Raw genomic sequence first — 48,305 nt, 5'->3', positions numbered from 1 at the left:
GCGATCGGCCGTCTACCAGACCTGGATCCACGGCTACAATCACCACCGACCCCATACCGCTCTCGGAGGCCTCTCACCCATCGACCGCGTCCACAACGTCCATGGGAAGAACACCTAGGCGCCCATCGAGCACTGCAGGTGTAGTGAAACGATAGGATGCGGTGATGGCGAGAAACGAGGGCAGAAGACAGGCGATCGCGGATGCAGGGCTCGCCGTGCTCGCTCGCGAGGGCTCCCGTGGGCTGACCCACCGTTCCGTCGATGTCGCGGCCGGTGTTCCGACCGGGACCACATCGAACTACTTCCGCAGCCGCGATGCCCTGGTTGCCGGTCTGGTCGAACGCATCGGCGAGCGGCTCGCCCCCACATCGGAGGATCTGGAGCGCCGCGCCGCGGGTGAACCCGGCCGCGCCCTGTTCGCCGACTACGTGCGCGACATCGTCCGCCGTCTTGCCGACGACAGAGAGGTCACGCTCGCACTCTTCGAGTTGCGGCTCGAGAGCAGCCGCCGTCCCGAAGTCGCGGCCGTGCTCGGGGCCTGGCAACGCGCGGGGCTCGAAGAGGACGTCGCCTTCAACTCGAGAGCAGGCCTCCCGGGCGGACGGCGCGAGATCGCGCTGTTCCACTACGCGATAGACGGTCTCCTCCTGGATCGCCTGACCACGCCGATCGACCCGGAATCATCGACCGACGACATCATCGACGACCTGGTGGACGGCTTGCTGCGATGATCCGTCCGCATGCCTCGCGGATCAGTGACCGATGACGAGCATGAGGATGCCGGACACGACGGCAGCTGCGCACAGCCCGAAGCACACGTAGGCGCCGACGAGGGCCGTCGTCTTCTGCCCCTCGGTGAGCGGGCTCTTCTTCGCAGCCTTCGCCGCTTGCTTCTCCGCGCGGCGGAGCTCCTTCTCGGTGATCACGGTGATCGCGTCGGTGAACTCCGCCGGGCTCACGACCGGAGCACGTCCGCTTCGCACCAGCAGCCGGAGGCCGAGAGCGTAGAAGGTGACGATGGCAGCCGCACCGATCAGCGCCGCCAGGAACACCTGGAGGAACGCGAGCCAGTCGATCACGATGTTCATTCCGACGCCTCCTTCCGCGCGGCATCCGTGCCCTTCGCCGCGGCTCCGGACTTCGCGGCTTTGCCGTCGGACTTGGCCTGAGCCTTCTTCTTGGCTTTGTCCGCGGCGTCCTTCTTGGCCTGCGCCTTCGCCTTGTCGCGTGCTTCCGCACGAGCCTTCGCCTCGGCCTTCGCCTCTGCGATGCGCTGCTGGCGTCGCGTCGGCGGCGGGGTGTCAGGAAGCTCCACCGCACGCCCCGACTCAGCGACGTCGCTCATCGCGTTCGCATGGGTCACCGCGTTGCGACGCGAGCGCATGAACAGCCCCAGGATGATCGCCAGTGCGAGGACCGCGTCGATCGCTACGCCCCAGTTGCCGAGCCAGACCACCAGGAGCGCGGCCAGCGCGCCGACGCCGCCCGCGGCGGGCAGGGTGAGGATCCAGCCGACACCGATCCGACCGGCGGTCCGCCAGCGAACCGTGGAACCGCGTCGTCCGAGCCCCGAACCGATCACCGAGCCCGACGCGACCTGGGTCGTCGACAGCGCGAAGCCGAGGGCGCTGGAGGCGAGGATGGTGGCCGCGGTCGAGCTCTCGGCTGCGAACCCCTGCGCGGGCTTCACATCGGTGAGCCCCTTGCCGAGAGTGCGGATGATGCGCCACCCGCCGAGGTAGGTGCCGAGCGCGATCGTGAAGGCGCAGGCGACGATCACCCAGAGCTCCGGCTCGTGGTGCGCCCCGGACTGCCAACCGATCGTGATCATCGCGAGGGTGATGACCCCCATGGTCTTCTGTGCGTCGTTGGTGCCGTGTGCGAGCGCCACGAGAGAGGAGGTGAAGATCTGCCCCCACCGGAAGCCGTCTCGACCATCCGGCTTGCCGTCGTACCGACGGGTGACCGAGTACGCGATCTTCGTCGCAGCGAAAGCGATCAGACCCGCGGTGACCGGCGCGATCAATGCCGGAAGCACGATCTTCGACAGCACCATGCCGAAGTCGATGCCGCCCACACCCGCGCCGACGAGCGTGGCGCCGATGAGCCCGCCGAAGAGTGCGTGGGACGAGCTCGATGGGAGCCCGAGGAGCCAGGTGAGCATGTTCCACGTGATCGCACCGATGAGACCGGCGAAGATCAGGGCGAGGAAGAGGTCGGCACCCGCGGAGAGGATCGCGTCTTCGCGGATGATGCCGCCGGAGATGGTCTTCGAAACCTCCGTGGACAGGAACGCGCCGACGAGGTTCAGGACAGCGGCGAGGAGGACGGCGGTCTTGGGTTTCAAGGCGCCGGTGGCGATCGGAGTCGCCATGGCGTTCGCGGTGTCGTGAAAGCCGTTGGTGAAGTCGAAGAAGAGTGCCAGCGCGATGACGAGCACGACGATGAGGGCTGCGGTTTCCACCGTTCGCTTTCGGTCGTTGAGGAAGAAGGAGGTGTCGACGTGATCGACGTGATGAACGAAGAGTTCACCGTGGGTTTGACTTCCGTTAACCGGCCCCGGTAAATCCTCCCACCCTCCCCCGCGCCGGTCAACTCGACCTGGGATAGCGTGGGACGGTGACTGACGCCCCGCTCGCTGCCCGCCGTTCCACTCTCCGCACTCATCATGGCGACACCTTCGACGACCCGTATGAGTGGATGCGATCGAAGGACTCCGAGGAGGTCATCGCACACCTCGAGGCCGAGAACGCCTACACGGAAACGCAGACCGCGCATCTCGCCGGGCTCCGGACGCAGCTGTTCGAGGAGATCAAGGCCCGGGTGCAGGAGACGGACCTCTCCGTCCCCACCCGACGCGGCGACTGGTGGTACTACAGCAGGACCGAAGAGGGAGCGCAGTACGGCATCCACTGCCGCGCGGCCGCCGAAGTCGGCGAGTGGACTCCCCCCGTGCTCGAGCCGGGCGTTCCGGTTCCGGGTGAAGTGGTCCTCCTCGATGGCAACATCGAGGCCGAGGGTCACGAATTCTTCTCGCTCGGCGCGTTCGACACCTCCGACGACGCCACGAAGCTGCTGTGGTCGACCGATTACGACGGCGACGAGCTTTACACCGTGCACGTGCGCGATCTGACGACCGGAGAGACGCTCGACGACGAGATCCCGAACACGGGCGGAGCCTTCTTCACGCCGGACGGCACGGGAGTCCTCTACACGACGCGGGACGACGCGTGGCGGCCTGACACCTTGTGGCTGCACCGCCTGGGCACGGCCGTCACGGACGATGTCCGGTTGTTCCACGAGCCCGACGAGAAGTTCTGGCTCGGTGCGGGGATCACGCGAAGCCGCCGGTACCTCGTGATCGGCGTCGGCTCGAGCATCACGAGCGAGGAGTACCTGGTCGATCTGACCGGCGATCTCACCGCCGAACCGCGCCTGGTCTGGCCGCGCCGCGACGGCGTCGAGTACTCCATCGATCACGCCGTGGTGGACGGCGAGGACCGACTGTTCATCCTCCACAACGACGGCGCCCTGGACTTCGAGCTGGTCTCCGTCGCCGCCTCGGATCCTCAGGGAGAGCGGCGCCCGGTCGTCGCGCACGAGGCAGGAAGACGCCTGCTCGGCATGGACGCGTTCCGTGACTTCGCCACCGTGGAGTACCGTCGCGAAGGGCTCGAGCGCGTCGGACTGCTCGATTACCCGACGAACACCCTCGACGAGATCGCCTTCGACGAACCGCTCTACTCCGCGGGCGTGAGCGGCAACCCGGAATGGCACTCGCCGTTCCTGCGCCTCGGCTACACGTCGTTCGTCACCCCGGGAACGGTGTACGACCTCGACCTCTCGAACCGCGACCTGATCCTGCGCAAGCAGGTCGCCGTCCTGGGCGGCTACGACGCCTCGGAGTACGGCCAGCGACGTGACTGGGCGACGGCCGCCGACGGCGTGCGCGTGCCCATCTCGCTCGTGTGGAAGCGCTCGTTCGGCGAACCCGGCTCGGAGGCCCGTCCTCTGCACCTGTACGGCTACGGGTCCTACGAGCATTCGATCGACCCCGGCTTCTCGGTCGCCCGGCTGTCCGAACTCGACCGCGGAGTGATCTTCGCCGTCGCCCACGTGCGCGGCGGTGGGGAGATGGGCCGTCAGTGGTACGAGGACGGGAAGCTCCTGCGCAAGCGCAACACTTTCACGGACTTCGTCGCGTGCGCCGAGCACCTCGTCGCGACAGGTGTGACGACGCCGGAACGCCTGGTCGCCGAGGGCGGGAGCGCGGGGGGTCTGCTGATGGGAGCGGTCGCCAACCTTGCTCCCGAGCTCTTCGCGGGCATCCTCGCCGGTGTGCCCTTCGTGGACGCCCTGACGACGATCCTCGACCCGTCTCTGCCGCTCACGGTGATCGAGTGGGACGAGTGGGGCGACCCGTTGCACGGCTCGGACGTCTACGACTACATGAAGTCGTACTCCCCCTACGAGAACGTGAGAGACGGCATCGAGTACCCGCGGATCCTCGCCGTGACCTCGCTCAACGACACGCGCGTCCTGTATGTGGAACCCGCGAAGTGGGTCGCACGTCTGCGAGAAGCGGGGGCATCGGACGTGCTCCTCAAATGCGAGATGGTGGCGGGGCACGGCGGTGTGAGCGGACGCTACAACTCCTGGAAGGAGCGCGCGTTCGAACTCGCGTGGCTGCTCGACACGCTCGGGCTCACCGAGGTTTGACCCGCCGCTGCGCCTGGCTCAGCCATCACGCGAGTTCAGGCGATCACGCCGTATCAGGCTGATTCGACCACTCTCTGCCTGATGCGGTGCGATCGCCTGACTCTGATTGCAACAGTGCACACGTGTCGACTCCTCCACAGCTACTGAGCCGCGGCAACTCTTCACAGATCGAGGCGCGACGGCACAGCAGCACCCGGGACGTCGATCAGGGTGGAGCTGTGACGACGTCAGCAGAGGAATGGGTACGCCGACACGACGGTGCCGTGCACTCATCCGCCCTGCGGGCGGCCGGCTTCACGGATCATACGGTGCGTGGCGACGTTCGGAACGGACACCTCCTGCGAGTGCGTCGCTCCTGGCTCGTCACTCCCGACTGCGACCCACGACGCGTCGCCGCGGCCTCCGTCGGTGGACGCGTGACCTGCGTGAGTGCCGCGAGCCTGCGGGGGTGGTGGGACATCAGCACGGATGCGGTGCACGTTGCGCTTCCACACAGCGCGTCGCGGTTCGACCCGAACGGCATCCGCGTCCACCGAGACCGCGGTCCTGTTCCCGTGACACGACGTTCGACGGTCGAGCCTGCACTCAATATCCTGTTCCAGGTTGCTCGATGCCTGCCGACGACGGAAGCCCTGATCGTCTGGGAGTCCGCGATTCGCCGAGACGCCGTCGACCTCGATGTCCTCGAACGCGTGGAGTGGCGATCCAGCGCTGCATCACGGATCGCGGCACTCGTCGGTGGGAGGTCCGACTCCGGACCCGAGACGGCATTCGTCGCCCTGATGCGTGGGATCGGAGTCGAGATGCGGCAGCAGGTGTGGGTCGACGGGCACCCTCTCGACGCGATGATCGGCGAACGGCTGGGCATCCAGATCGACGGGTTCGCGCACCACAGCTCAGCGCGAGATCGCCGCCGCGATATCCGAGCTGATGCCCGTCTCGCGCTGCGTGGCTACACGATTCTCCGTTTCGACGTACACCAGGTGATGTACGACGCCCCGTACGTTGAACGGACCGTACTCACCGCGATGGCGCAGGGCCTGCACCGGCGACGCACGCCGAATCAGGCACACACGCCGAATCAGGCAGATTGACAGAAGAAGTGCCTGATCTGGCGCGAATGCCTGTTCCCGGGAGGTCGATCGGGAGCGCAAGAGGGGCGCAGCCCACGAAGGGGTGTTGCGATCAGCCGAAGAGCGCAGCGGCCTCGTCGTAGCGGTAGCGGGGCACCGTGTTCAGCTCGCCGAGCGCGTCGGCGAAGGGCACCCGAACGATGTCGGTGCCCTGCATGGCCACCATCTGCCCCCAGGCGCCGTCGACGAGCGCATCGGCGGCGTGCAGTCCGAGTCGCGTCGCGAGCACCCGATCGAACGCCGACGGCGATCCGCCGCGCTGGATGTGGCCCAGGATCGTCGCGCGCGTCTCGATACCGGTGATCCGCTCGATCTCCGGAGCGAGCATGTCACCGATTCCACCGAGCCGGGGACGGTTGAAGGCATCGAGTCCCTTGTCGCTGTATGCCTCTTCCATGCCGAGGAGCTTGAACCCCTCGGAGACGACCACCAGCGGCGCGCGTCCGCGGTCGTGGGCACTGGTCACCAGCTCGGTGATGTCATCGATCGACATCGGAACCTCGGGAATGCAGATGACGTGAGCACCGGCTGCCATACCCGCATGCAGGGCGATCCAGCCGACGTGGCGGCCCATGACCTCGGCGACCATGCAGCGCTGGTGCGAGTCACCCGTCGTGCGGAGGCGATCCATCGCATCGGTCGCGATGTTCACTGCGGTGTCGAAACCGAACGAATAGTCCGTGGCCCGCAGGTCGTTGTCGATCGTCTTGGGCACGCCGATGACCTTGATCCCGTCTTTCGCCAGACGATCCGCGGCGGCGAGCGTGCCCTCGCCGCCGATCGCCACGATGCCGTCGATCTTGTGACCGTACAGCGTCTTCGCGATGTTCTCCGCGCCACCACGCTCGCCCTCGTAGGGGTTCGTGCGACTGGTTCCGAGGATCGTACCGCCGACCTTCGAGAGGCCCTTCACCTCGTGGCGCGTGAGCGGCATGAAGTCGCCGTCGACGAGCCCCCGCCACCCGTCTCTGATGCCGACGAACTCCAGGTCGTACGTGGTGGTGCCCTTGAGCACGATGCCGCGGATGACCGCGTTGAGGCCGGGGCAGTCGCCGCCGCTCGTCAGGATGCCGATCTTCATTCTGGTGCCTTCAGACGTTCGGGTGATGGGGGAACAGGCGACGCTGCCTTCGATCGACACTAGTGCCCCAGCGCACTCGCGCGCCATTCGACGTCGACGAAAACCCCCGATCTTGACGCGCGCAATCGGTGATATCGGCGAACTTCCCGGCTGCGGACCCTATCGAGCACATCCGTGGCGTTAAGAACAGCTGTTCTTGACGACTATGCGGCACCAAGAGCTTGCCGGAGCAGGTGCATGAGTGCTGCCAGCTGCACCGGTTCCGCAGCCGACTCCTCCACGGCTTCGCCGTCGAGCGCACGCGCCGCGAGCCCCTGCTTCTGGTCGATGAGCTCGGCGATCTTCGTGTCGATCGTGTGCGCGGCGATGATGCGCCAGGCGGTGACCGGCTCATCCTGCCCGATACGGTGTACGCGGTCGATCGCCTGCGTCTGCTCTGCGGCCGTCCAGGACAGCTCGGCGAGCACCACGTTCGATGCCGCCTGCAGGTTGAGCCCGACGCCGGCCGCGGTGAGCGAACAGACGGCGATGCCCACGGAGGGGTCGCCGTTGAAGTCGTCGATCGCCTGCTGTCGCGTCGTCGACGACTGGTCGCCGCGGATCGACACCGCTCGGATACCTGCGGCAGCGAAGTGCGCCTCCGCCTGGTCCATCACGTCGATGTGCTTGGCGAAGAAGACGACCTTGCCGACGGAGCGCTGAAGCTGCGCCGCGTAGTCTGCCGCCAGCGGAGCCTTGGCCTGGCCGATGCGCCTGACCATGGTGAAGACGTTGTCTCCCCCGGTGCCGGCGGCCTTCGACTCCTCGAGTTCGTTCTGGGCGACGAGACGCACGATGTCATCGTCGATCTCCCCTGGGACAAGCCCGCGATCACCCCGCGCCTCGATGATGCGCCGGTAGCGTGCTGCGAGCCTCTCCCCCAGCTCGCGCTCTGCCTGACGGATACCGCGTCCGAACTCGTCGTCGAGCTGCACGGGCAGGTCGGCGATCAGCTTGTCGGGGAGGTCGGCGGCGACATCCTTCTTCTTGCGCCGCACGATGCCCATCGAGATGACGGCGTCACGCGCTTCGGGGTAGAACGCCTTGTCTGCCGGAGTGAATCCGGTCGCATCCAGCTTCTCCATGAGCTGAGGGCCGGGCTTCTCGCCCGTGGTCCAGCCTAGGAAGCGCCAGATCGCGTCGAAGTCCTCGACATCGTTGATCAGCGGTGTCCCGGTGAGCGCCAACATGAGCGGATCGTGGCCCGGCGTGCGCTCGCGCACCTGAGCGGCCAGCGACAGGACGTTCTGCGAGCGCTGGGAGGACAGGTTCTTGATGAAGTGCGCCTCGTCGACGACCATGCCGCGCAGACCGATCGAGGCGAGCCACGACATGTGCCGGTCGAGGATCTCGTAGTTCACGATGAATACGTCTGCGAAGGCATCGATGTCATCGCCGTCGCCCTGAATCACCGTTGCACGACGCTGCGGCGTCCAGCGCTCGACTTCGCGCGCCCAGTTCATCTTCACGACGTTGGGCACCACGACGAGGAGCGGATAGGCACCGGCGACGGAGGCGGCGAGCACGGACTGCGCCGTCTTGCCCAGACCCGGCTCATCCGCGAGCAGGAAGCTGCGGTGCCCCGCCTTGACCGCTTCGAGGAAGCGGGACTGGTGCACCATGACCTCGAGACCCTTGGGCGATACGTGGTCGAACTCCGGCGCGGGCGGGAGGTCCATCGATGCGGCGGATCCGCCGGCGCCCGTCTCGAAGGCCTTGTACAGCGGGCCCATGAGCTCCCAGCCGTCGAGGCGGCGACGCGGTGTCGACGTCGATCGAGGCGTGAGGTCGGGCGCGAGGAACGGGTTCGCCAACTGGCGCGCCTCGACCGAGGGCGGGGTGACCTGTCGTTCCGCGATCGCCGCGGGCACGACCGAGACCTGCACCGGCGCCGCATCAGCGATGATCAGGTCTTCCGGAGCGAGTTCAGCGCCGGATTCGAGCAACCAGTCGCGGCGCATGCGCTTGGCCACCGGCGACGTCGCCTGATCGGCTTCCAGCAGCTGGATGAGTGACGTGTCGCGGGCAGCGGTCTTCGCGAGGATCGTGGCGACACCATCGAGCCGCTTGAGCAGCTCAACGCGTGCAGGATCCCCGATCTCGGCGTCGGCCTTGACCCGTGCGCGCTCTTCGCGCACGAGGAAGGCGATCACCTGGAACTTCACCCGGTTCGTCGGGCCGAGCTTCCCTCGCTGCGACTTGGCCTCGATCTCACGCACCTTGCGCGCGAGGATCGGGATGAGGGGTGCCTCGTCGTCGCGACGGGACGTCTTCTTTCGCCGCGTGGCGGCGGTTGCCGTGGTCGGCATGCTCCTCCTGAGCGTGAAGGCCCCGGCTTCCCCAGGAAGCCGCCGGCCGTTCTCGTTGTCCGCGTGTGGCGTGAGCCAGGACCGTACGAACAGTGGATCTTCTTCCCGTCGAGGCACGCGAGAAGCGTGAGAATCGGCGAGAGCCGTTTCCCATTCTATGTCATGGCGCTCGCGGCGCGGAGATTTCAGCCGATCAGGAAGTCACGTCGAGCACGCGAGCAGCGTCGGTGACGTCGGCGGCCATCTGCGCCATGAGCTTCTCGATCCCCTCGAACGCGACCATTCCCCTCAGCCGCTCGACGAACTCGACGGTGACATCGTGTCCGTAGAGCTCCAGTCCGGTCTCGCCGAGCACGTGAGCCTCCACCTGCCGTACGAGAACGTCGTCGAAGGTGGGATTGGTGCCGACCGAGATGGCGGAGGGGTGCCGGATCCCGGTGTCATGATCCACGAGCCATCCCGCGTACACACCGTCGGCCGGGACGAAAGCATCGACGATCGTGGAGAGGTTCGCGGTCGGAAAGCCCAGTTCTCGCCCGCGCTTGAGCCCGTGAACGACCTCGCCCCGGACATCCGGGTAGCGGCCGAGCACGGTCGCCGCCGTCGCGACATCGCCTTCCATCAGCAGTTCCCGGATCCAGCTCGACGACACGCGCCGTGCGGAACCGGGAAGGTACACGTCGTCGACGACCTCCACGGAGAAGCCGTACTCGGGACCGAGGGCACGAAGGAGGTCCGGCGTACCGGCCCCCTTGTTGCCGAAGCGGAAGTCCTCGCCGACGAGGACCGTGGAGACGTCGACCGCACCGACGAGGATGTCGGTGACGAAGTCATGAGCGCTGCGGGCAGCGAGTTCCTCGTCGAAGGTGAGCACGAGAGTCGCATCGATGCCCAGCTCGCCGAGCAGTTCGAGTTTGCGATCGACCGTGACGACGTTCTCGGGGCATCGGTCCGGACGAAGGATCGCGAGGGGGTTGCGGTCGAAGGTGACCGCGACGGCGCGGCTGCTCGTGGCAGCAGCTGCTTCGTTCAGCCTCGCGATGACAGCCCGATGACCGGCGTGGACGCCGTCGAACTTGCCGATGGCGACCGCGCTCGGTCCGAAGCCGTCCGGGATCTCCTCCGGGCTGCGGAACACGATCACGCGTGGACCTCGGCCGATGTCACGGCTTCGACCGGTCGGTGCGTACGCAACCACCAGACCCCGAAGATCGGGAGCACCAGCGGTACGAAGAGGTAACCGCGCCCGAACAGCGACCACACGGTCTCGTGCTGGAACAACGCTGGCATCAGGACGCTGAGCAAGCCGACGACGAGCACTCCGGTCAGTTCGAAGATGATCGCGACCCATGCCACCGTGTACCAGCCGCGACGTCGGGCGAGCACGAGAGCGAGAGTGGCGAGGATGTACACCACGGCCGCGAGAGCGGACAGCGAGTACGCCAGGGGGGCTTCGTCGAAGCGACGGACGATCTGCACGAAACTGCGCCCGGTGGCGGCCAGCGCCATCACGGCGTAGACGATCACGAGGACGCGACCGATGCCGGTCATCCGAGTGGGGGGTGCGGTGGAGCTCATAGCGCATTCCATCCTAGAGCCGCGGGAGACGGCGGGAGTCTCCCCGACGCCTCACCTCACGCGATCTGGACGGACCAGATGACCTGCATGCGCCACAGCATGATCGCGATCGCGAAGGCCGCGACACCGAGGATCACGGTGCTCCACCGGCTGCGCTCCATGAGCGCCCACAGCACGGCGCCGACGGGGAGCAGTGCGGCCGACACCAGGTAGACCCAGTACTCGAGAAGGTCGCCCGTTGGCGGGTTGCCCGCGAGTGGTGCGACGATCGCCACGATGACCTGGACTACCAGGAGGAGCTCCACGAGAGCGAGTGCGCCGACGCTGAAGTCACTCGGCCTGCGCCCGATGAGCCCGGCGACGACGCAGAAGACACCCGCCGCGACGGCCACTACGACCTGGGCGATCGTGAACCACAGGATCATCGCACGGCCTCCGGCATGTTCATCGCGCTCTTCAGATCCGCTCCGCGCTTCTCGACGATGCCCACGAGGACGCCCGCTTCGTCGATGGCTGCTGCGATCGGGCCGTCCAGGCGCGCGGCTTGGCCGATGAGACGTTTGCCGTGCCGCAGGTCCCGCGCTTCGTCGACTCCCATATCCAGGGTCGGGAGGATGCGCCGGGCAGCCTGAGCGGCCGTGAGCGTGGGAGCCCCTTCGAGCGCGTCGACGTCGACCGCGTCGCTCACATCGAACGGGCCGACCCGCGTGCGTCGCAGCGCGGTGAGGTGGCCGCCGACGCCGAGGGCTTCACCCAGGTCGCGAGCGAGCGAGCGGATGTACGTGCCGGACGAGCAGTCGACGATCACGTCCAGATCGATCGCGCCGTCGCTCCGACGGCTCTCGACGCGGTCGAAGCGGGAGACGACGACATCTCGGGCGGCCAAGACGACTTCTTCCCCGGCACGGACACGGTCGTAGGCACGACGACCGTCGACTTTGATGGCGGAGACGGAGCTGGGCACCTGCGAGAGCTGCCCGGTGAGGGCCGCTATCCCCGCCGCGACAGCATCGTCCGTCACCGCGGCCAACGCGTCCGAAGCAGCGGTCGCGAGGATCTCGCCCTCAGCGTCATCGGTTCCGGTGGTCTGGCCGAGGCGGATCGTCGCCGTGTAGGTCTTGTCCGCGCCGACGATGTAGGTGAGGAGCCTGGTCGCTCCCTCGAGGCCGATGACCAGAAGCCCGGTCGCCATCGGGTCGAGCGTTCCGGCGTGACCGACCTTCCTCGTCCCGAACGCACGCCGCGTGCGCGCGACGACGTCGTGGCTGGTCAGCCCTGAGGGCTTGTCGACGAGAAGGATGCCGGGCGGGACCATCCCCCCAGCCTACCGACGGCGCGATGATCAGCCGATCCGGGAGAGCACGGGTGGCACCGTCGGGGGCGCGACCTCGGGCTCCCGTAGGCTGAAGGAATGCGCGTATCGCAGGCCCCACCCGACGTCGTCGCGCGTCTGCCGGAGTGGTATCGGGCGACGGCGCGCGACCTCCCGTGGCGCCGGTCCGCGTTTCATGACGAGTTCGGCGCGTGGGGTGTCCTCGTCAGCGAGTTCATGCTGCAGCAGACCCCCGTCTCGCGGGTCATCCCCCATCTGGAGGCATGGCTGGCACGATGGCCGAGACCGGAGACGATGGCCGCGGCGACGACGGCGGAGGTGGTGAAGCAGTGGGCTAATCTGGGCTACCCTCGGCGTGCTCTCTGGCTGCACCGCGCCGCGATCGAGATCACAGAGCGGCACGACGGCATCGTCCCGCGCGACGTCGACGCGCTCCTCGCTCTCTCCGGTATCGGCGACTACACGGCCAGGGCCGTCGCGGTCTTCTCCTACGGGGACCGGCATCCGGTCGTCGACACGAACACGCGGCGGGTGCTGGCCAGGGCCGTCGAGGGCCGCGCCAACCCCGCTCCGCCCTCGCGCCGAGACCTCACTCTGATGGACTCGCTGCTCCCGGCTTCAGTGCCCGAGTCCGTGGTCTTCAACGCCGCGGTGATGGAACTGGGCGCCACGGTCTGCACTGCTCGAACTCCGCGCTGCGAGCAGTGTCCTCTCTCCGGTTCCTGCGCCTGGCTCGTCGCGGGCCGCCCCGACACCGGGGACGACCGTCGACGCCAGGCTTCCTATGAGGGATCGGACCGCCAGGCCCGTGGCCTCGCGTTGCGCCTTCTGCGGCAGGCCGCCCCCGACGCGGTTCCCCTCATCGCCGTCCTGCCCGACTGGCCTGATTCCGCTCAGCGCGACCGTGCGATCGACTCGCTCATCGCGGACGGACTCGCCGAGGCCGATGGAGAAGCCCTGTCACTGCCTCGGTGACCATCCTCAGAGGTGATGATCGGTGCGGTGTGCGAGCACCGTGAGTTCGACGCGGCTGCGGACGTCGAACTTCGTGAAGATGCGCCCGAGGTGCACTTCGACCGTGCGGACCGACACGTTCAGCATCTCCGCGATATCCCTGTTCGGAGCTCCGCCGACGGCGAGCATCGCCACCTCGAGTTCCCGCGCCGTGAGTGCGAGCGACCACGCGGCGCGGCACGCGGCGAGCGGATCGGCCGCCGGGACGAGACTCCCTTCCCTGGCGTCGAGGCGGTCGATGCGGTCGCGGATGGATCGCGCCCATGCGGTCGCGCCCGAAAGCTCGAAAAGACGCTCCGCATGGTGGAGGTGGACCCTGGCTGCGGCATGATCATCGTGGATCGCGTGCTGGGTCCCCAGCATGGTCTCCACTCTGGCTCGCGTGAACGGAGAGGTGAGCGTGCGTGCCGCTTCCGCGACGGCATCACGCTCGGAACGCCACCGGGCGTCACCGGCCGTGGCGATGCGCACGCGCAGACTCTGCGCGAGGGCGATCTCCGGCGGCTCGATCGAACCGACCGTCATCGGGCGCGCTTCGACCGTGAGAGCGAGTTCATCGAGCGCCGGCACCGACATGGTCGTTCGCGGAGACCCGAGCTCGGCCCAGAGGCGCACCGCGGTGGCGGCGTCGTCGAAGGAACCGGCGAGAAGCGACTGTATCCCCCGGTCGACGAGCACATCGATCCGCGCCCCGTTGGGCAGGGCGGCCGTGAGCGAAAGCGAGAAGGGACCGAGTTCACCGAGCACGGCGAGATCGAGTCGACGCGCGAGGACCACGCCCAGTCCCGCGAACGGCAGAGCGATCGGCAACACGAGCGCGGCGTGGATGAGTCGCTCCCGCGCAAGACCGATGTCTCCTCGCCACACGAGCAGCAGGACGTCGATGATCCGGCGGTACGCCTGGATGATCGGGCTCCGCTCGTAGCCGGGCACCAGCGGGTCTGATGCGCGCCCGATCGCCGAGTCGTCTTTCGCGAGGACTCGGCGTGCCCGATCGATGTCGCCGTGCAGTGCCGCGTGCAGTGCGCTCAGCAGTCCGCCGCTCACCGGACCTGATCCCACGACGTCGTCGACGTCGCGCTCTCCGGCGATGAGCCAGCTGAGCGCGGTCACCGGATCCCGCAGTTCACTCTCCGCACCGACGCGAGCCGCTCCTTCCCGGAGCGCATCGAGCCAGACCCGCATCCCCCGTCGATCGCCTCGCTCGGCGCACATCACCGCAGCGAGAGCACTCGCGCGCGTCCAGTGACGCCACTCCTCCGGGTCATCCGACCCCGGACGCAGCGAACTCGGGTCGATCTCGGGTACGGCGCCCTGCGCGAGCGTCTGGGATGCGAGAAGTGCGGCGAGGGCTCTGGGCCTCCGATGCGAGGACGCCTGCGCGTAGAACGCGTTCAACCAGTCCGAAGCCTCGAAGGCGAATCCGGCGGCGAGCGACGACACTCCTGCGATCATCCGTGCGTCGTCCCGGTCACTGCCGGTGGTGTGGTCCGATGCCTCCCGCGCGAGCAGCAACGCGCGCTCGGGGAAGCCCGCCGCATTGAGCTGTCTGGCGATGTCGATGAGCTCCGACGCAGCCGCGGGGTCGCTTTCGAGGGACGCCCGCGCATGGTGCCAGTCAGCGCGCATGTGATCGCCGCGCGCCCGGAAGACGGCGCTCAACCGCTCGTGGACGAGCGCGGTGGCCGACGCCGAGGATGTGGCTCTGATCCAGATCGAGAGGCGGGCGTCGACGAAACGCACGCGACCGGCATGCATACGCAGACGGTCGCCCACCGCAGCGACCGCGAGCTCTGACGCAGATCTCCCATCGAACGCGAGCAGAGGTTCGAGATCATCGTCCAGACACACCGAGAGCGCGAGCAGCAGCTGACGATCGCGCGAATCGAATTCCGCGGTGTCGAATCTTCGAGCGATCGACGGGACGAACGGGAGCGGCGATGGCAGTGGCCGCTGACCGTGTCGCTGCTCGGGCGTCAGCCTCTCGACGACCTCCCGGACCGTGGGGGCATGCGCGTCGAGATCGACGACGAGACCGGCGAGCACGTGCGGCGCGCACGCGAGGTCCCGCTCGAGCAGCTCCTCGAGGACGAGCCCCACCACCGCCGGCGCGACGAATCGCCCCCGCGCCATACTCCGACCCACGATCCAGCCCCCCAGCTTCGCGGGATGCGGTCCCGCGAAGCCGAGGGTATCAAAAGGCGATCACTCCGCGTCGTCGTCCGTGCGGTACGGGTCGGCGTCACCGGCATGCGACGCCGAGGAGGCGAGCTTCGCGACGTCCGCATCCCGCTGCTGTGCTTCGCGGAGCAGGGCGCCGATGTGATCCGCATTCTCCGGAAGCGCATCAGGGATGAACTCGAGCGTCGGCACGAGCCTCGTGCTGAGCTGCCGGCCGACCTCGCTGCGCAGCATTCCGGTAGCCGACGTGAGTGCGGCACCGCTGGAGATGCGCTCCTCCTCCGTGCCCAGCACCGTGTAGAAGACCGACGCGTGCTGGAGGTCTCCGCTCACACGGACGTCGGTGATCGTGACGAAGCCGAGGCGCGGGTCACGCAACCCCTTCTCCAATCGTTCAGCCAGGATCACGCGGATGCGGTCCGCGAGCCGAGCCTGTCGTTCGCCTGCCATTGTTCTCTCCCTGTCCGGAAACCTCAGGGCGCCCTCCGCTCCGCACCCCGAGAGGAGCGGGGCGAAGGACGCCCGAGAGGTTGTTCGAATCGATCAGCCGCGAGGCTTCTCGACGAGCTCGGTCGTCTCGATCTCATCACCGATCTGGATGTCGTTGTACTTCCCGAGACCGATACCGGCCTCGTAGTCCGTACGGACTTCGGTGACGTCGTCCTTGAACCGGCGCAGCGACTCGATGGCGAGACCATCGGCGACCACGACGCCATCGCGGATGACGCGAGCCTTGGCGTTGCGCGTGATCGTTCCCGATCGCACGATGACACCGGCGATGTTTCCGAACTTCGAGGAGCGGAACACCTCGCGGATCTCGGCCACACCCGACTGGACCTCTTCGTACTCCGGCTTGAGCATGCCCTTGAGCGAGCTCTCGATCTCGTCGATCGCGTTGTAGATGACGGAGTAGAAGCGGATGTCCACGCCCTCACGGGAGGCACGCTCGCGCGCCTTCGTGTCGGGGCGGACGTTGAAGCCCACGATGATCGCGTTGTCGATCGTCGCCAGGTTCACGTCGGATTCGGTGATCGCACCGACACCGCGGTGGATGATGCGCAGCTGCACCGAGTCGTCGACCTCGATCTTGAGCAACGACTCCTCCAGCGCCTCGACGGCACCGGAGACGTCACCCTTGATGATGAGGTTGAGCGACTCGACCTTGCCCTCTTCGAGAGCACGGGTGAAGTCCTCGAGCGAGATGCGCTTGCGGGCCTTGGCCAGCTGGGCGTTGCGCTCGACCGCTTCACGCTTCTCAGCGATCTGGCGAGCCATGCGGTCTTCCTCGGTCACGATGAAGACGTCTCCGGCACGCGGAACGGAGTTCAGACCCTGCACCTGCACCGGACGCGACGGGTAGGCCTCGAGGACCTGCTCGCCGTTCTCGTCCGCCATGGCGCGCACGCGGCCGTACGCCGTGCCCGCGACGATCGCGTCGCCGACCCGGAGCGTTCCGGACTGGATGAGCACCGTGGCGACCGAACCGCGGCCCTTGTCGAGCTTGGCCTCGATGGCGACACCACGAGCGGCCTTGTTCGGGTTGGCGGTCAGGTCGAGACCTGCGTCTGCGGTGAGCAGCACGGCGTCCAGCAGTTCCTGGATACCGGTACCGGCACGAGCGGACACGTCGACGAACATGACATCGCCACCGAACTCCTCGGCGACCAGACCGTACTCGGTCAGCTGCTGACGCACCTTGGAGGGGTTCGCGTCAGGCTTGTCGACCTTGTTCACCGCGACCACGATCGGCACGTTCGCCGCCTGGGCATGGTTCAGCGCCTCGACCGTCTGCGGCATGATGCCGTCGTCGGCTGCGACCACGAGGATCGCGAGGTCGGTGACCTGCGCACCGCGGGCACGCATGGCCGTGAACGCCTCGTGACCCGGGGTGTCGATGAAGGTGATGGCGCGCTCGATGCCCTCGTGCTCGGTCCAGACCTGGTAGGCACCGATGTGCTGGGTGATGCCACCGGCTTCGCCCTCGATGACGTTGGTCTGACGGATCGCGTCGAGCAGTCGCGTCTTACCGTGGTCGACGTGACCCATGACGGTGACGACCGGCGGACGGATCTCGAGGTCGTCCTCGCTCTCCGCCTCGAGCTCGGCCTCGAGGTCGAGGCCGAAGCCCTCGAGGAGCTCCTTGTCCTCGTCCTCGGGCGAGACCATCTGGATCTTGTAGCCCAGTTCTTCGCCGAGCACCTCGAAGGTCGCCTCGTCCAGCGACTCGGTGGCCGTGGCCATCTCGCCGAGGTTGAAGAGGATGGTGACGAGGGTTCCCGGCTGGACCGTGTAGCCGGTCAGCGTCTCGATCTTGTCGGCGAAGTCCGCGATCGACGCACCGCGACGCATGCGGATGGTCTCTCCGTTGCCGCGGGTGACGTTGACGCCACCGACGACCGGAGCACTCCGCATCTCGAACTCTTGCCGCTTCGCCCGCCGCGACTTGCGCTGCTTGCTCTTTCCGCCGCCCTTACCGAAGGCACCTGCGGTACCGCCACCGGGACCACGGCCTCGACCGCCGCCCCCACCGGGACGACCGGCGAAACCGCCGCCGGGACGCGCACCCGGACCACCGGCGCCGCCGGGTCCGCCGCCACCGGGACGACCGGGACCACCCGAGCGCTGCTGGAACGGAGCACCCGGACGCCCGCCCTGACCACCACGAGGGGCGCCGGGACGCGGCGAGCCGGGACGCGGAGCGCCGGGACGGGGAGCGCCGGGGCGCGGAGCCTGCGGACGCGGGATGTTGCCGGGTGTCGGGCGCTGCCCCATACCCTGAGCAGACGCGAAGGGGTTGTTGCCCGGGCGGGGCCCGGCCGGGCGCTGTCCCATCCCCTGCGCGGAGGAGAACGGGTTGTTACCGGGACGCGGAGCCCCGGGAGTCGGTGCGCCGCCGTCAGCGGGCTTCGCCGCCTCGGGAGCGGCTGCGGCCGGAGCTTCTGCCGCGGGCGCAGGCGCCGGGGCAGAGGGCGCGGGAGCCGCGGGGGCCGGAGCCTCCGGGGCAGGCTTGGGACCGGGCTTGGGGCCCGGGGTCGGTGCCGGCTTGGCACCGGGCTTCGCCGCACCGGGCTTCGCCGCAGCCGGTTTCGCGGCGGGAGCAGTGTCCGCCGCGGCCTTGAGCGAGCCGTCGGCCTCGATCGCCGCGCGCAGCTTGCGCGCCACCGGCGGCTCGATGGTCGAAGAAGGGCTCTTCACGAACTCGCCGAGTTCCTTGAGCTTTGCAAGTGCGACCTTGCTGTCGACGCCGAGTTCGGCGGCGATCTCATGTACGCGTGGTTTACCAGCCACAATTCTCCTGTCTGAGTCGGTCCACCCAGACAGGGCAGACCACTAGTCGCGGACGGGTCTCATTTCGAGCCGTTCACTTTGTTTCCATAGCTGTTCAGCCTTTGTTTCTTGGTGGATGCTGTTCGAAGGTCCGCGTGTCCAGCTGAGTGGATACGCGCAGTGCTCGTCCGAATGCGCGGCGTCGCAGAGCGGCATCCATGCATTCCCGTGTCGGATGGACCCACGCGCCTCGCCCCGGCAGGACAGCACTCTCATCGACGATGAGGGTGTCATTCTGGGACACCACCCTGAGCAGGGTGGAGCGGGGAGCACGCGTGCGACAACCGACGCACGTTCGTACGGGTTCCATCTTACACCTGCGTTTCGCCCCGCCCCGCCCGCGAACGGGGCGAGCCGGGATGCCGGAGCCGTTCAGTCGAGGATGCTGTCCGGCTGGATGTCGATCTTCGCCCCCGTGAGCTTGGCGGCCAGGCGCGCGTTCTGACCCTCCTTGCCGATCGCGAGCGACAACTGATAGTCGGGGACCAGCGCGCGGACCGCCTTGGTCCCGGCGTCGAGCACGAACGAGCTCGTGACCTTCGCGGGCGAGAGCGCATGCGCGACGAAGACGGGAAGATCGGCGTCGTAGTCGACGATGTCGATCTTCTCCCCCGCAAGCTCTTCGGTGACCGCGCGCACTCGCCGACCGAGCTCTCCGATGCAGGCGCCCTTGGCGTTGATCGAGGGATCGTTCGCCTTCACCGCGATCTTGGTGCGGTGTCCGGCCTCGCGTGCGAGCGCGACGATCTCGACGAGGCCGGCCGCGATCTCCGGTACCTCGAGGGCGAAGAGCTTGCGCACGAGTCCGGGATGCGTGCGCGAGACCGTGATCTGCGGCCCCTTGAGTCCCTTGGCGACGCTCGTGACGTAGACGCGCAGACGCGACCCATGCGTGTACTCCTCGCCGGGCACCTGCTCCTCGGGGGGCAGGATGGCTTCGACGGTACCGAGATCGATGTGGATCATACGAGGGTTCGGCCCCTGCTGAACCACACCGGCGACGATGTCGCCTTCCTTGTCCTTGAAATCACCGAGCACCACGTCGTCGGCGATATCCCGCAGACGCTGGCTGATGACCTGCTTGGCGGCGAAGGCGGCGATGCGTCCGAAGTCGTCAGGGGTGGCGTCTTCTTCGCCGATGACGGCGCCTTCCTCGTCCCGGACGACCTGGAGCACGGCGACATGCCCGGTCTTGCGGTCAAGGTCGACGCGGACGCCCTCGGGGGTCGCACCGTCCTCGGAGACGTGCTTGGAGTACGCGGTCAGGATCGCCTGCTCGATGATCGCGACGAGTTCGTCGAAGGGGATCGCCTTCTCCTTCTCGATCCCTCGCAGAAGACTCAGTTCGATGTCCATGACGGCCTCTCTATTCAGCTCTCGTCGCGCCTGTTCGCACGCGCGACATCCGTACCACGATACCCTGTGCCGACCGGACCCTGCCACGACGGCAGCGGAGTCACCCCGGACCCGGACGAGGAGGACCACGTGAGCGCATTCGACACCATCGTCATCGGTGCGGGCATGTCGGGGCTGACCGCTGCCCGCATGCTCGCCGACGCCGGGCAGCGTGTCGTCGTCCTCGAGGCACGCGACCGCATCGGCGGGCGCATGCACACCGACCGGAGCGCGGGGTTCCCCGTAGACCTCGGCGCATCGTGGATCCACGGGATCGACGACTCTCCCCTGTGGGACTTCGTCCAGGCGCTCGGGGTTCCGACCATCGAGTACACGGTGGGCAGCTTCCAGGTCGGCGGGCGACCGATCGACAACTTCGACGGCCAGGGGCGGGCGATGGATGACACTGCCACCGCGCAGTGGATCGCCGATGTCGATGAGGCCGACCGCCTGCTCGCCGCGGAGATCGCGGCCTCGATCCCCGGGGACACCTACCTCGACGTCACCGAGCGCGCCCTCGATCGTTCCGGACTCTCACCAGAGCGCATCGATGAGATCCGCGAGTTCTTCCGCCACCGCGTGGAGGAGCAGTGCGGCGCCTGGATCGGCGACCTGGATGCACACGGCCTCGACGAGGACGCCATCGAGGGCGACGAGGTGATCTTCCCCCGCGGGTACGACGAACTCCCCCGGCGCATCGGTGCAGGGCTCGACGTTCGCACCGAGAGGCCGGTTTCGCGCGTGAATCGGGCGACGGATGGCGTCGTCGTGCACGCGGGCGACACCGTGTACACCGCCGACCGCGTGATCGTCACCATCCCGCTGGGCGTCCTGAAGGCGGGAACGATCGAGTTCGTCCCTGCTCTGCCGGACACGGTCGCGGGACCGATCGACCGGCTCGGCATGGGGGTGTTCAACAAGATCTTCCTGCAGTTCCCCGCGCGCTTCTGGAACGAAGGGAGTTACGTCATCCGCGCTCTGGGCGAGGCCGGGGAGCACTGGCACTCCTGGTACGACGTGTCCGCCGTCAGCGGACTGCCCACGCTCCTGACGTTCGCGGCCGGCCCCTTCGGGCAGCGCATGCAGGAGCTTCCGGACGAGGAGGTGGTCGCCGACGTCCTGCGCGCGCTCCGCGGCCTGTACGGCGACGCGGTCGGCACGCCTCGCGCCCACTGGATCACGCACTGGGGACCGGATGCGTTCTCGAACGGTTCCTACTCGCATCTGGCGGTGGGATCGACGCACCACGACCATGATGCCTTGGCCGGTCCTGTGGATGATGTGGTGCATTTCGCGGGAGAAGCCACCTGGGGCGACGAACCCGCGACGGTCGGTGCCGCGTTCTATTCCGGGCACCGAGCAGCGGAGAGGATCCTCGGCCGCGCGGTCGACCTCGCCGAGTTCGCCGCCGGGATCACCGCGCGGGAGCGGATGGAAGAGCGTTGATCGCCCCGATCAACCGGAACAGGTTTCCGACCTGACGCTGATCCAGGTGGAGCACCAGTCGGGGCAGTTCGAGTCGGTCGTCGTCGGCGATCTCCGGCTGCCGCGGATTCGTCTTCTCGATACGCCCCGAAGCCAGCATCGTGGCGAACTCCTCGTTGAGCGCGTCGACCTCGGCATCCGTCGGCTCTTCCCGCAGCCGTAGGATCAGCGCATCGCCGACCCAGCGCAGCGAGTCGTAGTTGTGCCAGAAGCCGGTGATCTCCGCGCGCGCCGCATCCACGGAGTCGGTGATGACGACGCGGTCGAAGTCCCCCTCGGAGATGACACCTGTGGGAGCGAGGTGATCGTCGATGAAACCGCGAAGGCCCTGCCAGAACGTCCCGCCCGGCTGATCCAGGAGCACGATGGGTGTCGGCTCCGCCTTGCCGGTCTGCTGGAGGGTGAGCAGCTCGAACATCTCATCGAGCGTGCCGAAACCGCCAGGGAGGCAGATGAAGCCGAGCGACTCCTTGATGAGCATCAGTTTGCGGGTGAAGAAGTACTTCATCGCGACCACATGATCCTGACCGGTGACGAAACCGTTCGGCTTCTCCTCGAAGGGCAGCCGGATCGACACGCCGAGCGAGAGCGCGGGCCCCGCGCCCTCTGACGCGGCCTGCATGATGCCGGGACCTGCACCGGTGACGACCATCCATCCATCACCGGCCAGTGCCGCGGCGACGTCCCGAGCGGTCACATACAGCGGGTCATCCTGCCTGGTGCGCGCCGAGCCGAACACGGTGACCTTGGGGACGCCGCGGAAGGGGGAGAACAGCAGGAACGCGTCGCGCATCTCCGCCAGCGCCGCAGAGGCGATCTTCAGGTCGAGACGGTCCGCCCCGTCCTCCCCCAGCAGGATCGCGGTCCGCAGCATCCTCATCACCAGTCGTCGATCGGCGTGCACACCCGCGTCGTCGAGGACGGTGTTGATCTCGGCGCTGAGCGCTTCCGGCAGAGGTTCGTCGTTCATGTCCCCAGCGTGGCATGCGGCGGGAGGACCGGGGGTCGCAACGCCGGTCACCGTCGCGACGCAGTCGATCGTGCTGTGATCACGACACCGCGGTGGTGTCAATGCCCGTGACGGCCCGCACGGCGGGCGGCACGCTGATGTCATGACGGAGATCACAGGAGCCGAAGCCCTCGCCCGCGTCGCCGAGCTCGTGAAAGAGATCGACATCACGATGCTCACCACGACCGATGAGGACGGCAACCTCGTGAGCCGACCGATGTCGACCCGACAGATGGACGACGCCGGAGACATCTGGTTCTTCACGGCCGAGGACACCGAGAAGGTCGATGAGGCGCGACAGAACCGCGACGTCGGTCTCGCCTACTGCGATGCCAGGGGAATGCGCTACGTTTCCGTCGCCGGTACGGCCGAGATCGTGCACGACCGCGCCAAGATGGAGGAGCTCTACTCCCCGTCGCTGGAGATCTGGTTCGCCGACGGCCTCGACACACCCGGCATCGCGCTTCTCAGAGTCACGCCGACGGTGACGGAGTTCTGGGAGCCCGCCAAGGGCAAGCTCGCTCTTGCAGCCGGGGCGCTCAAGTCCCTCGTCACCCGCGACACACCGGATGACGACATCATGAACCACGGCCGCATCGTCTGCTGACGACGCGGCCGCGGATCTCACCGCGAGGCCGTGAGGCGCTCGACGACGTCGTCGACCGAGATCGCGTCCCGATCTCCGGTGGCACGGTCCCACAGCTCGACCTGTCCCTCGCCCGCGCCGCGTCCGACGATGACGATCTTCGGTACGCCGACGAGTTCGGCGTCGCCGAACTTCACTCCGGGCGACACCTTCGGGCGGTCGTCGTAGAGCACGTCGAAACCGGCGCCCTCGAGCTCAGCGGACAGGCTCTCCGCGACGTCGAAGGCGACCTGGTCTCGACCGGCAGCGACGACCTGGACATCGAACGGCGCGATCGATGCCGGCCAGATGAGACCCTTGTCGTCGTTGTTGAGCTCGGCGATGATCGCCAGGATGCGGGTCACACCGATTCCGTAGGAGCCCATCGTGACGGTGACAAGCTTGCCGTTCTCGTTCAGCACCTTCAGGCCCAGCGCCTCGGCGTACTTGCGGCCGAGCTGGAAGACATGGCCGATCTCCATGCCTCGGGCGAGCTCGACGGGGCCGGATCCATCGGGAGCCGGGTCTCCGGCACGCACGTTCGCGATCTCCACGATGCCGTCGACGGCGAAGTCACGCCCCGCGACGACAGAGTGGGCATGCTTCTGGTCGATGTTCGCACCGGTGATCCACGCCGTTCCCTCGCTCACGCGCGGATCGACGAGGTAGCGGATGCCGGTCGCGGATTCCTCACCCAGCACGGCGCCGGTGGGTGACCACGGCCCGATGTAGCCCCGCACGAGCAGCGGATTCTTCTCGAAGTCCTCGGCCGTCGCGGTCTCGACCTCGGCGGGAGCGAACGCCACCTCCGCGCGCTTCTCGTCGACGTCGCGGTCGCCGGGGATGCCGACGATGACCAGCTCACGGGTCCCGTCGAGATGCGTGAGAGCGAGAACCACGTTCTTGAGGGTGTCCGCGGCCGTGTACTCGCCGTCGAGTTCCCGGTTGCAGTGCGCGACCAACGTCTCGATCGTCGGGGTGTCGGGCGAATCGAAGATGACCGGGGCCGCATCGGCGTCGAAAGCGACGGCGTCGGGGACCGCGGTCGTGAACGCCTCGACGTTGGCGGCGTAGCCACCCGCGCTGCGCACGAAGGTGTCCTCGCCGACAGGCGTCGGGTGCAGGAACTCCTCGCTTCGGGAGCCCCCCATCGCGCCGGCATCCGCCTGGACGATCGCGTACTCGAGACCGAGGCGCTGGAAGATGCGCTCATAGGCATCGCGCTGCGCCTGGTAGCTGATGTCCAGCCCCTCGTCGGAGGAATCGAACGAGTAGGCGTCCTTCATCGTGAACTCGCGGCCACGGAGCAGGCCCGCACGCGGACGTGCCTCGTCACGGTACTTGTCCTGGATCTGGTAGATCGTGAGCGGGAGGTCCTTGTAGGACGAGTACAGGTCTTTCACGAGCAACGTGAACGCCTCCTCGTGCGTGGGGGCGAGAAGGTAGTCGCCGCCCTTGCGATCCTGGAGACGGAACAGCAGGTCGCCGTACTCCTCCCAACGGCCGGTCGCCTCGTACGCCTCACGCGGCATGAGGGCAGGGAAATGCACCTCCTGAGCGCCGGCTGCGGCCATCTCCTCGCGCACGACGGACTCGATCTTCGCCTTGACCCGCAGACCGAGTGGCAGCCACGCGAAGATCCCGGCGGCCTGCGGTCGGATGTACCCGGCCCGGATCAGCAGCTTGTGGCTGGTGACCTCTGCGCCTGCAGGGTCTTCACGGAGCGTGCGGAGGAAGAAGTTCGAAAGACGAGTGACCACGGAGCAAGTCTAGTGAGCCGTGGTCACTCGTCTTCACGACGTCAGTTGAGCGCCGGGAGGTTCGCAGGAACGACCCCGCCGGCGTACAGGTCGGCCGCGAGTTCCTGCAGGGCGGTGAGCGCGACCCGCTGCGGAAGAGGACCGTAGGAGATGCGGGCGACGCCGAGCTTCTCGTACTCCGAGGCGGCAAGCGCTCCGGGGAGGCCGATGACGCTGACCTTGCGCTCACCGATACCGTCGACGAGCTGGCGGGTGACGTTCATGTCGAGGATCCCGGGAACGAAGACCGCGGTTGCTCCGGCATCGAGGTAGGCGCGACCGCGCTGGATGGCATCGGCGACGCTCTCCTTCACAGAACGCCCGCCCGCACGAACGAAGGCGTCGGTCCTCGCGTTGAGCGCGAACGGCACGCCTTCGCTTTCAGCGGCCCTGACGATCGCCTCGACGGCGGCGACGGATTCGTCGAGCGGCTTGAGACGATCCTCGACGTTCGCGCCGACCACACCTGCTGCGATGGCGAGACGCGCGGTCTCTCCCGCGTCCCCGTAGCCGTCATCGAGGTCGGCGGTGACGGGAACCTGCACAGCGGCGGCGATCCGTCCGACCATGTCGATCATGACCTCCCGCGGCGTAGCGCCGTCCTCGTAGCCGAACGAGGCGGCGATGCCGTGCCCCGCGGTCGCGAGTGCTCTCGTCTCCGGGAGCGCGGCGACGGCCTTCGCTGAGACGACGTCCCACACGTTCACGACGCGGAGGATCTCCGGAGCGTCATAGAGTCCGACAAGAGTCTGGGCCTTGGCTGCAGTGGTCATGTACCCACGGTAACGCGGCCCGCGGACGGTCGGGCCGGCTTCGGCGGATCCGACCTCGCGCAGCCGCGGAGGGAGCCAGCATAGTGTGGAGACATGCCGCAGCGCCGATCGCATGTGTCCTCCTCCGCCACGCGGAGCGAGCTCGCCGCCGCCCTGGCCGCGCTCCGGGAATCCTCCGAGGCGTCGCTCGAATTCCCGCCCGAAGCGCTCGCCGAAGCCGCAACCAGCGCCGTGACCGTCCCGGATCTCGACCTCAGGGACGTGCCGTTCGCGACGCTGGATCCGAAGGGTTCGCGCGACCTCGATCAGGCGTTTCACCTGACACGCGCGGGCACGGGCTATAGGGTGCGCTACGCGATCGCTGATGTTCCGGGATTCGTCGTGCCCGGTGGAGCGGTGGACGCCGAAGCGCGGCGCCGCGGGCAGACCCTGTATGCGGCGGACGGCTCGATCCCGCTGCATCCCCGAGCGCTGAGTGAGGACCGTGCCTCGCTGCTCGCGAATGCGGACCGCCCGGCGCTGGTGTGGACCTTCGATCTCGATGCCGCGGCGGCGGTCCGGGACTTCCGCCTGGAGCGCGCACTCATCCGCTCTCGCGCCCAGCTCGAATACGTGACCACGCAGCAGGCGCTGGATCGCGGCGACGACGGACCGGCCGCTCTGCTGCCGGAGATCGGCGCGCTGCGCCTCGAACAGGAACGGTCACGTGGCGGGGCGAGCCTCAATCTCCCCGATGAGGAAGTCGTCCGGGCCTCGGACGGCACCTACTCGATCGAGCGCCGCAGCCCTCTTCCCGTCGAAGAATGGAACGCGCAGCTCTCACTCATGACGGGTATGGCAGCGGCGTCCCTCATGCTCGAAACCGGCGTGGGGATCCTCCGTACGATGCCCGAACCCGATGACGCGGCGTTCAGTGCGTTCCGTCACCAGACGGCGGCACTCGGACGACCGTGGACGGCGGGCACCTACGGTGATTATCTGCGGGAACTCGATCGCACCGACCCGGTCACTCTTCCGGTGCTCGAGGCCGCGGCGTCGCTCTTCCGCGGCGCGGGGTACGTCACCTTCGATGGATCCCGTCCGAAGGACACCGTGCAGGCCGCGATCGCCGCGCCCTACGCTCATGCGACCGCTCCCCTGCGTCGGCTCGTCGACCGCTGGAGCCTCGCGATCTGCCTCGCGGCGTCGAGTGGAGTTCCGGCTCCGGAGTGGGCGCGCGCCTCGCTCGCCGAGCTCCCCGCCCTCATGCAGGAATCCGGTCAGCGCGCGTCACGGCTGAACTCCTCGACGATCAACACCGTCGAGGCAGCTCTTCTCGTCCCCCTAGTCGGCACGACGATCGATGCGACGGTCATCGAGTTGCGCGGAGAGCGCGCCAGCGTACAGATCGCCGATCCCGCGGTCACGGCGACCGCACCGGTGCCCGCCGAGGCGACCCCGGGAGACATCGTGCGCCTGAAGGTCGTCCGAGCGGATATCGCCGAGGGCGAGGTCGAGTTCGCCGTCTGAGAGCCACGCCTTGAAGTGTGTCACCGTATTGGCACATAATGTATCAATGCAGTGACACGCTTTGGGAGGCAACGATGTTCCTGTTCCTGCTCCTGGTCTGGGGGCCCAGCGTGCTCGCCGCGGTGATCGCGCTCACGCTGCGGTTCACCCTCCTTCGCGGACAGCCGCGGCTCGCGACGAGAGACGCGGTGGTCACCGCCCTCGCCGGCGGAGTCCCGGTGATCGTCTTCCTCGCTCCCCTCGCGGGGGACTTCGGCGTCGGACCGCAGCTCTGGTGGGACCTCGGGACCAGGGCCGCCCTCCCGCTGATACTCGGCGTCGTCAGCGTGATCCTGCTCTCGCTCCCCTCGCGGTCCGCACAGATGGACGCCTCGGCACAGCTCGTCCCGCGCACAGTCCGAGCATTCGTCCGGCCGAGACAGCCCATCGTCCTCGGCATCCTCGCAGTCGTCGCCGTCACGCTCGCTCTTGCCGCCGGAGCCGCCTCGGAGACGGATGAGCGGGGGCAGTACACACGATTCTCGATCACCTTGGGATCCTCAGGCACTTCGGCCTCGACAGGGATCTACGGCTGGCACTACTCGCTGCCAGCGCTGGCGCTGCTCGGCGTGCTCCTCCTCTCCACCGCGATCGGCTGGCTCCTGCTCCCCCGTCCAGCCTGGAGCTACGACATCGACCGCGATACCGCGATCCGGCGGCTCCGAGCCACCAACATCGCACGGATCGCATGCGGTGCCGTCCTGCTGCACCTCGCCGTCGTGTTCAGCTCGCTCCGCGGCACCGCATCGATGATGCTGTCGGCACAGGCTGGGCCCCTCGGCATGGTGTCCCTCGGCACGCCGTTCGCCGCGATGGAGCCTGCTCTGTTCGTGGCGTGGGCACTCTCCACCACGGCAGGAATCGCGCTCTGGCTGCTCGCCGCCCTCAGCGGCGTCCCGATGAGCGCACGGACACCGCGTCTGGCGCACACGTCATGATCATCACGATCCACCGCGACAGCGGAGAGTCGCCGGCCGAACAGGTCCACGATCAGATCCGCGGGTTGATCACGACCGGCCACCTCCTGGCCGGCGACCGGCTTCCGTCCGTGCGTCAACTCGCCTCCGACCTGTCGATCGCCCCCGGAACCGTGGCCAAGGCGTATCGGCTTCTCGAGGAAGACGGGCTCGCGACATCGCGGATCGGCTCCGGCACGCGCGTGAGCGACACGGCCAGCCCCGTCGCGGGCGGTATCGCCGACGCCGCCCACGCACTGGCCGACATCGCCCGCGGGGAGGGCCTCACGCTCGCCGACACGCAGCGCGTCCTCCGCGCGATCTGGTGACCGTTCGCCGAAGCGAGGTCGCCAGACTCGAGCACAGTTGGCGGATACTCTGACCGCATGGATCATGCTGAACTTGCTGAGCGATTCGTCGCGGAGACCTATCCCCGCGCGCGAATCGCGATCGTTGCCGGAAGCACAGCCCGTGAAGAGCGCACGGCAACCAGCGACACCGATCTCCTCCTCATCGGCGATCCGCTCTTCGATGACCCGATGCAGGCGAGCGAGGCGGCCACCTACGAGTTCGAAGGCGAGATCTTCGAGGTGTTCGCCTACACTCCGGAAGGCTTTGCTTCGTGGGCGGATCGCGGGATCGAAACCCATCGCCCCGTCATCGTCCACATGCTCGTGGAAGGAATCCCGATACGGGATGACGGGTCGCTCGATGAGCTCCGTGCGCGCTGGAGCAGCCCGCTGCTTGCCTCAGACATCGAGCGATTCGCCGCGCGTGTAGAGCACGAGCTGCAGCGAGCGGGTGGTCGCGTTCAGGCCGGATTCGTCCGCTGATATCAGATCGCCGGAGTCGCGGTCGTGGTCATCACGAGGAGCTGCGGGTCGCTCAGATCGAGCTCGACCACGATCGCGGAGAACGCCGTGAGGCTGTCGACATGGGTGCCGCCGCAGAGGATCGCGGCGTCACCCTCCGGGAGCTCGCAGTGCCAACGCCGACGGTCGACGATCGTGGGCCCGTCCGTCTCGACGCGGCTGGCTGCGCCGGACGCCACCCACATGGCGAGCCGACCGTTGATCCGCTCCTCGCGTTCGGCGAGCGTCGCAGCGAAATTCTCCGTGTCGAAACCTGCTCTGCGCAGGCTCTTGCCGAGACGGTACTCGTCGACGGCGCCGTTCTCATGGATGCGGCTGGACTGGTTCGCACGGCCTTCGAAGTCGGGATTCCCGAGCGCATCCCCTCCAGGATCCTTTCGCCACAGATCGGCGACGGCGAGGTCGAGCGCGAGGGAGGCCAGGTGGCAGGCGGTGTGACCGCGGCTGAGTCCGGCTCTGCGCGTCTCGTCGACGGACAGCCTCACCCGGGCACCCTCGATCAGCCAGTCCGGGATGTCGGCCTCGATGCGGTGCCCGACCAACCAGGTCCACCCGTCGGCGCCGCGTTTGACCGGGATATCACTGCCCACGGCGAAGGCTCCGTCGGCGGAGGCTGCCACCATCACGGCCTCCGCCACCGGAAGAACCCGCTCGCCCGACGCGATCTCTCCGCTGTCGCCGGGCTGATCCGGCCAGGTGTGGTCGACGGGGTGGAAAGGAGTCGCGTCGACCACGACCACGGCCCCCTGCGGCCCGAGCTCGACGCGAGAGACGATGCCGTCACCGTCTACAGTGCCGTCGGCGAAGGTCACGATGGTGGGCGTCGACATGGATCTCCTCGGATTCGACGGTGCTGTTCGGCGTGCGATTGACGGCCTGCGCGCGAGGGCTCAGTGCGACGGCGGGATCGTGAAACTGGCCAGCTTGTCGCCCTCGACCACGAAGATGCCCTCGGACTCGCCGTTGAAGACGCTGCTGGACCAGGCGAAGCGGGTGCGGGTGGTGTCGCCCTCCGTCGTCGCCGAGAGAACCGTCATCTGCGCGCCCGCTCCGATCGCGTCGCTGTCCGCCCACCCGCGCACGCCGTCTGGGCCGGCCTTGACGGTGCCCCAATCGTTGACGAATCCTGCCGGTGTGAACGCACGGATGAACGCCTCCGTATCGGCGGCATTGATCGCATCGATCATCGCTTGAACGGGAGCGGGGAGGGCGGGCTCGGTCATGTTCGTGCTCCTCGGGGACTCAGGCGGTGACGACCTGCGCGGTGCCGAGGGGCGCTTCCGGCCCCATCTCGGCGGCGATTCGGGTGGCCTCTTCGATCAGGGTCGCGACGATCTCCGCCTCCGGAACCGTTTTGATGACCTCGCCCTTGACGAAGATCTGGCCCTTGCCGTTGCCCGAGGCCACGCCGAGGTCGGCTTCACGCGCCTCACCCGGTCCATTCACGACACAACCCATGACCGCGACGCGCAGCGGCACCGTCATGTCCTTCAGGCCTTCGGTGACGTTCTCGGCGAGCGTGTAGACATCGACCTGGGCGCGTCCGCACGACGGACAGGAGACGATCTCGAGCTTGCGTTCACGGAGGTTGAGCGACTGCAGGATCTGGTGCCCGACCTTCACCTCTTCTGCCGGCGGCGCCGAGAGGGACACGCGAATGGTGTCACCGATCCCCTCACCGAGCAGGATGCCGAACGCCGTGGCGCTCTTGATCGTGCCCTGGAAGGCCGGCCCCGCCTCGGTCACGCCGAGGTGGAGAGGCCAATCGCCGCGCTCGGCCAATTGCCGGTAGGCCTTGACCATGACGATGGGGTCGTTGTGCTTGACCGAGATCTTGAAGTCGTGGAAGTCGTGCTCCTCGAACAACGACGCCTCCCAGACGGCACTCTCGACCAGGGCCTCGGCCGTGGCCTTGCCGTACTTGGCGAGGATGCGGCGGTCCAGCGATCCGGCGTTGACGCCGATGCGCAGCGAAACGCCCGCCGCCTTGGCCGCCTCGGCGATCTTGCCGACGTTGCCGTCGAACTCCCGAATGTTGCCGGGATTGACGCGGACAGCGCCGCACCCGGCGTCGATAGCCGTGTAGATGTAGCGCGGCTGGAAGTGGATGTCGGCGATGACCGGGATCTGGCTCTTCATCGCGATGATCTTGAGGGCATCGGCGTCGTCTTGGTGCGGCACGGCGACGCGCACGATCTCGCAACCGGATGCCGTCAGTTCGGCGATCTGCTGGAGGGTCCCATTGATATCGGTGGTCTTCGTGGTCGTCATCGACTGCACACTGACGGGAGCGTCGCCGCCCACGAGAACCTTGCCCACCTTGATCTGCCGGGACTTCCGGCGCGGGGCGAGGACTTCGGGGATCTTCGGCATTCCGAGATTCACTGCTGGCACGCCTCAAGCCTACGCCGCCCGGATGCGAGAGGGCTGGACGGACGCACCGACGCTTGCGGCGGCAGCCTCTGGTGAGCACCCGCCGCTCGGGCGGACACCCCGCGATGTGGTAGTTTCAGCCCATGCTCGCGAACTTCACCTGGTGGCCCGCCTTCTAGGCGGTGTGTTCGCGTTCCCACGAATCCAGACCGCCTCCGGGGCGGTCTTTTCGTTGCGCCGAGCCGGAGCACTGCACAGGAGACATCGATGACCCTCTCACGACTCGCCGAGCTCAGCGCTGACCCGACGGCATCCTTCGTGCTGATCGCCCGCGACGGTGCCGACACGGTCGAGCTACTCAGTGGCGAGGTGGTCGATGTCGATCTGCTCGCCGACATCCCGCTCACGCTCGAGGGCACCCCACGCGAGATCTTCGCCCTGGTCCCCTACCGCCAGGTGCGTGAGCGCGGTTTCGTCGCACAGGACGACAGCGCGCCGTTGCGGTGCGTGATCGTCGACGAGCACCTCCACCTTCCGACGTCCACGCTGCTCGAGCAACTTCCTGACACCCCGGTGCCTCTTCGCGACGACGGCTTCGACATCGCCGACGACGCCTACGCGGCCATCGTGGAGAAGGTCATCGCCGAGGAGATCGGGCGCGGCGAGGGCGCGAACTTCGTGATCCGCCGTGACTTCACCGCGAACATCGATGTCGACGACCGTACGGCAGCGCTCACCTGGTTCCGCGCGCTCCTCACTCACGAGCGCGGTGCGTACTGGACCTTCGCCGTCTTCACACCGGGACACATCGCTGTCGGTGCGAGCCCGGAAGCGCACGTGGTCGCGCGTGAGGGCGTCGTCACCATGAACCCGATCTCCGGCACGTTCCGCCACCCCGCGGGCGGTGCGACCAAAGACACGCTCACCGATTTCCTCGCCTCCGCCAAGGAGACCGAGGAGTTGTTCATGGTCGTGGACGAGGAACTCAAGATGATGAGCGCGGTGTGCGCCGACGGAGGGCGCATCACCGGCCCGCATCTGAAGGAGATGTCGCGGCTCACGCACACCGAGTACATGCTCCGAGGACGCAGTGCCCTCGACCCACGCGACATCCTGCGCGAGACGATGTTCGCCCCGACCGTCACCGGCTCCCCCATGCAGAACGCGTGCGCTGTGATCCGTCGTCACGAGGATCAGCCGCGGGGCTACTACTCCGGCGTGGCAGCACTGTTCACCCCGAATACCGACGGGGGGCATGATCTGGACGCCCCCATTCTCATCCGCACCGTGTACCTCCAGGACGGCACCCTGCGCGTTCCTGTCGGAGCGACCCTGGTCCGCCATTCCGATCCTCTGGGCGAGGTGTCGGAGACGCACGGCAAGGCGGCAGGCGTGCTCGGAGCGATCGGTGCGATCGATCGCGACCGCGTCGCTGAAGCCCGGAGCGATGCCGATGCGCCGGGCGGAGAGCGTGCTCTCGCCGATGACCCTGCGATCACCGCGCTGCTTTCTTCGCGCAACGCCCGCCTGGCCGAGTTCTGGCTCAACCCTCAGGGCGAGGACTTCACCGGACCGTTCGCCGGGCACACGGCCGTCGTCGTGGACGCCGAGGACCGTTTCACGACGATGCTCGCCCACCAGCTGCGCCACCTCGGTCTCGCCGTGACGATCGCGCCTTGGGCTGAGGTTCAGGACACGGACCTCGACGCCGCCGATCTCGTCGTCGCAGGCCCGGGGCCCGGCGACCCGCGGGACGCAACGAGCGCTCGGATCTCCCGGATGCGCGAGATCGTCGGCCGCCGGCTCGACGCCGGAGCACCGCTGCTCGCGGTCTGCCTCAGCCATCAGATCCTCGCCGATCGGCTGGGCATCGCCCTGACGCCGCTCGCCGCACCGCACCAGGGGCTGCAGAAAGCGGTCCCGGTATTCGGAGAGGACGCATCGATCGGCTTCTACAACACGTTCACGGCGCGAGTGACTCCAGGGACGACGACCGTCGGATCCGCCGAGGTGTCCGCAGACCGAGCCTCCGGCGACGTGTACGCCCTCCGCGGCGCCCGCTTCGCTTCGGTGCAGGGGCATCTCGAGTCGATCCTGTCGCGCGACGGAATCCACACCCTCGAACGCCTCGTCTCCCACGCTCTGTCCTGAGCGACGGAGTTCGACTCAGGAGAGGCCTCGAGAGCGGAGAAGCCGCCGTTCCGCCTCGTTCGTCGTGAGGTCGTGCGCGGTGCGGATCGCGCGGATCGCTTCGTCTTCTCGGCCGAGTTCGCGGAGCAGCTCCGCACGCACGGCGTGCCAGAGGTGGAAGCGACCCATCTCTCTTTCGAGCGCTTCAACCTCGACCAGAGCCGCCGACCGCTGACCGCCTTCCCCGAGGGCGACCGCCCGGTTCAGACGGACGATCGGTGACGGGTCGTGATCGAGCAGCATGTCGTAGAGGACGATGATCTGCCCCCAGTCCGTCTCCGCGAACTCACGGGCATCCGAGTGGCACGCGGCGATCGCCGCCTGGAGCTGCCACCTCCCCGGTCGCCGGAGCGCGGCCGCTGCAGAGAGCGCCTGGTGCGCCTGTGCTCGCAGACCGACGTCCCAGCGAGAGCGATCCTGATCAGCGAGGAGCACGATGTGCCCGCCGAGCGAGCGCGCAGGCTCGCGGCTGCGATGGAACTTCAGCAAGGCCACGAGTCCGAGCGCCTCGGGCTCTCCGGGAAGAGCGTGAGCGACCACATCGGCGAGCCAGAGCGCGTCCTCGGCGACGTCGCGATCAGCCTCCGCGCCCCCGCCGGCAGGGAGATGGGCCTCGTTGTACATCACCGAGATCACCGTGAGCACCAGGTCGAGGCGCGGTGAGCGCTCGGCACCCATCGGAACACGAAGCGGGATTCCGGCCGCGCCGATCTTGCGCTTCGCCCGGACGATGCGCTGCCCGACCGCCGTCGGGGTGCTCATCGTCGCCCGGGCGATCTGCTCCGTCGTGAGTCCGCACACGGCGCGAAGGGTGAGTGCGAGCTGTGCCGATTCGGTCAGCGCGGGGTGACAGCAGCCGAACAACAGCGACACCCGCTCATCGATCGCGCTCTCGGAAGGTGCCGGTGCGGTGGCGAGGAGTTCGAGCTTTCGGCGATACCGCTGGTCCCGTCGCAGCCGGTCGAGCGCGTTGTGCCGGGCTGCGACGGTCAGCCAGCCACCCGGGTTCGGAGGCACGCCGCTCTCGCGCCATGACACGAGTGCCTCGGCCACCGACTCGGCCACCGACTCCTCCGCGAGATCGAGGTTGCCCAGCGAGGCTGTGAGCGACGCGACGATCCGCGCTGACTCCGCGCGGACAACGCGTTCGAGGGCACGATCGGATGCCGCGCCCGACGGCGACGCGGCATCCGATACGGTCACTGCTCGAACTGGCTGTAGTCGGTGACGATGGGCCGGACTTCCACCGAAGTGCCCTCCATCTCCAGCATCGGCCAGCTCTTGGCGAGAGCGATCGCCGCATCGAGTTCAGGCACGTCGATGATGCTGAATCCGCCCACCGCCTCACGGGCTTCGGTGAACGGCCCATCGACGACGACCGCTCCCCGTGCCCCGTGCCGGACGGTGGTCGCCGTTTCGACCGGCTGCAACTCGGCGCCGCTGTCGTCGATCACATCCGCGTTGTCCTGGAACCACTGGAACACTCGCCCGTAGACGTCCTGTGCGACCTCCGGTGCGACGGCAGCGTCGAGCTGCGGAGTCGAGGTGAACATGATGACGTACTTCATGAGGTTCGTCCTTTCGTCTTGAGAACCGTTTCACCCCCACAGCGAACGAGCAAGGACGAATTCGACACGTCAACCGAGAAGATTCACCGGGTTGAAGAGATCGGCGATCAGAAGCAGCGCACCCATCGCGATCAGCAGCACCGCGACCACCACGGTCAGCGGCACCAGTTTCGTCGCATCGACCGGCGCAGGAGGGGGGCGTCGGAAGAGCTTCGCCCAGGTCCGCTTGATGCCATCCCACAGAGCGACCACGATGTGTCCGCCGTCGAGCGGGAGCAGCGGGATGAGGTTGAAGACGAAGAGCGCGACGTTGAGCGAGCCGAGCAACCCGAGCAGGACGGCGAAACGGTTGAGGATGGGTGCATCCGTCGCCGCGACCTCACCCGCGAGACGCCCGACACCGACCACGCTCAGGGGCCCGTTCGGATCCCGCTCACCCCCGGTCACCAGCGAGACGCCGATGTCCCAGAGCCGCACCGGGAGCGTGACGATCAGCGAGCCGACCCTGGCCACGTTCTCGGCCGCCAGCTGCGGCCCCGCGCTCAGCGGTTGCTGCACGTACCCCATCTGCGACCCCATGCCGACGTAGCCGACCTCCTTGACGACGGGGTCACCGGCATCATCGAGGACAGGCTGGCCCGCGGCGTCCGTGATCGTGCGCTCGGCGGCCACCGGAGTGATGCTCAGGGTCTGCTCGGCGCCGTCCCGCAGGACCACCAGATCGAGCGTCTCACCGGGCGCCGCCTGCACGATCGCCGTCGCCTCCGCGAAGTCCGACACGGGCTGCCCATCGACGGAGACGATCACGTCCCCCGGCTTGATCCCGGCTTCCGCCGCGGGCGACTCCGGGTCGTCCGCGGTGCACTCGGTCTGGGTGGACCCTGCGGGGACGACGCACTCGGTCACCGAAGCGATCGTCGTCGTGCCCTGCAGGACGCCGATGCCTGAGACCAACACCGTGAAGACCACGGTCGCCAATATCAGGTTCATCAGCGGACCGCCGAGCATCACGATCACACGCTTCCACACCGGCAGGCGGTAGAAGACGCGGTCCTCCGCTCCTTCCGCGATCGTCTCATCGTTGGCCGAGCGGGCGTCCTGGATCAGCGAACGGAACACGCCGGACGCGGGGCCGGTGCTCTTCGACGGCGGGTACATCCCGGACATCGAGATGAAACCGCCGAGGGGCAGCACCTTGAACCCGTACTCGGTCTCTCCGATCCGCTTCGACCAGAGGCGCGGCCCGAAGCCGATCATGTACTGGCCGACGCGCACGCCGAAGAGCTTCGCGGGGACGAGATGGCCGACCTCGTGCAAGCCGATCGACAGTCCGAGGCCGATCAGCATGAAGAGGATGCCGCCCAGATAGAGCAGGAATTCCACGTGCCAACGCTACTGCCCCGAGCTAGGAATCCGCCCGGCGTGCCCGTCGCGACTAGGCTGTGAGCGTGAATGCCCGGCAGCTGCGACTCGTACGCGCTGCTGCGGTCTCTTCGATCGCGACGTTGATCGCCGGTGTCTCACACACGCTCGGTGGAGGAACCGCGCCGCATCCGCTGCTGATCCTCGCGGTGGCCACCCTCCTCACGCCTCTCTCTGCTCTGCTCGTCGGTGCCCGCCCCTCGCGCGGTCGGGTCGCGGCGGCCGTCCTGCTCGCTCAGGCGGTCTTCCACGTGCTTTTCCAGGCGCTGGGCTCACCAGTCGCGGCCTCCTCCCCCGGCGTCCTCGGCCACGTCCACCACATCGATCTCGCGCTGCTGGTCTCCGCGCCGTCCGCGTCATCCTCCGGTGCTCCGATGCTCGCAGCGCATGTCGTCGCCGCCGTCCTCACCACACTCCTGATCTGGCACGGTGAGACCGTCGTGCGCGCAGTGGCCCGGTGGTTCGAGGCCCTTCTCCGGCACACCGTCACCGCGGCACCGACCGATCACCGCATGCCTCCGGGGCTGCGCTCTCTCGATCATCCTGTTCTCGAAGTCGCGTTCGCGGCTGCCGTGACGCGGCGGGGTCCACCCGCCCTCACCAGCGGCTGATCTGCACCGATCCGTCGCACGGAGCCGGCTGCTCGTTCCCGAGCGGCATCACCTTACGCGGATGCGCGCCGTCCGGCGCGCCCGCGCTTCGAGCACCAGGAGATACACCATGTCCCGCAACACCCCCTTCCGCACGCGCCGCACCGTCATCGCCACCACCGGCCTCCTCGGCGGCGCGCTCCTCGCCCTCGCCGTTCCGGCCATGGCCAGCGCCCACGTGGGAGTCAGTCCCGATGAACTCGTCGCCGGCGATCACGGCGTCCTGACCTTCTCCTTCTCGCACGGCTGCGACAATTCCCCGACCACGGCTCTGCGCATCACCATGCCCGAGGGCCTCGCCTCCGTGGCGCCGACGATGGACGGCGACTGGGACATCGATGTGGAGCGCGGGGATGACGGCCTCGTCAGCGCCGTGACCTACACCGCGATCGCACCGGTACCGAACGACCTTCGCGGTGCGGTGAGCATGTCGGTCGGACTCGACGAGAGCACCCCCGACACCCTGGCGTTCCCCGTCGTGCAGGAGTGCGTCGAGGGGTCGACCGAGTGGACGCAGCTCGCCGGGAACGGGGAGGACCCCCACAGTCTCGACGCACCGGCACCGGTCGTGTCCGTCACGGAGGCCGCAGCGTCTGGTCACGACGAGCACGACGCTGCCGAGGCCGCGGAGGACAACGGCCCGGCCGTCGCGGGCGACCCGGTGGGAATCGCCCTCGGCACCGGCGGGCTCGTGGCCGGTGTCGCCGCGCTCGTCGTCGCCGTCCTCGCTTACCGCCGCAAGGCCTGACGCCACGCACGACTCCTCGCGCGCCGCGATTCCGGGTGCGCGGGGAGTCGTGCCGTACGAGGGTTCGCAGCGCCGCCGTGAGATCATGGAAGCGACATGTCGATTGAACAACAACCGAGCCTGCCTCCCGTGCTCCGCCCCGCGAACCCGCCCCGGCGTGAGCTGTCCGAACTCGCTTCCCGTTTCGCCCGCTCCGTGCGCGGCGACATCGACGGGATCACTCTCTCCGGCATCACCTTGGCCACGGCGGATCTTCGTCCGGGTGAGGCGTTCGTGGCGATTCAGGGAGTCAACCGTCATGGCGCGGAGTTCGCACTCGCCGCTGCCGAGAAGGGAGCCGTGGCCGTCATCACGGACGAGCCGGGCGCGGCCATCGCAGATTCCGCGGGGCTGCCGATCATCGTGGTCGACGATCCCCGCGCCGTCCTCGGTGACCTGAGCGCCTGGGTGTACGGCACGGGCGCCGAGGATCCGCTGCCCTTGCTGTTCGCCACGACGGGGACCAACGGGAAGACGAGTGTCTCCCACCTTCTCGAGGGGATCCTCGACCAGCTCGGGGTCGTGACCGGTCTCTCCTCCACCGCCGAGCGCCACATCGCCGGGGAGGTCATCGTCTCCCGCCTGACGACCCCCGAAGCATCCGAGATGCATGCCCTCCTCGCGCTCATGCGAGAACGAGAAGTCGAAGCGGTGGCCGTCGAGGTCAGCGCACAGGCGCTGTCGCGGCACCGCGTCGACGGCCTTCGTTTCGACGTCGCGGGCTTCACCAACCTCAGCCACGATCACCTCGACGACTACGCCGACATGGAGGAGTACTTCGAGGCCAAGCTGCCGCTGTTCCGCCCCGATCGCGCGAAGCGCGGTGTCATCTGCCTGGACTCGCCTTCCGGTGCGATCGTGGTCGAGCGCGCGGAGATCCCCGTGGTGACCGTCGGAACGCCGTCGATCGCAGCCGATCCCGCTGCTGCCTCCGCGGCGGACTGGGTCGTCGTGATCGATGACGAGCGAGCTGCCGGCACCACGTTCACCATGACCGGACCGGCAGGCTCCCTCACCACGACGGTTCCCGTCATCGGACCGCACATGGCCGCGAACGCCGCGCTCGCGATCGTCATGCTCCTGGAGGGCGGTTACGCGTGGGACCGGATCGTCACGGCGCTCACCCAGGACGACGGCATCCGCGCCTATCTCCCCGGCCGCACACAGCTCGTCTCCGGCGAGCGGGGCCCCGCGGTGTTCGTCGACTTCGGACACTCCCCCGATGCGTTCGAGAAGACGCTCGCCGCTGTCCGCCGCGTCACCCCGGGGCGAGTATTGATGCTGTTCGGCGCCGACGGAGATCGCGACGCGAGCAAACGGTTCGACATGGCGCGCACCGCGGTGGAAGGCAGCGACATCCTCGTGGTGACCGACCACCACCCTCGGTTCGAGGATCCCGCCTCCATCCGCGCCACGCTCATCGCCGGCGCGCGCCGGGCACGGCCCGACGCCGAGATCCACGAAGCCTCACCACCGGAGAACGCGATCATCACCGCCGTCGGACTGGTCGGCGACGGCGACGCGATCCTCTGGGCCGGACCTGGCCACCAGGACTACCGCGACATCCGCGGCGTCCGCACACCCTACTCCGCTCGTGAACTCGCCCGTCGCGCGTTGCGCGCGGCTGGATGGCCTGTTCCCGAGCCGCGCTGGCCCGTGCCCTACCCCGACGAGGATTGACGCCGTCGGAGCGGTGAAGGCCGCTCCGACTCCGCTCTCAGCCTGCCTCGATCATCCGATCTGCCGTCTCGCGCGCCCAGGACTCCGCCGCTGAGAGCGTCTCGACGGTCAAGGCATCAGGAGCGTCATGGGCGTCGATGACACCGGCGATCGTGTCGACGATGCCAAGGAAGGGCAATCGCCCCTCGTGGAAGGCATCGACAGCTTGCTCGTTGGCCGCGTTGTAGACCGCGGGGAACGTCCCGCCAGCGCGACCGACCGCCTTCGCCAGCGCGACCGAGGGAAACGCCTCTCTATCGAGCGGTTCGAAGCTCCATGACGTCGCCTGCGTCCAATCCAGCGGCCGTCCGACTCCTCCGACGCGATGCGGCCAGTCCAACCCCAGCGAGATCGGCAGGCGCATGTCGGGCGGCGACGCCTGCGCGATGGTCGAGCCGTCGATGAACTCGACCATCGAGTGCACGATCGATTGCGGATGCACGACGACCTCGATGTCGTCGTAGGCGATATCGAAGAGCAGGTGCGCCTCGATCACCTCGAGCCCCTTGTTCACCAGGGTCGCCGAGTTCGTCGTGACCATGCGCCCCATGTCCCAGGTCGGGTGCGCGAGCGCCTGCGCCGGGGTGACCTCGGTCAACTCGGCGCGGGACCGTCCACGGAATGGACCACCGGATGCAGTCACCACGAGGCGCCGGACCTCGGCATGGGTGCCCGCGAGGAGCGCCTGTGCCAGAGCTGAGTGCTCGGAGTCGACGGGGACGATCTGCCCAGGTGCGGCGGCGGCCAGCACCAGGTCACCGCCGACGATCAAGGACTCCTTGTTCGCCAAGGCGAGCGTGCGACCGGCCTTCAGCGCGGCGAGCGTCGAACCGAGACCGATCGAGCCGGTGATCGCGTTGAGGACGACGTCGGCCTCGACATCGCGCACGAGCTGCTCAGCGTCGGCGGCGCCGAGCGCGGTGTGCTCGACCCGGAACTCCTCGGCTTGCGCCTCCAGCATCTCGCGGTTGGACCCCGCCGCGAGACCGACCAGTTCGAATCTCCGAGGGTTGGCGCGGATGACATCCAGCGCCTGGGTGCCGATGGAACCGGTGGAGCCGAGGACGATGATGCGACGCATGACGCCAGCCTAGGACACGTCCCGGGTACCGCCCGCGCTACTGGACAGGAGTGGTGGCGAGGATGTCGACGACGAAGACGAGGCTCTCCTTCTGGAGCTCGTGGCCCTCACTCGCGCCGTACCCATCCGACGGCGGCATCACGACGATCACCTGCGAGCCGACCTTCTGCCCTTCGAGCGCCTTCTGGAAGCCGGCGACCACGCCGGTGGTCTGGAACTGAGCCGGGACAGCGTCGCGGCTCCAGCTGGAGTCGAATTCCTCGCCGTCCGACCACTTGACGCCCAGGTACTGCACGACGACGAGGTCACCGGACGCGACGGTCGCTCCGTCGCCCTGCTTGAGGACGGCGACCTCGGTCTCGGCCGGCGCGTCGCCCTCCGGGATCTCGATCGACGGCTTGCCATCGTCGTCGAGCGTGACCGTCGGCATGCCGGGAGTCGGGTCGACGGGAGTTCCGTCGGCGACTTCGGGGAGCTGCTCGACGGCCTGCGCGTAGACGACCACGTTGTTCGCGCCCTCGCCCAGCGCGCTGCCGGGCAGCGAGAGCACGATGCGCGAGCCGAGGGGCTCGCACTCGAGCGCGGCGACGAAGAGCGAGGACTGGTTGGTGTCGAGGAGGACAGGCAGTACCCCGCCCTCACCACGCGCGGAGGAATCAAGCACCTCGTTGGTGGTCGCATCCACGATCTGGTACTCGACGGAGACGAGGTCGTTGACGAACACGTCGTCCCCGTCGCCTGCCGAGACGACCGTGCGCTCGACACCCGCGAAGGCCGCATCCGACGGGACGGTCACCGTGGTGTCTGCGCCCTCTCCCTCGACGACGACGGCATCAGAGGTCTCTCCCGGCTGCGCGTCCAGAGCACACGCACTCGAGGCCGAGGGGCTCGGCGTGCCGGAACTCGACGGCGCGGAGCTACCGGAACAGCCCGCCAGCAGCAGGGTCGCCGCGGCGACGGTGGACAGGACGATGAGCGGACGCTTGCGCACAGTGAGACCTCGGGATCGCGGGCGGGACACCCTATCCTCCCCCATACCCCTTTGCCCCGGCTGGGAGGCGCGGCGAAACTCTTCATTCCCACGCCGGCATGGATCCGGGAGTAACCTGCTCTGATGACCTCTGAGCAGTCCGTCGAGCCCGAATCCTCGCCCGCAGAGGGATCCTCGCCCGCAGAGACTGTGAAACCGCGCCATGCCGGCTTCGCGTACACGCTCGGCCGTAGCCTCATCACCCCGCTGGCCCGACTCGTGTACCGACCGCGGATCGAAGGCCGCGATCACGTGCCGCTGACCGGCCCCGTCATCTTCGCGAGCAATCACCTCTCCTTCATCGACTCGATCGCGATCCCCGTCGCCGCGCCGCGTCCCGTGCACTTCCTGGCGAAGTCCGCATACTTCGAGGGCACCGGGTTCCAGGGATGGATGAGCAAGACGTTCTTCGAGTCGATCGGAGCGATCCCGGTGCGACGCGGAGCCGGCCAAGCAGCATTGGACGCGTTGGATCTTCAGCGGCAGCTCCTCGACGAAGGCCTCGCGGTGGCGCTGTACCCGGAGGGCACTCGCTCCACTGACGGCCGACTGTACAAGGGACGAACCGGCGTCGCGTTCCTCGCCCTGCAGACGGGTGCTCCCGTGGTCCCGGTGGGGCTGATCGGCACGGACAAGGTGATGCCCGTGGGCGCCAAGATTCCGACGCTCTCTGAGCGCATCACGGTGCGCTTCGGCGAACCCCTCGATCTGTCACCGCACGGTCCCGCGACGAGCGGTCGAGCCCGTCGCGGCGCCACCGACGAGATCATGGCTGCGATCCATGGGCTCTCCGGCCAGGAGCTTGCAGGAACCTACAACGAGGCACCGGCCCAGGGCACCATCGAGAAGATCAAGCAGGCGCTCCCCCACGAGCGTCGCTGACGACGCGGCCGCCGCGCTACGCGGGCGTTCTGATCGTCGCCTGGTGGCGCACGGGGAAGTTCATCGAGTTGGCGATGAAACACCATTGGTTGGCCAACTCGTGGGCGCGCTCAGCAGCTTCGATCATCGATGCCTCCGCGACGACCACGTCGGGGCGGAGCATCACCTCTGCGAAGGCACCTCCCCCCTTCCCGTCCTCACGCATCATGCCGCTCGCCTCGTCCCTGTATGACACGACGACGACGCCGAGCGTCACGCACGCGTGCAGGTAGGAAAGCAGGTGGCACTCGGAGAGGGACGCGAGCAGCAGATCTTCCGGGTTCCACCGCGACGGGTCTCCGCGGAAGGGCTTGTCTGCCGAGGCCAGAAGCTCCGGCTTACCGCTGACTTCGATCGTCACGTCGCGGCGGTAGTCGCGGTAGCCGGATGTGCCGGTTCCGCGGTTACCGGTCCACGTCGCCGTGAGCGCGTAGTGGTGTTCACCGAGAACGCGGGGAGTCGACTCTGCCATGCCGCCAGTCTGCCAGCTTCGTCCCACATCGGCTGAGCCACCGGAGGTCCGGCGATAGAGTTGACGGGTGCTGGAGACTCTCACCGTTCAGGATTCCGTGGAACTCGCCGTCGTCGAGCGGAGCGGGTTCGTCGAATCACGTCACATCGGAGCTGCGGTCGTGTTGTCTTCCGACGGTGACGTCGTCGCCCGCCACGGCAACACCGATGCTCTGGTCCTCCCCCGTTCGAGCCTCAAGCCTCTGCAGGCCGTTGCCTGCATCACCGCCGGTGCCGTCTTGGACGGCGAGCAGCTCGCGATCTCCACCGCCAGCCATATCGGCACCGACCGACACGCCTCGGTGGTGCGCGACATCCTCACCGCAGACGGGCTGACCGAGGATCACCTCGGCTGCCCGGCATCGTGGCCGACAGACTCTGCCAGCCGGGACGAGCTCGTCCGCGAGCACGGTGAACCCTCGCGCGTGCGGATGCCCTGCTCGGGAAAGCACGCCGCGATGCTGCGTGCCTGCGTGGCGACCGGTTGGCCGACCGACGGATACCTCGACCCCGCTCATCCCCTGCAAACGCACATCCGCGATGTCGTCGAGCGCCTCACGGGCGAGAAGGTTGCACACACAGCGATAGACGGATGCGGCGCGCCCGTCTACGCGATCACACTCACAGGCCTGGCGCGTTCGATCCATCGCATCGGCACGGCGTCCGACCGATCGCCGTTCGCCCTCCACCGGGTGGCGGGCTCTCTGGTGCGCGCCGTCCGGGAGAACCCCTGGGCGATCGAGGGGCCAGGACGGCCGGACACGATCGCCATCGAGACGCTCGGAGTGTTCGCCAAGTTCGGCGCCGAGGGTGTGATGGTGATGGTCGCCCCGAACGGCACGACCGTGGCGTTGAAGGTGCTGGACGGAGCGAGCCGCGCGACGACGATCGTGGCCGCGACGCTCCTCGCCCGCGCAGGCGCCCTGAACGACACTGACGTCGCGACGCTCGCGGAGTCTCTGCCCCTCGGCGTCTCCGGCGGGGGATCGATCGTCGGCGCCCTTCGCCCGAGCACGCTTATCTGACGCGCGGACGGTCGGCGCCCGCGCAGCCGGGCTGCGCTGATCTCACGGCATCAGCTCCGACAGGATCGCTCTGCGCGGCGACTCGGCTCCTCGCACGGTCCAGGCCCGTCCTGCGTGCGCCCGCGCGTACGGTGGGAGTTCGCGGACCCCGGCCAGCTGCCGCAGATCGGCCTGCTGCTCCGCTCGGATCACGACCTCTCCTTCGGCGCGGATGCGCTGCCACGAAGACCAGTTGCGTTGCCAGGTCTCGGCATCGGCCACAAGAATTCGGTTGCTGTCCGACAAAGTCGGCTCCGCACCGACGAGAACGACCTCGAAGCCTGCGTGCGCATCGCGCAGCCGAGCTGCAGTCGCCCTGGCCCCGGCGCTGACGATCGCCGTGACGGGGCACGACGGCGACCACGTCGCCTGCGAACGCGGGTAGATCGGCTCCCCCACTGCGTCGTCGAGCCAGGCGAGCTGGACCTCACGATCGCCGATACTCGCACGACCTGGCCCGCGGTCGCGAAGGAAGGCAGCTGCCTCGCCCCCGGCCGCGAGGTGTTCGACGCGAGTCGCCGTGCGCAGCAATGCGCGGCGGGGCAGCGTGTCGAGCACACGTCCGAGTGCTCCCGTCGATCGGCCCGCGGTCACCACGAACGTCGTCCCTGAGCCGGCTCGGAGCAGGCGTTCCCAGCGGTGAGCGAACTGCTGGCCGTACTCCGGCGGGAAGTCCGACACGAGCGTGTCGAGATCGTCGCAGAGAACGAGCGAGGGGACGCGCTCGTTCCCGCAGGTCCATATGTCGATGAGGTCCCATGCTGCCTCGAGGTCTCGCGGTACCCACACCGTATCCGAGTCGGATCGCTGAGCCGCGAGGACCCGCAGGGCCGTAGTCCGTCCCGATCCCGGTGCCCCGAGGAGCACCAGCCCCCGCTCCTGCCCGCAGCGCAGGGTCTCCAGCGGCTGCACCTGCTGCGCCGGCTCGTCAGCGCGGCCGAGGATGAGCGCGTCCCCCGGGGCATGATCTGGCGCCCTGAGCAGATCGCCGAGCGGAAGACACGAGGGAAGCGCCGGGAGCCAGGGGCTGCGTGGAGGCGCCGCTTCCGCCCAGCGCACCCCGATGCCTCGCAGCTCCGCCGCGCCGGTGAGCGCGACACGCATGGCGATCGGCTCCGAATCCGCAGGACGCCGTACGAGCCCGACGCCACGGGAAGCCGCTCCTCCAGGAAGCTCGGCTGCGGCATCCGTTCCGATCATCGCCCTGCTGTCGGCGGCGTCCGCCACCCGCAAGCTGAGGCGAAGCGGACAGTTGGCGGCAAGTGCGTCTCGAACCACCCCGGTCGCACGCTGCGTACCGAGGATGAGGTGCATTCCCAAGGCCCGACCTCGGGCTGCCACATCGATGAACACCGCCCCGAGGTCGGGGTGCTCGGCCAGAAGCGCCGCGAACTCGTCCACGACGATGACCAACCGCGGTATCCCGACGTCACGCACGTCCCGGGCTCCGGCAGCCGCCAGGAGAGCCTCCCGCCGGCGGAGCTCTGCGGTGAGACTGGAGACTCCACGCCGTGCACCTTCGTCGTCGAGATCCGTGATCACGGCCGCGACCTGTCGCAGCGCCCGCAGCGGTTCGAAGGCTGTGCCGCCCTTGAAGTCGGCCAGGAGGAACGTCACCCGGTCGGGGCCGTGGTGCGCAGCGAGCGCCGTGACCCAGCTGACCAGGAGCTCGCTCTTGCCCGTGCCGGTCGTGCCGGTGACGATGGCATGCGGGCCGTCCTCGACGATGTCGATCATCACGTCCCCGTAGGCGCTCCGTCCGACCACCGCAGCCAGACCTTCGCCCAGGGGCGGCTGCTCGAGCTCGTGCAGAGACAACACCTCGGGGAGCACTTCGGCGCCGTCGCCCAGCGCGGCATGCTCTTCTGCGACCTGAGCCGCTTGGGCGAACGACAGGCACTCGACAGCCAACGTCGATGTCCCGTTCGGCGTGCGGAGCCTCGCCTGCCCCGGTTCGACGACGTCGATCACAGTGGTGATCCCTTCAGGCACCTCGGCGTCAGCGGGGGTGAGCCAGATCAGAGAGTCCGCGTCCACGCGGCCGGACTCGTGCGTCCCGACGCCGAGTCGAAAGCCGCTGCGACGAGAACGTCGCGCGTGTGGCATGGCGTCGAGGCCGCATTCGTCGAGAGCCGTCCCGACCAACGACAGCTGGGCGGCGCTGAAGCGCAGGCCGAGTTGTACCACCAGTGCCCGTGCGACTGCGAGGATCACCGGTCGCGCGCCGCGAATACAGACGCCGCCACCGAGTGGAACCACGGTCGGAGCGTCTTCGAGGAGGCCGGAACGCCGGCGGAAGTCCCGGCTGCGGCTGTCGTCGCCCCCACTGCAACCGACTCCGCTCGCGACGCTGCCGGCACCCACGACGAGCGAGGTCTCGGCATCGGGCGGCTCTGCACCGCGGAGAGGTGGTTGCGTGAGGCAGACGGAGGCGTCGGGCAGACGGAGCCACAGTGCGTCACGCTCAGCGCGGTGGCGGCGGATCAGCTCTCCTTCGGCCACGGCCCAGTCTCGCTCCGCGTCCGCCTCGGCCCGACGTCTTTCGCGACGGCGGGTTCGGGCAGCATCGAGGAACGACGCACCCATCATGAGTGGACCGAGTGCCGCGAAGCAGAGCGCGAACACCGATCCGGTTATGACCCACAGGAGCACGCCCCCGATCACCGGGACCGCTGCCGCCAGGAACGGCAATGGTGCGCGACGAGACGGCGGGGCGGCGGCGGGGAGCACGATCGGCAGAGAGTTCATGCCACCCAGTGGACCGCATGGCCCGCCGACCGAGGGCGCTCTCCACAGCGCCGAGCGACTATTCCGTCGTGTCCTCACCTGGGGAGGACGAGTCGTCGTCTTCCTCGATCTGCACGATGATGAGCGTCACGTTGTCTCGTCCGCCGTTTTCCAGGGCAGCCGCGAGCATGGCGTCCACGCCTGCGGCCGGATCGCTGTTCTCCCGCAGGAAGTGCTGGATGCCGTAGTCGGTGAGCTCCTTCGTGAGCCCATCGGAGCAGATCACGAACCGATCGCCCGCGCGCACGTCGACGCTGACGTAGTCCGGTGGCGTGAGTTCGCTCGCCCCCACGGCCCGTGTGATCACGTTGCTGTAGGGGTGACCTTCAGCCTCCTCGGGGCTGAGCTTGCCGGCCGCGATCAGCTCCTGGACGACGGAGTGATCCGTCGTCACCTGCACGAGACGATCGTCCCGGAGCAGGTACACGCGCGAGTCCCCGATGTTCAGCGCGACCCAATGCGCATCCTCGCCGTCGCCGACGAGGAAGACACCCGTGAGCGTCGTCCCGGTGCCCTCATCGGTCGTCTCCGGATGCTCGGCGATATCGCCCACGGCCAGCTCGAGTGCTTTCTCGATCGCAGGGCCGTTGACCTCTCCTGCAGCGACCACGGCCTGGAGCCGGGCGACCGTGCTGCTGCTCGCGATCTCCCCGCCGGCGTGCCCGCCCATGCCGTCCGCCACGATGAAAAGTGGGAACTCGGCGAGAAACGCGTCCTGATTGATCTCGCGGCGGCGACCGAGATCGGTGGCCCCTGCCCACGACAGGAGCAGCGGGCGCTGCGCAACCGTGACGCGATGCGTCTTCGTCTCAGCCACGTACTGCCTCCGATGGGCCTGCGACGGATCGGGCGACCGCAGGATACTCACACATCGTAGTAGAACTCCCCCGCGCTGCGATCACACTCGTGCGCCCGGGTCGGCGGGCAGCGGGAACAGCCGGTCGATGATCTCGAGATCCGAGGCATCCGGACGCCACGCATCGCCAGCGGCCGCGTTCGCTTCGATCTGCTCCGCAGATGTCGCGCC

Annotated in this window: 45 protein-coding genes (1 of these 45 running past the window's edge); 17 read left to right on the top strand and 28 right to left on the bottom strand. The window is 68.1% G+C overall.

Features of this window, described 5'->3' with window-relative positions; all coding sequences use genetic code 11:
* Together LC041_RS09105 and LC041_RS09100 are read left to right on the top strand one after the other, a co-directional pair.
* On the top strand, positions 1-118 hold a 118-nt coding region (locus LC041_RS09105; protein WP_226532800.1), incomplete at its 5' end, for an integrase core domain-containing protein.
* Between the two features lie 46 nt (positions 119-164).
* Positions 165-731: a TetR/AcrR family transcriptional regulator gene (locus tag LC041_RS09100; RefSeq protein WP_226532789.1), complete on the top strand. Its 567-nt coding sequence runs from the start codon at positions 165-167 to the stop codon at positions 729-731.
* A 21-nt stretch (positions 732-752) separates the two neighbouring features.
* On the opposite strand, the gene LC041_RS09095 is transcribed toward LC041_RS09100, so the two are convergent.
* A complete protein-coding gene (locus tag LC041_RS09095; RefSeq protein ID WP_226532788.1) occupies positions 753-1,088 on the bottom strand; it encodes a peptidase in 336 nt (111 codons plus the stop codon).
* Entirely contained in the window at positions 1,085-2,464 is a 1,380-nt protein-coding gene (locus LC041_RS09090) for an inorganic phosphate transporter (protein ID WP_226532787.1), read from the bottom strand. Before LC041_RS09090 ends, LC041_RS09095 begins: the two co-directional genes overlap by 4 nt.
* Before the next feature lie 155 nt (positions 2,465-2,619).
* Here LC041_RS09090 and LC041_RS09085 point away from each other — a divergent pair, with 155 nt between their 5' ends.
* A complete protein-coding gene (locus tag LC041_RS09085) occupies positions 2,620-4,719 on the top strand; it encodes a S9 family peptidase (protein ID WP_226532786.1) in 2,100 nt (699 codons plus the stop codon).
* Between the two features lie 218 nt (positions 4,720-4,937).
* Positions 4,938-5,813 carry a DUF559 domain-containing protein gene (locus tag LC041_RS09080; protein ID WP_226532785.1) on the top strand — a complete coding sequence of 292 codons (876 nt, stop codon included), beginning with the start codon at positions 4,938-4,940 and terminating at the stop codon, positions 5,811-5,813.
* A gap of 91 nt (positions 5,814-5,904) precedes the next feature.
* Here the strand turns inward: LC041_RS09080 and LC041_RS09075 are convergent, their stop codons facing one another.
* The 6 genes from LC041_RS09075 to truB form a co-directional block, all read right to left on the bottom strand.
* On the bottom strand, positions 5,905-6,933 hold the full coding sequence (locus tag LC041_RS09075; protein ID WP_226532784.1) for a 6-phosphofructokinase: 1,029 nt from the start codon (positions 6,931-6,933) through the stop codon (positions 5,905-5,907).
* Positions 6,934-7,136: 203 nt separating this feature from the next.
* Entirely contained in the window at positions 7,137-9,281 is a 2,145-nt protein-coding gene (locus tag LC041_RS09070; RefSeq protein ID WP_226532783.1) for a DEAD/DEAH box helicase, read from the bottom strand.
* 193 nt (positions 9,282-9,474) lie between these two features.
* Positions 9,475-10,425 carry a bifunctional riboflavin kinase/FAD synthetase gene (locus tag LC041_RS09065; protein WP_226532782.1) on the bottom strand — a complete coding sequence of 317 codons (951 nt, stop codon included), beginning with the start codon at positions 10,423-10,425 and terminating at the stop codon, positions 9,475-9,477.
* On the bottom strand, positions 10,422-10,859 hold the full coding sequence (locus tag LC041_RS09060; protein WP_226532781.1) for a hypothetical protein: 438 nt from the start codon (positions 10,857-10,859) through the stop codon (positions 10,422-10,424). The genes LC041_RS09065 and LC041_RS09060 overlap by 4 nt, the downstream gene beginning before the upstream one ends.
* A gap of 56 nt (positions 10,860-10,915) precedes the next feature.
* Positions 10,916-11,284 carry a hypothetical protein gene (locus tag LC041_RS09055; RefSeq protein WP_226532780.1) on the bottom strand — a complete coding sequence of 123 codons (369 nt, stop codon included), beginning with the start codon at positions 11,282-11,284 and terminating at the stop codon, positions 10,916-10,918.
* Positions 11,281-12,174: a tRNA pseudouridine(55) synthase TruB gene (truB, locus tag LC041_RS09050; protein WP_226532779.1), complete on the bottom strand. Its 894-nt coding sequence runs from the start codon at positions 12,172-12,174 to the stop codon at positions 11,281-11,283. Before truB ends, LC041_RS09055 begins: the two co-directional genes overlap by 4 nt.
* Before the next feature lie 96 nt (positions 12,175-12,270).
* Between truB and LC041_RS09045 the strand changes: the two genes are divergently transcribed.
* Positions 12,271-13,167 (top strand): A/G-specific adenine glycosylase, encoded by an 897-nt coding sequence (locus tag LC041_RS09045; protein WP_226532778.1) that lies wholly within the window; start codon positions 12,271-12,273, stop codon positions 13,165-13,167.
* A gap of 6 nt (positions 13,168-13,173) precedes the next feature.
* On the opposite strand, the gene LC041_RS09040 is transcribed toward LC041_RS09045, so the two are convergent.
* The 5 genes from LC041_RS09040 to nusA all read right to left on the bottom strand — a co-directional run bounded on the left by LC041_RS09040 (position 13,174) and on the right by nusA (position 20,070).
* Complete coding sequence (locus LC041_RS09040) at positions 13,174-15,339, bottom strand: response regulator transcription factor (protein ID WP_226532777.1); 2,166 nt, start codon at positions 15,337-15,339, stop codon at positions 13,174-13,176.
* 72 nt (positions 15,340-15,411) lie between these two features.
* On the bottom strand, positions 15,412-15,837 hold the full coding sequence (gene rbfA / locus LC041_RS09035; protein WP_021199404.1) for a 30S ribosome-binding factor RbfA: 426 nt from the start codon (positions 15,835-15,837) through the stop codon (positions 15,412-15,414).
* A 93-nt stretch (positions 15,838-15,930) separates the two neighbouring features.
* A complete protein-coding gene (infB, locus tag LC041_RS09030; RefSeq protein ID WP_226532776.1) occupies positions 15,931-18,675 on the bottom strand; it encodes a translation initiation factor IF-2 in 2,745 nt (914 codons plus the stop codon).
* Between the two features lie 94 nt (positions 18,676-18,769).
* Positions 18,770-19,024, bottom strand: coding sequence for a YlxR family protein (locus tag LC041_RS09025; RefSeq protein ID WP_226532775.1), 255 nt, complete (start codon positions 19,022-19,024; stop codon positions 18,770-18,772).
* Positions 19,025-19,086: 62 nt separating this feature from the next.
* Positions 19,087-20,070: a transcription termination factor NusA gene (gene nusA / locus LC041_RS09020; protein ID WP_226532774.1), complete on the bottom strand. Its 984-nt coding sequence runs from the start codon at positions 20,068-20,070 to the stop codon at positions 19,087-19,089.
* Between the two features lie 129 nt (positions 20,071-20,199).
* Here nusA and LC041_RS09015 point away from each other — a divergent pair, with 129 nt between their 5' ends.
* On the top strand, positions 20,200-21,555 hold the full coding sequence (locus LC041_RS09015) for a flavin monoamine oxidase family protein (RefSeq protein WP_226532773.1): 1,356 nt from the start codon (positions 20,200-20,202) through the stop codon (positions 21,553-21,555).
* On the opposite strand, the gene LC041_RS09010 is transcribed toward LC041_RS09015, so the two are convergent.
* Positions 21,524-22,564 carry an LOG family protein gene (locus LC041_RS09010; protein ID WP_226532772.1) on the bottom strand — a complete coding sequence of 347 codons (1,041 nt, stop codon included), beginning with the start codon at positions 22,562-22,564 and terminating at the stop codon, positions 21,524-21,526. The two genes, LC041_RS09015 and LC041_RS09010, sit on opposite strands and share 32 nt — an antisense overlap.
* Before the next feature lie 142 nt (positions 22,565-22,706).
* Between LC041_RS09010 and LC041_RS09005 the strand changes: the two genes are divergently transcribed.
* Positions 22,707-23,210, top strand: a complete 504-nt coding sequence (locus LC041_RS09005; RefSeq protein WP_226532771.1) for a pyridoxamine 5'-phosphate oxidase family protein — start codon at positions 22,707-22,709, stop codon at positions 23,208-23,210.
* A gap of 17 nt (positions 23,211-23,227) precedes the next feature.
* Here the strand turns inward: LC041_RS09005 and LC041_RS09000 are convergent, their stop codons facing one another.
* Both LC041_RS09000 and LC041_RS08995 read right to left on the bottom strand, forming a co-directional pair.
* Positions 23,228-24,988: a proline--tRNA ligase gene (locus LC041_RS09000; RefSeq protein ID WP_226532770.1), complete on the bottom strand. Its 1,761-nt coding sequence runs from the start codon at positions 24,986-24,988 to the stop codon at positions 23,228-23,230.
* A 41-nt stretch (positions 24,989-25,029) separates the two neighbouring features.
* Positions 25,030-25,800: an isocitrate lyase/PEP mutase family protein gene (locus LC041_RS08995; protein WP_226532769.1), complete on the bottom strand. Its 771-nt coding sequence runs from the start codon at positions 25,798-25,800 to the stop codon at positions 25,030-25,032.
* Positions 25,801-25,893: 93 nt separating this feature from the next.
* Between LC041_RS08995 and LC041_RS08990 the strand changes: the two genes are divergently transcribed.
* The 4 genes from LC041_RS08990 (at position 25,894) to LC041_RS08975 (ending at position 29,137) form a co-directional block, all read left to right on the top strand.
* Positions 25,894-27,309, top strand: a complete 1,416-nt coding sequence (locus tag LC041_RS08990; RefSeq protein WP_226532768.1) for an RNB domain-containing ribonuclease — start codon at positions 25,894-25,896, stop codon at positions 27,307-27,309.
* A gap of 74 nt (positions 27,310-27,383) precedes the next feature.
* Complete coding sequence (locus LC041_RS08985; protein WP_226532767.1) at positions 27,384-28,286, top strand: hypothetical protein; 903 nt, start codon at positions 27,384-27,386, stop codon at positions 28,284-28,286.
* A complete protein-coding gene (locus LC041_RS08980; RefSeq protein ID WP_226532766.1) occupies positions 28,283-28,633 on the top strand; it encodes a GntR family transcriptional regulator in 351 nt (116 codons plus the stop codon). The genes LC041_RS08985 and LC041_RS08980 overlap by 4 nt, the downstream gene beginning before the upstream one ends.
* 57 nt (positions 28,634-28,690) lie before the next feature.
* The gene (locus LC041_RS08975) at positions 28,691-29,137 is read left to right on the top strand and encodes a hypothetical protein (RefSeq protein WP_226532765.1); all 447 of its coding nucleotides are present in this window, start codon (positions 28,691-28,693) and stop codon (positions 29,135-29,137) included.
* Between the two features lie 2 nt (positions 29,138-29,139).
* Here LC041_RS08975 and LC041_RS08970 read toward each other — a convergent pair whose 3' ends face one another.
* From LC041_RS08970 to ispG, 3 genes are read right to left on the bottom strand one after another with little or no spacing between them, the layout of a single operon-like run.
* On the bottom strand, positions 29,140-30,006 hold the full coding sequence (locus LC041_RS08970) for a hypothetical protein (protein WP_226532764.1): 867 nt from the start codon (positions 30,004-30,006) through the stop codon (positions 29,140-29,142).
* 60 nt (positions 30,007-30,066) lie between these two features.
* Entirely contained in the window at positions 30,067-30,399 is a 333-nt protein-coding gene (locus LC041_RS08965; RefSeq protein WP_226532763.1) for a nuclear transport factor 2 family protein, read from the bottom strand.
* Positions 30,400-30,418: 19 nt separating this feature from the next.
* Entirely contained in the window at positions 30,419-31,549 is a 1,131-nt protein-coding gene (gene ispG, locus LC041_RS08960) for a flavodoxin-dependent (E)-4-hydroxy-3-methylbut-2-enyl-diphosphate synthase (RefSeq protein ID WP_226532799.1), read from the bottom strand.
* Positions 31,550-31,816: 267 nt separating this feature from the next.
* On the opposite strand from ispG, the gene LC041_RS08955 reads away from it, so the two are divergent.
* The gene (locus LC041_RS08955) at positions 31,817-33,700 is read left to right on the top strand and encodes a chorismate-binding protein (protein WP_226532762.1); all 1,884 of its coding nucleotides are present in this window, start codon (positions 31,817-31,819) and stop codon (positions 33,698-33,700) included.
* Between the two features lie 15 nt (positions 33,701-33,715).
* Here the strand turns inward: LC041_RS08955 and LC041_RS08950 are convergent, their stop codons facing one another.
* The 3 genes from LC041_RS08950 to LC041_RS08940 form a co-directional block, all read right to left on the bottom strand.
* Positions 33,716-34,942: an RNA polymerase sigma factor gene (locus LC041_RS08950; protein ID WP_226532761.1), complete on the bottom strand. Its 1,227-nt coding sequence runs from the start codon at positions 34,940-34,942 to the stop codon at positions 33,716-33,718.
* Positions 34,939-35,307: a YciI family protein gene (locus LC041_RS08945; RefSeq protein ID WP_226532760.1), complete on the bottom strand. Its 369-nt coding sequence runs from the start codon at positions 35,305-35,307 to the stop codon at positions 34,939-34,941. Before LC041_RS08945 ends, LC041_RS08950 begins: the two co-directional genes overlap by 4 nt.
* 69 nt (positions 35,308-35,376) lie before the next feature.
* Positions 35,377-36,690, bottom strand: coding sequence for a M50 family metallopeptidase (locus tag LC041_RS08940; protein WP_226532759.1), 1,314 nt, complete (start codon positions 36,688-36,690; stop codon positions 35,377-35,379).
* A 65-nt stretch (positions 36,691-36,755) separates the two neighbouring features.
* Here LC041_RS08940 and LC041_RS08935 point away from each other — a divergent pair, with 65 nt between their 5' ends.
* The 3 genes from LC041_RS08935 to LC041_RS08925 all read left to right on the top strand — a co-directional run bounded on the left by LC041_RS08935 (position 36,756) and on the right by LC041_RS08925 (position 39,846).
* The gene (locus tag LC041_RS08935) at positions 36,756-37,340 is read left to right on the top strand and encodes a hypothetical protein (RefSeq protein WP_226532758.1); all 585 of its coding nucleotides are present in this window, start codon (positions 36,756-36,758) and stop codon (positions 37,338-37,340) included.
* A 109-nt stretch (positions 37,341-37,449) separates the two neighbouring features.
* A complete protein-coding gene (locus LC041_RS08930) occupies positions 37,450-38,127 on the top strand; it encodes a YcnI family copper-binding membrane protein (RefSeq protein ID WP_226532757.1) in 678 nt (225 codons plus the stop codon).
* A 96-nt stretch (positions 38,128-38,223) separates the two neighbouring features.
* On the top strand, positions 38,224-39,846 hold the full coding sequence (locus tag LC041_RS08925; protein ID WP_226532756.1) for a Mur ligase family protein: 1,623 nt from the start codon (positions 38,224-38,226) through the stop codon (positions 39,844-39,846).
* 37 nt (positions 39,847-39,883) lie between these two features.
* Here the strand turns inward: LC041_RS08925 and dxr are convergent, their stop codons facing one another.
* Complete coding sequence (gene dxr, locus LC041_RS08920) at positions 39,884-40,966, bottom strand: 1-deoxy-D-xylulose-5-phosphate reductoisomerase (RefSeq protein WP_226532755.1); 1,083 nt, start codon at positions 40,964-40,966, stop codon at positions 39,884-39,886.
* Positions 40,967-41,003: 37 nt separating this feature from the next.
* Positions 41,004-41,987: an FKBP-type peptidyl-prolyl cis-trans isomerase gene (locus LC041_RS08915; RefSeq protein ID WP_226532754.1), complete on the bottom strand. Its 984-nt coding sequence runs from the start codon at positions 41,985-41,987 to the stop codon at positions 41,004-41,006.
* Positions 41,988-42,080: 93 nt separating this feature from the next.
* Here LC041_RS08915 and LC041_RS08910 point away from each other — a divergent pair, with 93 nt between their 5' ends.
* On the top strand, positions 42,081-42,878 hold the full coding sequence (locus LC041_RS08910) for a lysophospholipid acyltransferase family protein (RefSeq protein ID WP_226532753.1): 798 nt from the start codon (positions 42,081-42,083) through the stop codon (positions 42,876-42,878).
* A 16-nt stretch (positions 42,879-42,894) separates the two neighbouring features.
* Here LC041_RS08910 and LC041_RS08905 read toward each other — a convergent pair whose 3' ends face one another.
* Positions 42,895-43,389, bottom strand: a complete 495-nt coding sequence (locus LC041_RS08905) for an OsmC family protein (protein WP_226532752.1) — start codon at positions 43,387-43,389, stop codon at positions 42,895-42,897.
* Positions 43,390-43,456: 67 nt separating this feature from the next.
* Here LC041_RS08905 and LC041_RS08900 point away from each other — a divergent pair, with 67 nt between their 5' ends.
* The gene (locus tag LC041_RS08900) at positions 43,457-44,452 is read left to right on the top strand and encodes an asparaginase (protein WP_226532751.1); all 996 of its coding nucleotides are present in this window, start codon (positions 43,457-43,459) and stop codon (positions 44,450-44,452) included.
* A gap of 42 nt (positions 44,453-44,494) precedes the next feature.
* Here the strand turns inward: LC041_RS08900 and LC041_RS08895 are convergent, their stop codons facing one another.
* The 3 genes from LC041_RS08895 to LC041_RS08885 all read right to left on the bottom strand — a co-directional run.
* Entirely contained in the window at positions 44,495-47,239 is a 2,745-nt protein-coding gene (locus LC041_RS08895) for an FtsK/SpoIIIE domain-containing protein (RefSeq protein ID WP_226532750.1), read from the bottom strand.
* A 58-nt stretch (positions 47,240-47,297) separates the two neighbouring features.
* Positions 47,298-48,095 (bottom strand): PP2C family protein-serine/threonine phosphatase, encoded by a 798-nt coding sequence (locus LC041_RS08890; RefSeq protein WP_226532749.1) that lies wholly within the window; start codon positions 48,093-48,095, stop codon positions 47,298-47,300.
* 81 nt (positions 48,096-48,176) lie between these two features.
* Positions 48,177-48,305 carry the 3' end of an aldo/keto reductase gene (locus LC041_RS08885; RefSeq protein WP_226532748.1) on the bottom strand. The gene runs 855 nt beyond the window's last position, so 129 of the gene's 984 nt are visible here — the last part of the coding sequence; its start codon lies off the right edge, out of view; the stop codon is at positions 48,177-48,179.

Source organism: Microbacterium paraoxydans, assembly GCF_020524545.1.
GTDB lineage: Bacteria > Actinomycetota > Actinomycetes > Actinomycetales > Microbacteriaceae > Microbacterium > Microbacterium paraoxydans_C.
This window is presented reverse-complemented; position numbering and strand designations above follow the sequence as displayed.

Bases quoted from the DNA above. Each gene is read 5' to 3' on its own strand.
- LC041_RS09100 (WP_226532789.1), top strand. From the start codon at position 165: ATGGCGAGAAACGAGGGCAGAAGACAGGCGATCGCGGATGCAGGGCTC.
- LC041_RS09095 (WP_226532788.1), bottom strand. From the start codon at position 1,088: ATGAACATCGTGATCGACTGGCTCGCGTTCCTCCAGGTGTTCCTGGCG.
- LC041_RS09075 (WP_226532784.1), bottom strand. From the start codon at position 6,933: ATGAAGATCGGCATCCTGACGAGCGGCGGCGACTGCCCCGGCCTCAAC.
- LC041_RS09070 (WP_226532783.1), bottom strand. From the start codon at position 9,281: ATGCCGACCACGGCAACCGCCGCCACGCGGCGAAAGAAGACGTCCCGT.
- LC041_RS09060 (WP_226532781.1), bottom strand. From the start codon at position 10,859: ATGAGCTCCACCGCACCCCCCACTCGGATGACCGGCATCGGTCGCGTC.
- LC041_RS09055 (WP_226532780.1), bottom strand. From the start codon at position 11,284: ATGATCCTGTGGTTCACGATCGCCCAGGTCGTAGTGGCCGTCGCGGCG.
- truB (WP_226532779.1), bottom strand. From the start codon at position 12,174: ATGGTCCCGCCCGGCATCCTTCTCGTCGACAAGCCCTCAGGGCTGACC.
- LC041_RS09045 (WP_226532778.1), top strand. From the start codon at position 12,271: ATGCGCGTATCGCAGGCCCCACCCGACGTCGTCGCGCGTCTGCCGGAG.
- LC041_RS09040 (WP_226532777.1), bottom strand. From the start codon at position 15,339: ATGGCGCGGGGGCGATTCGTCGCGCCGGCGGTGGTGGGGCTCGTCCTC.
- rbfA (WP_021199404.1), bottom strand. From the start codon at position 15,837: ATGGCAGGCGAACGACAGGCTCGGCTCGCGGACCGCATCCGCGTGATC.
- LC041_RS09025 (WP_226532775.1), bottom strand. From the start codon at position 19,024: ATGGAACCCGTACGAACGTGCGTCGGTTGTCGCACGCGTGCTCCCCGC.
- nusA (WP_226532774.1), bottom strand. From the start codon at position 20,070: ATGGACATCGAACTGAGTCTTCTGCGAGGGATCGAGAAGGAGAAGGCG.
- LC041_RS09010 (WP_226532772.1), bottom strand. From the start codon at position 22,564: ATGAACGACGAACCTCTGCCGGAAGCGCTCAGCGCCGAGATCAACACC.
- LC041_RS09005 (WP_226532771.1), top strand. From the start codon at position 22,707: ATGACGGAGATCACAGGAGCCGAAGCCCTCGCCCGCGTCGCCGAGCTC.
- LC041_RS08995 (WP_226532769.1), bottom strand. From the start codon at position 25,800: ATGACCACTGCAGCCAAGGCCCAGACTCTTGTCGGACTCTATGACGCT.
- LC041_RS08990 (WP_226532768.1), top strand. From the start codon at position 25,894: ATGCCGCAGCGCCGATCGCATGTGTCCTCCTCCGCCACGCGGAGCGAG.
- LC041_RS08985 (WP_226532767.1), top strand. From the start codon at position 27,384: ATGTTCCTGTTCCTGCTCCTGGTCTGGGGGCCCAGCGTGCTCGCCGCG.
- LC041_RS08980 (WP_226532766.1), top strand. From the start codon at position 28,283: ATGATCATCACGATCCACCGCGACAGCGGAGAGTCGCCGGCCGAACAG.
- LC041_RS08975 (WP_226532765.1), top strand. From the start codon at position 28,691: ATGGATCATGCTGAACTTGCTGAGCGATTCGTCGCGGAGACCTATCCC.
- LC041_RS08970 (WP_226532764.1), bottom strand. From the start codon at position 30,006: ATGTCGACGCCCACCATCGTGACCTTCGCCGACGGCACTGTAGACGGT.
- LC041_RS08965 (WP_226532763.1), bottom strand. From the start codon at position 30,399: ATGACCGAGCCCGCCCTCCCCGCTCCCGTTCAAGCGATGATCGATGCG.
- ispG (WP_226532799.1), bottom strand. From the start codon at position 31,549: ATGCCGAAGATCCCCGAAGTCCTCGCCCCGCGCCGGAAGTCCCGGCAG.
- LC041_RS08955 (WP_226532762.1), top strand. From the start codon at position 31,817: ATGACCCTCTCACGACTCGCCGAGCTCAGCGCTGACCCGACGGCATCC.
- LC041_RS08945 (WP_226532760.1), bottom strand. From the start codon at position 35,307: ATGAAGTACGTCATCATGTTCACCTCGACTCCGCAGCTCGACGCTGCC.
- LC041_RS08930 (WP_226532757.1), top strand. From the start codon at position 37,450: ATGTCCCGCAACACCCCCTTCCGCACGCGCCGCACCGTCATCGCCACC.
- LC041_RS08925 (WP_226532756.1), top strand. From the start codon at position 38,224: ATGTCGATTGAACAACAACCGAGCCTGCCTCCCGTGCTCCGCCCCGCG.
- dxr (WP_226532755.1), bottom strand. From the start codon at position 40,966: ATGCGTCGCATCATCGTCCTCGGCTCCACCGGTTCCATCGGCACCCAG.
- LC041_RS08910 (WP_226532753.1), top strand. From the start codon at position 42,081: ATGACCTCTGAGCAGTCCGTCGAGCCCGAATCCTCGCCCGCAGAGGGA.
- LC041_RS08905 (WP_226532752.1), bottom strand. From the start codon at position 43,389: ATGGCAGAGTCGACTCCCCGCGTTCTCGGTGAACACCACTACGCGCTC.
- LC041_RS08895 (WP_226532750.1), bottom strand. From the start codon at position 47,239: ATGAACTCTCTGCCGATCGTGCTCCCCGCCGCCGCCCCGCCGTCTCGT.